Annotated in this window: 43 protein-coding genes and 1 tRNA gene; 23 read left to right on the top strand and 21 right to left on the bottom strand. The window is 64.6% G+C overall.

The window, feature by feature from the left end; translation table 11 throughout:
- The 5 genes from AC4NN3_RS13435 to AC4NN3_RS13415 all read left to right on the top strand — a co-directional run.
- Positions 1-204, top strand: a 204-nt coding sequence (locus tag AC4NN3_RS13435) for a hypothetical protein (RefSeq protein ID WP_491927590.1), incomplete at its 5' end; no start/stop codon positions are given.
- Positions 205-256: 52 nt separating this feature from the next.
- Entirely contained in the window at positions 257-2509 is a 2253-nt protein-coding gene (locus tag AC4NN3_RS13430; RefSeq protein ID WP_491927589.1) for a mechanosensitive ion channel domain-containing protein, read from the top strand.
- Positions 2510-2639: 130 nt separating this feature from the next.
- Positions 2640-3857 (top strand): lytic murein transglycosylase, encoded by a 1218-nt coding sequence (locus AC4NN3_RS13425; protein WP_491927588.1) that lies wholly within the window; start codon positions 2640-2642, stop codon positions 3855-3857.
- A gap of 200 nt (positions 3858-4057) precedes the next feature.
- Positions 4058-5038 carry an alpha/beta hydrolase gene (locus tag AC4NN3_RS13420; protein ID WP_491927587.1) on the top strand — a complete coding sequence of 327 codons (981 nt, stop codon included), beginning with the start codon at positions 4058-4060 and terminating at the stop codon, positions 5036-5038.
- A gap of 32 nt (positions 5039-5070) precedes the next feature.
- Positions 5071-5685: a nucleotidyltransferase family protein gene (locus AC4NN3_RS13415; protein ID WP_491927586.1), complete on the top strand. Its 615-nt coding sequence runs from the start codon at positions 5071-5073 to the stop codon at positions 5683-5685.
- Between the two features lie 4 nt (positions 5686-5689).
- On the opposite strand, the gene AC4NN3_RS13410 is transcribed toward AC4NN3_RS13415, so the two are convergent.
- The 4 genes from AC4NN3_RS13410 to AC4NN3_RS13395 form a co-directional block, all read right to left on the bottom strand.
- Positions 5690-6100 carry a VOC family protein gene (locus tag AC4NN3_RS13410; protein WP_491927585.1) on the bottom strand — a complete coding sequence of 137 codons (411 nt, stop codon included), beginning with the start codon at positions 6098-6100 and terminating at the stop codon, positions 5690-5692.
- Between the two features lie 140 nt (positions 6101-6240).
- Positions 6241-6726, bottom strand: coding sequence for a bacterioferritin (gene bfr, locus AC4NN3_RS13405; RefSeq protein WP_491927584.1), 486 nt, complete (start codon positions 6724-6726; stop codon positions 6241-6243).
- Positions 6692-7003, bottom strand: a complete 312-nt coding sequence (locus tag AC4NN3_RS13400; RefSeq protein WP_491927583.1) for a (2Fe-2S)-binding protein — start codon at positions 7001-7003, stop codon at positions 6692-6694. The genes bfr and AC4NN3_RS13400 overlap by 35 nt, the downstream gene beginning before the upstream one ends.
- Positions 7004-7074: 71 nt before the next feature.
- Positions 7075-8466, bottom strand: a complete 1392-nt coding sequence (locus tag AC4NN3_RS13395) for a putative bifunctional diguanylate cyclase/phosphodiesterase (protein WP_491927582.1) — start codon at positions 8464-8466, stop codon at positions 7075-7077.
- A 153-nt stretch (positions 8467-8619) separates the two neighbouring features.
- Between AC4NN3_RS13395 and AC4NN3_RS13390 the strand changes: the two genes are divergently transcribed.
- Entirely contained in the window at positions 8620-9465 is an 846-nt protein-coding gene (locus tag AC4NN3_RS13390; protein ID WP_491927581.1) for an alpha/beta hydrolase, read from the top strand.
- Here the strand turns inward: AC4NN3_RS13390 and AC4NN3_RS13385 are convergent.
- The gene (locus AC4NN3_RS13385; protein WP_491927580.1) at positions 9398-10165 is read right to left on the bottom strand and encodes a DUF599 domain-containing protein; all 768 of its coding nucleotides are present in this window, start codon (positions 10163-10165) and stop codon (positions 9398-9400) included. The genes AC4NN3_RS13390 and AC4NN3_RS13385 overlap by 68 nt on opposite strands.
- Before the next feature lie 65 nt (positions 10166-10230).
- Positions 10231-11268 (bottom strand): aldo/keto reductase, encoded by a 1038-nt coding sequence (locus AC4NN3_RS13380; RefSeq protein WP_491927579.1) that lies wholly within the window; start codon positions 11266-11268, stop codon positions 10231-10233.
- 213 nt (positions 11269-11481) lie between these two features.
- Here AC4NN3_RS13380 and AC4NN3_RS13375 point away from each other — a divergent pair.
- The 8 genes from AC4NN3_RS13375 (at position 11482) to AC4NN3_RS13340 (ending at position 19306) form a co-directional block, all read left to right on the top strand.
- Positions 11482-11558: transfer RNA gene (locus AC4NN3_RS13375), tRNA-Met, on the top strand.
- A gap of 158 nt (positions 11559-11716) precedes the next feature.
- Complete coding sequence (locus AC4NN3_RS13370; RefSeq protein WP_491927578.1) at positions 11717-12739, top strand: Ldh family oxidoreductase; 1023 nt, start codon at positions 11717-11719, stop codon at positions 12737-12739.
- Positions 12739-13971, top strand: coding sequence for an iron-containing alcohol dehydrogenase (locus AC4NN3_RS13365; protein ID WP_491927600.1), 1233 nt, complete (start codon positions 12739-12741; stop codon positions 13969-13971). The genes AC4NN3_RS13370 and AC4NN3_RS13365 overlap by 1 nt, the downstream gene beginning before the upstream one ends.
- Before the next feature lie 3 nt (positions 13972-13974).
- On the top strand, positions 13975-15450 hold the full coding sequence (locus AC4NN3_RS13360; protein ID WP_491927577.1) for an NAD-dependent succinate-semialdehyde dehydrogenase: 1476 nt from the start codon (positions 13975-13977) through the stop codon (positions 15448-15450).
- On the top strand, positions 15451-16122 hold the full coding sequence (locus AC4NN3_RS13355) for a GntR family transcriptional regulator (protein ID WP_491927576.1): 672 nt from the start codon (positions 15451-15453) through the stop codon (positions 16120-16122). It begins immediately after the preceding gene.
- Between the two features lie 73 nt (positions 16123-16195).
- Positions 16196-17608, top strand: coding sequence for a phosphohexomutase domain-containing protein (locus AC4NN3_RS13350; RefSeq protein ID WP_491927575.1), 1413 nt, complete (start codon positions 16196-16198; stop codon positions 17606-17608).
- Positions 17609-17656: 48 nt separating this feature from the next.
- Positions 17657-19084, top strand: coding sequence for a mannose-1-phosphate guanylyltransferase/mannose-6-phosphate isomerase (locus tag AC4NN3_RS13345; protein WP_491927574.1), 1428 nt, complete (start codon positions 17657-17659; stop codon positions 19082-19084).
- A 78-nt stretch (positions 19085-19162) separates the two neighbouring features.
- Positions 19163-19306, top strand: a complete 144-nt coding sequence (locus AC4NN3_RS13340) for a DUF2256 domain-containing protein (protein WP_491927573.1) — start codon at positions 19163-19165, stop codon at positions 19304-19306.
- On the opposite strand, the gene AC4NN3_RS13335 is transcribed toward AC4NN3_RS13340, so the two are convergent.
- From AC4NN3_RS13335 to AC4NN3_RS13325, 3 genes are all read right to left on the bottom strand, one after another.
- On the bottom strand, positions 19303-20301 hold the full coding sequence (locus AC4NN3_RS13335; protein WP_491927572.1) for a sensor histidine kinase: 999 nt from the start codon (positions 20299-20301) through the stop codon (positions 19303-19305). The genes AC4NN3_RS13340 and AC4NN3_RS13335 overlap by 4 nt on opposite strands.
- A 114-nt stretch (positions 20302-20415) precedes the next feature.
- The gene (locus tag AC4NN3_RS13330) at positions 20416-21810 is read right to left on the bottom strand and encodes an L-serine ammonia-lyase (protein ID WP_491927599.1); all 1395 of its coding nucleotides are present in this window, start codon (positions 21808-21810) and stop codon (positions 20416-20418) included.
- Positions 21811-21849: 39 nt separating this feature from the next.
- The gene (locus AC4NN3_RS13325; RefSeq protein WP_491927571.1) at positions 21850-22563 is read right to left on the bottom strand and encodes an SDR family NAD(P)-dependent oxidoreductase; all 714 of its coding nucleotides are present in this window, start codon (positions 22561-22563) and stop codon (positions 21850-21852) included.
- 146 nt (positions 22564-22709) lie between these two features.
- Here AC4NN3_RS13325 and AC4NN3_RS13320 point away from each other — a divergent pair, with 146 nt between their 5' ends.
- The 4 genes from AC4NN3_RS13320 to AC4NN3_RS13305 all read left to right on the top strand — a co-directional run bounded on the left by AC4NN3_RS13320 (position 22710) and on the right by AC4NN3_RS13305 (position 25939).
- Entirely contained in the window at positions 22710-23318 is a 609-nt protein-coding gene (locus AC4NN3_RS13320) for an alpha/beta hydrolase (protein WP_491927570.1), read from the top strand.
- Positions 23319-23495: 177 nt separating this feature from the next.
- Positions 23496-25181 carry a diguanylate cyclase gene (locus tag AC4NN3_RS13315; protein WP_491927569.1) on the top strand — a complete coding sequence of 562 codons (1686 nt, stop codon included), beginning with the start codon at positions 23496-23498 and terminating at the stop codon, positions 25179-25181.
- A 107-nt stretch (positions 25182-25288) separates the two neighbouring features.
- Positions 25289-25729 carry a hypothetical protein gene (locus AC4NN3_RS13310; RefSeq protein WP_491927568.1) on the top strand — a complete coding sequence of 147 codons (441 nt, stop codon included), beginning with the start codon at positions 25289-25291 and terminating at the stop codon, positions 25727-25729.
- 3 nt (positions 25730-25732) lie between these two features.
- Positions 25733-25939 carry a hypothetical protein gene (locus AC4NN3_RS13305; protein ID WP_193334538.1) on the top strand — a complete coding sequence of 69 codons (207 nt, stop codon included), beginning with the start codon at positions 25733-25735 and terminating at the stop codon, positions 25937-25939.
- A 5-nt stretch (positions 25940-25944) separates the two neighbouring features.
- On the opposite strand, the gene AC4NN3_RS13300 is transcribed toward AC4NN3_RS13305, so the two are convergent.
- Complete coding sequence (locus AC4NN3_RS13300) at positions 25945-26241, bottom strand: GNAT family N-acetyltransferase (RefSeq protein WP_491927567.1); 297 nt, start codon at positions 26239-26241, stop codon at positions 25945-25947.
- Between the two features lie 77 nt (positions 26242-26318).
- The gene (locus AC4NN3_RS13295) at positions 26319-27020 is read right to left on the bottom strand and encodes a DedA family protein (protein ID WP_491927566.1); all 702 of its coding nucleotides are present in this window, start codon (positions 27018-27020) and stop codon (positions 26319-26321) included.
- A 110-nt stretch (positions 27021-27130) separates the two neighbouring features.
- Here AC4NN3_RS13295 and AC4NN3_RS13290 point away from each other — a divergent pair, with 110 nt between their 5' ends.
- Positions 27131-27517 carry a RidA family protein gene (locus tag AC4NN3_RS13290; protein WP_491927598.1) on the top strand — a complete coding sequence of 129 codons (387 nt, stop codon included), beginning with the start codon at positions 27131-27133 and terminating at the stop codon, positions 27515-27517.
- Between the two features lie 56 nt (positions 27518-27573).
- On the opposite strand, the gene AC4NN3_RS13285 is transcribed toward AC4NN3_RS13290, so the two are convergent.
- The 3 genes from AC4NN3_RS13285 to AC4NN3_RS13275 all read right to left on the bottom strand — a co-directional run bounded on the left by AC4NN3_RS13285 (position 27574) and on the right by AC4NN3_RS13275 (position 29702).
- Positions 27574-28425, bottom strand: coding sequence for a fumarylacetoacetate hydrolase family protein (locus tag AC4NN3_RS13285; RefSeq protein WP_491927565.1), 852 nt, complete (start codon positions 28423-28425; stop codon positions 27574-27576).
- A gap of 79 nt (positions 28426-28504) precedes the next feature.
- Positions 28505-28939 (bottom strand): RbsD/FucU family protein, encoded by a 435-nt coding sequence (locus tag AC4NN3_RS13280; protein WP_491927564.1) that lies wholly within the window; start codon positions 28937-28939, stop codon positions 28505-28507.
- A gap of 13 nt (positions 28940-28952) precedes the next feature.
- Positions 28953-29702 (bottom strand): GntR family transcriptional regulator, encoded by a 750-nt coding sequence (locus AC4NN3_RS13275; RefSeq protein ID WP_491927563.1) that lies wholly within the window; start codon positions 29700-29702, stop codon positions 28953-28955.
- 125 nt (positions 29703-29827) lie between these two features.
- Between AC4NN3_RS13275 and AC4NN3_RS13270 the strand changes: the two genes are divergently transcribed.
- Positions 29828-31378: a UxaA family hydrolase gene (locus AC4NN3_RS13270; protein WP_491927562.1), complete on the top strand. Its 1551-nt coding sequence runs from the start codon at positions 29828-29830 to the stop codon at positions 31376-31378.
- A gap of 21 nt (positions 31379-31399) precedes the next feature.
- Here AC4NN3_RS13270 and AC4NN3_RS13265 read toward each other — a convergent pair whose 3' ends face one another.
- Both AC4NN3_RS13265 and AC4NN3_RS13260 read right to left on the bottom strand, forming a co-directional pair.
- Positions 31400-32032 carry a class I SAM-dependent methyltransferase gene (locus AC4NN3_RS13265; protein WP_491927561.1) on the bottom strand — a complete coding sequence of 211 codons (633 nt, stop codon included), beginning with the start codon at positions 32030-32032 and terminating at the stop codon, positions 31400-31402.
- Positions 32029-32943 carry an SMP-30/gluconolactonase/LRE family protein gene (locus tag AC4NN3_RS13260; RefSeq protein ID WP_491927560.1) on the bottom strand — a complete coding sequence of 305 codons (915 nt, stop codon included), beginning with the start codon at positions 32941-32943 and terminating at the stop codon, positions 32029-32031. Before AC4NN3_RS13260 ends, AC4NN3_RS13265 begins: the two co-directional genes overlap by 4 nt.
- Before the next feature lie 484 nt (positions 32944-33427).
- Here AC4NN3_RS13260 and AC4NN3_RS13255 point away from each other — a divergent pair, with 484 nt between their 5' ends.
- Positions 33428-34609 carry an alpha-hydroxy acid oxidase gene (locus AC4NN3_RS13255; protein ID WP_491927559.1) on the top strand — a complete coding sequence of 394 codons (1182 nt, stop codon included), beginning with the start codon at positions 33428-33430 and terminating at the stop codon, positions 34607-34609.
- 3 nt (positions 34610-34612) lie between these two features.
- Here the strand turns inward: AC4NN3_RS13255 and AC4NN3_RS13250 are convergent, their stop codons facing one another.
- The 3 genes from AC4NN3_RS13250 to AC4NN3_RS13240 are packed head-to-tail and all read right to left on the bottom strand — an operon-like array spanning position 34613 to position 36330.
- On the bottom strand, positions 34613-35416 hold the full coding sequence (locus AC4NN3_RS13250) for an anti-sigma factor family protein (RefSeq protein WP_491927558.1): 804 nt from the start codon (positions 35414-35416) through the stop codon (positions 34613-34615).
- On the bottom strand, positions 35413-35919 hold the full coding sequence (locus tag AC4NN3_RS13245; RefSeq protein WP_491927557.1) for a sigma-70 family RNA polymerase sigma factor: 507 nt from the start codon (positions 35917-35919) through the stop codon (positions 35413-35415). Before AC4NN3_RS13245 ends, AC4NN3_RS13250 begins: the two co-directional genes overlap by 4 nt.
- 12 nt (positions 35920-35931) lie before the next feature.
- Positions 35932-36330, bottom strand: a complete 399-nt coding sequence (locus AC4NN3_RS13240; protein ID WP_491927556.1) for a COG4315 family predicted lipoprotein — start codon at positions 36328-36330, stop codon at positions 35932-35934.
- Between the two features lie 246 nt (positions 36331-36576).
- On the opposite strand from AC4NN3_RS13240, the gene AC4NN3_RS13235 reads away from it, so the two are divergent.
- Positions 36577-37677, top strand: a complete 1101-nt coding sequence (locus tag AC4NN3_RS13235) for a TRAP transporter substrate-binding protein (RefSeq protein WP_491927555.1) — start codon at positions 36577-36579, stop codon at positions 37675-37677.
- A 56-nt stretch (positions 37678-37733) separates the two neighbouring features.
- Here AC4NN3_RS13235 and AC4NN3_RS13230 read toward each other — a convergent pair whose 3' ends face one another.
- Together AC4NN3_RS13230 and AC4NN3_RS13225 are read right to left on the bottom strand one after the other, a co-directional pair.
- A complete protein-coding gene (locus tag AC4NN3_RS13230; RefSeq protein WP_491927554.1) occupies positions 37734-39125 on the bottom strand; it encodes a TRAP transporter large permease in 1392 nt (463 codons plus the stop codon).
- The gene (locus AC4NN3_RS13225; RefSeq protein ID WP_491927553.1) at positions 39125-39688 is read right to left on the bottom strand and encodes a TRAP transporter small permease subunit; all 564 of its coding nucleotides are present in this window, start codon (positions 39686-39688) and stop codon (positions 39125-39127) included. Before AC4NN3_RS13225 ends, AC4NN3_RS13230 begins: the two co-directional genes overlap by 1 nt.
- 161 nt (positions 39689-39849) lie before the next feature.
- Here AC4NN3_RS13225 and AC4NN3_RS13220 point away from each other — a divergent pair, with 161 nt between their 5' ends.
- The gene (locus tag AC4NN3_RS13220) at positions 39850-40875 is read left to right on the top strand and encodes a carbohydrate kinase family protein (protein WP_491927552.1); all 1026 of its coding nucleotides are present in this window, start codon (positions 39850-39852) and stop codon (positions 40873-40875) included.
- Positions 40876-40966 lie beyond the last annotated feature (91 nt).

Here is a 40966-nt window from a genome sequence, read left to right as displayed (position 1 = left end):
AACAGAATAGAAAAAGCCCACCCGGGAAACCGGGTGGGCTTTTTGCGTTCCAAAACACAGGATACGACAAGAAACAAAGACGGCCCCGGCAGACACTGCACGGCGTGCTCGCTGGAAAATCCGCCGTACCGCGGTAATCTGCCCTGGATCGAATTGCCCCCGCAGCGGTTGAACAGACAGGTCAGTCCGGCGTATCCACAATGACGGCCTGACAGGCCATGCTGGCTCCCCTCCGTTCTGTCTGGATCAATCTCCCATGCGCTCATTCACCCTCTTGCCGTTGCTGATGCTGGCCCTGCTGATGCCAAGCCTGGCCCAGGCGCAGGTGCCTTTGCTGCCCGCGACCGAGAGTGCCAACGAAAATGGTGCGACCGAGACCGGCAGCGAAGCAACGGCGACGGATGCCAGTATCGATGCCCTGGTGCGCATCCTGCAGGACGACCAGAGCCGGGCGGCGCTGATCGCTCGCCTGCAGCAGGCCGACGATGCCGGGGGCGAGCCGGTGGACGAACCCGTGGCCGATCTGAGTATCGTGCGGCAACTGGCCGAATATACCAAGAGCGCCGCCGAGGGCGCCTCGGCCACGATCCGCTCGCTGGGTGTGGTGTTCAGCGATCTGCGGGACGGCATTGGCGGGACCCGCGGCGCCGATTATTCTGCCTTTGCCGGGGTGATCGGCGGCGTCCTGCTGACGGCGCTCGGGCTGTTCGGCAGCTATTTCGTGCTGCGACTCCTGGGGAACTGGCTCGATCGCCGGATTGCGGCGCGGGTTGTCGGCGCGGGTTGGCTGAAGCGCTTCGGCAGCGCCGTCCTGGTGCTGCTCATCGATCTCTGTCCGGTCGTGCTGGCCTGGGCGACCGGCTATGGCCTGGCGCTCGCCTTTGTTGGCGAAACGCCGGGACGCATGGGCATCAACCAGTCCCTGCTGCTCAATGCGTTTCTGCTGGTCGAGATAACCAAGCTGGCGACGCGCGCCATTCTGGCGCCGCGGCTATCGAGCATCAGGCTGATCCCGATCGGCGATGACAATGCCGCCTATTGGTCATTCTGGCTGACGCGCATCATTTCGCTGATCGGCTATACCTTCCTGTTCGTGGCGCCGCTGCTGAGCGCCAACCTGTCTCCGGCCATTGCGGCTGCGGTGCAGGTGCTGGTCATGGCAACCGCGGTGACCATTGCCATCATCGTGGTGCTGCAGAACCGCGACGATGTCCGGCACTGGCTCGAGGGGCTTGCCGCCCGGCGCGACAATGACGGCGTGGGCCAGCTGCTGCTGCTGCTGTCGCGCCACTGGCATGTGGTGGCCATTGTCTATCTGCTGGCCCTGCTGGTGGTCTGGTTCACCAATCCCGAGCAAGCCCTGCCCTTCATGCTGGCGGCGACGCTGCAGTCGCTGGTGGCCATTGTCATCGGCGTGGTCATCGTCAGCTTCATCGCCCGCTTTGTCAGCGCCGGCCTCAACCTGCCGGCCGATATCAGGGAGCGCCTGCCGCTGCTGGAAACACGGCTCAAGACCTTCGTGCCGACGGTGATGCAGGTGGTGCGCTGGATGGTGATCGCCGGCGTGGTGCTGGCCATTGCCCAGGCCTGGTCGCTGTTCGACTTCGGCGGCTGGATCAGCAGCGACGAGGGACAGGCCGTTGCCGGATCGGTGATCTCGGCGGCGCTGATCGTGCTGGTCTGCATGGCGCTCTATGTCGCCGTCTCGTCCTGGGTCGAGTACCGGCTCAATCCCAATTTCGGCAAGACGCCGACCGCGCGGGAGAAGACGCTGCTGGGCCTGTTCCGCAATGCCTTCACCATTGCCCTGGTCATCTTCGGGCTGATGCTGGCGCTGGCACAGATCGGGGTCAATATTGCCCCGCTGCTGGCCGGCGCCGGCGTCATCGGCCTGGCCATCGGCTTTGGCGCCCAGAAACTGGTGCAGGACATCATTACCGGCATCTTCATCCAGTTCGAGAATGTGATGAACGAGGGTGATGTGGTGGCCGTGGGCGACAAGTCGGGTGTGGTGGAAAAGCTTACGATCCGCTCGGTGACCATTCGTGACCTGTCGGGCACCGTGCACCTGATCCCCTTTTCCTCGGTGGATCAGGTGAGCAACATGGTGCGCGGCTTCTCCTTCCACCTGATCGAGATGGGCGTCGCCTATGACAGCGATATCGGCGCGGTGAAGCAGGCCATGTTCGAGGCCTTTGACCGGTTGATGGAGACCGAACACAAGGACCATATCCTTGACCACCTCGACATGCATGGCGTGACCGCCTTTGGCGCGTCGTCCGTCACGGTGCGGGCCCGCATCAAGACAGTGCCGGGCGAGCAATGGGGCACGGGCCGGGCCTATAACGAGATCATCAAAAGCGTGTTCGAGGAACGCGGTATCGAAATTCCCTATCCGCACGTCACCTACACGCCCAGCCGGTCCAAGGCAGAGGGTATGCCGGCGGCGTTGCCGCCACAGCTGGAGGATCGTGCGGCGCCAGAGCCGGAAGGCCCGACCAAGAGCTGACTGTTTTGTGAAGGGCAAGGCGGGACAGCCTTAAACTCATCTTAATGTGGTGGGTTAAGATTGTCCTATGCAAAAGCTGCTGGTCAGCAGATGCACCGACATTCCCGGACCACGCATAACGAGGCTCGTCATGTTCTTCACGGACGGCAGGACCACACCGATTTTCCGCCAGCTGGCCGCCCTGGTGCTGTGCCTGCCCCTTAGTCTTGGCGGCATGGCGCCCGCACTGGCCAACAGCGCCCAATTCGTGGCCGGGCTGTGGCCGGAAGCGGCGGCGCGCGGCGTCAGCCGGTCGGCCTTCGAGTCGGCGTTTGCAGGCTATAGTTACCAGCCCAAGGTGATGGAGCTGACTGGCAAGCAGCCCGAATTCCGCCAGACGGTGCAGCAATATCTGGACAAGCGCATCACCAATGCGCAGGCCGCCAAGGGCCAGGCCATGCGCCAGGAATGGCAGCAGACCCTGAGCGGGGCGCAGCAGCGCTGGGGCGTGCAGCCCGAGATCGTGCTGGCGATCTGGGGCATGGAAACCAATTTCGGCGGCTTCATGGGCGGCGAGAACACCATCCACGCCCTGGCTACCCTGACCGAGGGCGGTTATCGCGCCAGCTTCTTCCGCGAGGAATTGCTGACGGCGTTGCGCATTGTCAGCGACGGGCATGTCACCCCCAACAAGATGACCGGCTCCTGGGCTGGCGCCATGGGTCATACCCAGTTCATGCCCACCAGCTTCATGCGCTATGCGGTCGACTACAATGGCGACGGCCGCAAGGATATCTGGAACTCGGTGCAGGATGCCTTGGGATCGACGGCCAATTACCTCAACAATTTCAAATGGCGTCCCGGCGAGACCTGGGGCTATGAGGTGCGGCTGCCGCAGGGCTTTGACTTTGCCACGGCCCGGCAAGTCGAGCGCGCGCCGCTCAGCCAGTGGCAGGCCATGGGCATAAGGCGGGTCTCGGGCAAGGACTTTCCGCGCCAGAGCGATGTGGGGCGGCTCTATCTGCCGGCAGGCGCCAGCGGGCCGGCATTCCTGCTCTTGCCCAATTTCGATGTGATCAAGCGCTACAACAATTCGGACAGCTATGCCCTGGCCGTCGGTCACCTGGCCGACCGGATCATCGGCGGCGGGGATTTCGCCACGCCGTGGCCGGCCGGCGACTATGCGCTGACCGTCGCGCAGCGGACGCAGCTGCAGACGCTGCTGGCGCGGGCGGGTTATGACGTCGGCACACCCGATGGCGTCATCGGTCCCAAGACGCGGGCGGCCGTGCTGGCCTATCAGAGCCGGGCGGGCCTGCCGGCTGACGGATATGTGTCCGGCCTGCTGCTCGAAAGGCTGCAGCGCTGAGCCAGGGTTAACTTTTCGGTAATGAATTAGGGACAATCTGAGGTCGCTTAAGTAGAGGGCAGGTCGGTTTCAGCAATTGAGACGCCTGCCCTCGCCCATTCCGGCACTGCCACATAAAGTCCGGTTTTGTCCGCTAGCGAACCCCTTTATCCGTTTGAAGCCGTAGATCCATGTTCCGTCCAATGATGAATTCGCGCCTTATGTTGCTGGCGCTTATGCTGATGCTCGCCTTTGCGCCCGCCCAGAGCTTCGCCCTGTCGGTGATGGATCCGTTCAACCTGCCGGCCGCCATGGATGGCGGCACGATCAAGGCTGGCGACGGGGTCGCCTATGCCGACGGGCCCCGCCACAGGCTGGATGTCTACACACCAGAAGCGCGGGGCAGCCTGGCGCCGGTGGTGTTCTTCATCTATGGCGGCGGCTGGAATCGGGGGGAGCGCAGCGACTACCAGTTTGTCGGGCGGGCACTGGCGTCGCGCGGCTTCGTGGTGGTGATCGCCGATTACCGGCTGGTGCCCGAGGTGCAGTTTCCGGGCTTCCTCGAAGACAGCGCCAAGGCGCTCAAATGGGTGCAGGACAATATTGCCAGTTATGGCGGCGATACCAGCCGTCTGTTCCTGGCCGGGCACTCGGCCGGCGCCTACAATGCCACCATGCTGGCGCTCGATCCGTCCTTCCTGCGCGACTATGGGGTGACGATGAACGTCCTGGCCGTCGCCGCCCTGTCGGGACCCTATGACTTCTACCCGTTTGAATATGGCGAGGTGCAGAATGCCTTCGGTTCGGCGCCCAATCCGGAAGGGACGCAGCCGATCAACCTCGTCACCAGCCGGACGCCGCCGATGTATCTGGCCACCGGCACCACCGATCCGATCGTGCGGATGCAGAATACCGAGCGCTTCGCCCAGAAACTCAAGGACAGCGGCGTCTGGGTGACGACGCGGTACTATGACGGTTTCGGGCATATGGAACCGGTCATTGCCATGGGCTCACTCTGGCGTTGGCGCATGCCGGTGCTCGATGACATGGTGGCGTTCTTCCAGATGTTCGGCGCCTTTCCGAGCGGGGTGCCCTATGTGGCGGTTGCGCCCAATGCGCCAGAGCAATTGCCGGAAGCCATCGCGCCGATGGACCAGATCGTCAATGAGCTCAATGCGATGTTCCAGCCGATCGAGAACTGACGCCAGGGCCGGAATCGCGCTAGCCTTGCTGTATGAGCACGCATCTGCGCTATGCCGGCACGGCACCAAAAATCCAGCTTGAGGCGCTTGAAGCGATCATCCGGGCGCAGCCCATTCTGATGGCGGTGCTGGAGGCGCTGCGCGGCATGGCGCTGCCCGATCACCTGCTGGTGGCCGGGGCGATCTACAACAGCGTGTGGAATGCGCTCACCGGTCGCGCCGCGCTGACCGGGATCAACGATATCGATGTGGTCTATTTCGATCCCCGCGACCTGGGATGGGATGCCGAAGATCGTGTGATCAAGGCCCTGGAGGCACGCTTTGCCGACTTGCCGATACCGGTGCAGGCGCGCAATCAGGCCCGAGTGCATCTGTGGTTCGAGCAGAAGTTCGGCATTCCATTCCCGCCACTGAGTTCGTCGGGCGAGATGCTCGGTCGCTATGCGTCCAAGACCCATGCCGTCGGCGCCCGGCTGACCAGTGCCGGCGATCTGGAGATCGTTGCACCATTCGGGCTCGATGACCTGTTCTCGTTCCGCATGGTGCCCAATCCGGTGCTGGACAACCGGCTTGCCCATGCCAGCAAGGCAGAGCGGGCCAAAGCCATCTGGCCCGAACTCACCATCATGGCCTGGCCGGACGACTGATTGGCTAAAGCGCCTCTATTTCCACCGATGCGGCCGAACGCTGCGACGGCCCGTGAAAAACCGCCTCGACATTGTTGCCATCCGGATCAAGCATGAAGGCGCCATAATAGCCGGGGTGGTAGTCGCGCTCGCCGGGGGCGCCATTGTCGATGCCGCCGGCGGCCAGTGCAGCCGCGTAGACGGCGTCGACCATGGCGCGATCACGGGCCTGGAAGGCCAGGTGCACATGGGTTGGCGGGCTATCTGCGTTTGCCGCATCGACAAACAGCTCATCGGCCTGGAACCAGTTATCGCCGGAAAAGACTATATCGATGTCCAGCACGTCAAGAATGGCCGTATAGAAAGCTCGGCTGGCGACAAAATCGCGGCTGCGCAGGTGGACGTGGTCGATCAATCGGCCGGTATGGAAGGTCATCACGAACTCCTTTTCTCGCCTGTGCGAAACGCGCGGGGCCATGCCCAGGTTGCCGCGGCGTGCAGGGCCCCTGTGGTGCCGGCACCAGGCAAAAAGAAACCGCCCGGCGAGCCGGGCGGTGTGGCAATCCGATGGTGATATTACTCGGCCTGGTCGGCAGAGGCCGAATTGAGCTGGCCGTATTTCTCGACGCCGATCTTGTCGAGCAGTTCCAGCTGGGTCTCGAGAAAGTCGATGTGGCCTTCTTCGTCCGTCAGCAGGGCTTCAAACAGGTTCTTGGAAACGTAGTCGCCCAGTTCCTCACACAGCTCGCGGCTCGCCTTGTAGGCCGCGCGGGCTTCGTACTCGCCGGCCAGATCGGCCTCGAGCACTTCCTTGATGGACTGGCCGATGCGCAGCGGCGCGACCCGCTGCAGATTGGGATGGCCTTCCAGGAAGATGATCCGCTCGATCAGGCGATCGGCGTGGTGCATCTCCTCGATGGATTCGGCGCGTTCCTTGGTCGCCAGCTTCTTGTAGCCCCAATCGTCCAGGAGACGGAAATGGACCCAGTACTGGTTGACCGCCCCGAGTTCGAGAAAGAGGGCCTCGTTAAGCCGCTCGATGACTTTTGCTTCGCCTTTCACGACGTACTCCGCTTCCTTGCTGCTTGAGTTTTTCCAGCCCGGACTGCAGGGAAACGAGTTCGCTAGAGGGGAGGGCTTGCTGCATATGATAGTTTTCGGTCACCCGAACAATTATGTCTACCACATTCGGCACGCAGCCACCACACTTGGCGCGGCGATCGAGTTCTTTGTACACCTTGGCGGGCACCACGAGCTGCCACGGATCGGCGCGCAGCAGATCAAGGACGATATCCTCGATCTCCTTGGACGTGATCATATTGCACTGGCAGATGAGCATTGCGCGGCCATATTGAAGGCATAACGGACGGACGCATAAAGCGTGGACTATAGCTGATTGTCAATGTCAGATTAGCCCTGCCAGTGTGCCTCAGGCGACTTTGCGCGGCTGTCGAGCCAGTCGAGCAGGTGATCGGCCGGCATGGGTCGCGCCATGAAATAGCCCTGGCCCTCCTCGCAACCAAGGTCGCGCAGCCGGGCATAGGCGTGACCGGATTCAATGCCCTCGGCGCAGACGCGAAAGCCGAGGCCCTGGGCGATAGAGACAATGTGACACAGCAGGAAGTCGTCATCGCCGGAGGCCCTTAGGGGGCGCACGAAGGACTGATCGATCTTGATCACGTCGGCCGGAATATGGGCGATATAGGAAAGGTTGGAATAGCCCGAGCCGAAATCGTCCAGCGCAATGGCCACGCCGGCCTGGCGCAGGCTGTTCAACTGGTCGGTGGCCCGGGCCGAATTGGTGGCCAGGGTGCCCTCGGTAAACTCAAGCTCGATATGCTGTGGCGCCAGGCCGGCGACCTGGCAGCGGTGCAGCAGGGTCTCGGCAAATCCGGCCTCGGACAGGTTGACCGGGGAGGCATTGATCGACATGCGCAGCGGGTATCCCGCATCGACAAAGCGCCGGTTCTGGTCCAGGGCGCGCTCGATCACCCACTCGGTCAGGGGGTTGATCAGGGCCGTCTGCTCGGCGAGGGGGATGAACTCGGCCGGGGAAATCGCGCCGAGCTCGGGGTGGTTCCAGCGCAGCAGGGCCTCAGCGCCGTGGCACCGGCCGGTGCCCAAGGCAATGCGCGGCTGGAAATGCAGCGCCAATTGATCGCGGGCGGCCATGGCGCGGGGCAAATCCGCCAGCAGCCGGAAGGCGCGCAAATGGGCGGCATCGGACTTGTGATCATAAAAGGCAATACCGCCGGGGGCGTTGCGGCTGTCCTGCGCCGCCACGAGGGCCGCGCGCAGGGATTCGGCGGCGCCGCGTTCCGCGTCGAGCGGCAGCAGGCCGACGCCGACATCAGTCTTGATCGGAATGGCGTTGACCGAGAGCGGGCCGGCAAAGGCGGCAGCGATGCGCCGGGCGGCAGCGGGCGCGACCTCGACCGTATCCACGGTGAGGGCCACAACGAAGCTGAGCACGCTGACATGATAGATGGTGAGCTCGTCGGGCATCTCGGCCGCGAGCAGGTCGGCGCCGGTGCGCACGAAATCCTCGGAAAAGGCCATGCCCAGAGCCCGCAGGATCTCGTTGTAGTGCTTGGCGTCGGCCAGGGTGACCAGTACCAGCAGAGTGGGCTGGTCGGTGCGCGCGAGGACGTCGAAGTGATCGATGAACTGCAGCCGGTTGGGCAGCCGGGTGACGTGATCATAGCGGCCGAGCTGGGTCAGGAACTCGGCATTGAGACGCGCGCGGGTGGCAACCGGGCCCGGAGTCATGACGTTGGCGATCGGTCGGGTTCGCTGCTTCACGCGAGCATCCTGTTGTGGCTCGCGCCGGGCGATGTGCCGACACTATGCCGCCAGTGCCTTAAGTCCGAATGAAATGATTAGCCATAACGGCGTGGAGCGCGAAACATTAATTTGCCACGCACCGTATCTTGGTGGAACAGCAGCGGAGCATCCATGCCCTTCCCGATCCTGAGCATCATCAATTTCCTCAGCCCAAAGGATGCCGGCTCCCGCAAGACCGCAAGGGACATTGCCTATGGTGCGGGCGCGCGCCAGCAGCTCGATATCTACGCACCTGTCGCGGCGCCGGCGCCGGATGCGGGCTGGCCGGTGGTATTCTTCATCTATGGCGGCTCGTGGAACGATGGCAGCCGCGCCGATTATGACTTCGTCGGCCGGGCAGTGGCGGCCCTGGGCTTTGTGACGGTGATTGCCGATTATCGCCTGCTGCCTGAAGTGGAGTATCCCGGTTTCCTCGACGACGGCACCGCCGCCATACGCTGGGTGGTAGACAATATCGCGGCGCATGGCGGGGATCCCCAGCGCATTGCCTTGATGGGGCACTCGGCCGGCGCCTATAATGCGGTCATGCTGACGCTGGACCCAGGCCACCTGGCCAGAAGCGGCCTGCTCGATCATATCGGCTGCGTCGTGGGCCTGTCGGGCCCTTATGATTTCTTCCCGTTCGACGGGCGCATCAGCCTGCGCACCTTTGGCGCGGTGCGCGAGCCGATGGCGACCCAGCCCATCCACTTTGTCAACCCGGCGGCGCCGCCGATGTTCCTGGCCACCGGCGGCAAGGACAGGCTGGTCTATCCCCGCAACACCATTGCGCTGGCCAAGCGGCTGCGGGTGGTGGGCTGTACGGTCGTGGAGCGGCACTATGACAGTCTGGGCCATCCTGGCCCGCTGCTGGCCCTGGGCCGGCCGGGGCGGGGCATGGCGCCGCTGCTCACAGAGCTGGGGGTATTCCTGCATCGCCATCTGGGCGCGGCCGTGCCGCAGCTTCAGCCGGCCTAGCAGCGGCAGTGGTCTTGCCCTGCTGGCGGCGCGCGGCGATCACGGCGGCGGAGGCGGCGGTGCGGTGGGCGGAGGAGAAGAACTCCCGATGCGCCAGGATGAGGACGGTGAGCAGGCAGGTGGCGATCGGCAGCCAGTCCGACACGAACCAGGCGACAGTGGCCACCGAGAAATAGTAGGCGCGAATGCCGCTGTTGAAATTGGCAGCGCCCAGCGCATTCATGCGGGTAATGGCGTCCAGTTCGGCCTCGGTGGTGCCATTGTCCTGATCGATGGCGCCCAGCATGATGCAGAAGTGGTTGAACTGGCGCAGCGACAGGGTGAAGGCGAAGAATGCCATGACGAACATGGTCAGCATCACCAGCAGATGCAGTTGCACGTCCAGCGGCGTATAGACCCGATGCAGGGACAAGGCATTCAGCGCGGTGATGAGCGAGGGCACCTGGCCGAAAACGGCAAAGATGGACAGGATCAGCAGCACTGCCGTCGAGGCGAGAAAGCTGACCGAGCCCATGATATTGCCCGACAGGATGGCATCGAAGGGCGAGTGCCGCACCGCCGCATTGGCCACCCAGCGGCGGCGCTGCAGGTTCATGATCACCGACAGCGACGGCCGCAGCTTTTCGACCTGCGGCACGATGATGTTGTAGGCCAGGTAGCAAAGCAGCGGAAACAGCGTGGAGATGAGTGTGGTGGACAAGGGCGGCCCCGGAAAAAGCGTTGTCGCCCCTGTTTATAACGCGATCGGTTAAAAAGGCGACGCGTTCAGATCGGTCGCGGAAAGCGGCGGTGGACAGCGTCGATTTCGGCGAGAACGGCGGGCGACAGCGTCACGTCAGCGGCACCGATGGCCAGGGCCAGTTGCTCGGTGCTGGTGGCGCCAATGATGGTGGCCGTGGTGAACGGACGCGACAGGGTGAACGCAATGGCCATCTGCACCGGATCCAGACCGTGCCGTGCGGCCAGGTCGAGATATTCGGCAGTGGCCGCCTGGGAATGTTGGTTGTAGCGCCAGAAGCTCTTCTGGTAGTCGCCGCGGCTGCCGGCCGGCACGGCGCCGTTCTGGTACTTGCCGGTCAGCAGGCCGCCGGCCAGCGGCGAATAGGCCAGCAGCCCGACCTGTTCGTGGTGGCTGAGCTCGGCCATGTCCAGATCGAACTGGCGGCGGGCGAGATTGTACTCGTTCTGCACCGAGACCAGGCGCGGCAGGCCTTTTTCCTCGGCAATGCGCAGCCACTGGGCAATGCCCCAGGTGGTCTCGTTGGAGACGCCGATATGGCCCAGCTTGCCTTCCTTGACCAGGTCGCCCAGGCCCTCGAGCATGTCGGCGATATTGTCGAGCGTATCGGCCGTGTCCTGGGTATGGGGCGCGTAAGCCCAGGAGCCCTCGAAATTGTAGCTGCCGCGCGAAGCCCAGTGGATCTGGTAGAGATCGATATGATCGGTCTGCAGGCGCTTGAGGCTGGCGTCGACGGCCTGGCGAATGGTCTTGGCGCTGGCGCGGGTATTGTCGCGGATGAAGTCCACCGGCCCGCCGGCAATCTTGGACGCGAGAATCCACTTGTCGCGCTTGCCGGTCTGCTTGAACCAGTTGCCGATGATTTCCTCGGTCCGGCCCGACGTCTCGGGACTGCGCGGCACGGCGTAGATTTCGGCGGTGTCCATGAAGTTGATGCCGGCCTCGAGCGCCATGTCGATCTGGGCATGGCCTTCGGCCTGGGTATTCTGGCTGCCCCAGGTCATGGTGCCCAGGCAGATTTCAGTGACCCGCAGATCGGTGCGGCCAAGCTTGTTCAGTTTCATCGGGGCAAGACTCGAATGCGGGGATGGGATGGCCGACACTAGCCGAACTGGACTGGAATGGTAGGTCGCGGGCGCAAAAAGTGCCGCTGTCAAAAAAGCGTCATTGAAATCCGTTTGGGGGTTGAGCATTCCAGCTCTACCCCCTATATAGCCCTCACGTCGCGGCACGGGCCGCACCGATGATAGCCAATCAGGCATTGTTATCGACTTTGACGCGGGATGGAGCAGCCCGGTAGCTCGTCAGGCTCATAACCTGAAGGTCGCAGGTTCAAATCCTGCTCCCGCAACCAAAAAAGCCCAGTGAACTCATCGAGTTCGCTGGGCTTTTCCTCTTGTCTCCATGGTGTCCGCCAGAAACAGCGCGCTGGCCTATCCGCGGCGACCGGATGCGTTGACATCGCGGGCAAGACCTCGCAGTTTGCCAATCCAATATCGTATCGGATTGTTCATGCCGCGGGTTTCAGTCGAGGAGTGCAGGCAGGCGGCGCAGCTGGCGCTGGAGGGGGCGGGCGTCGGCATAGAGGCGGCCTGGCTGCAGGCCGACCTGCTGCTGGACGCCGAATTGCGGGGCGTGCCCTCGCACGGCTTCCTGCGACTCGAGCGGATCATTGCGCGCATCAACAATGGCGTCGCCGACCCGAATGCGCGCGGGCTGCACAATTGGCGCGGCGACAGTTTTCTCAGCGTCGATGGCCAGCAAGGCTTGGGGCCGGTGGTGGCCATGCATGCGGCCGAGACGGCCGGGGAACGGGCGCGCCAGACCGGTATTGCGGTAGCCGCCATCGCCAGCAACAATCATATCGGCATGCTGGCCTGGTATGCCGAAGCGCTGGCCGAGGCCGGGCTGGTCTCGATCATCCTCACCACCAGCGAGGCCTTGGTGCATCCTTTCGGCGGCACTCGGGCGCTGCTGGGCACCAATCCGATCGCCATCGGCGTGCCGACCGATACCGGCCCCTTCGTCATTGATCTCGCCACGAGCCTCGTATCGATGGGGGAGATCCACGATCACGCGCATCGCGGTGCGCCGCTGCAGCCCGGCTGGGCGCTTGATGCGGATGGCCGGCCGACAACAAATGCCGAAGCGGCCAAGAGCGGCGCTATTGCCCCCTTCGGCGCGGCCAAGGGCTATGCGCTGGGACTGGCCTTCGAGCTGCTGGTGACGGCGCTGACCGGCGCCGCGCTGGGGCGCGACGTCACCGGCACGCTCAATGCGCAGTTCAAGAGCAACAAGGGCGATGTGTTCATCCTGATCGACCCGCTATCGGGGCAGGGCGCTGCCTTGTCGGCCTATCTCGATACCATTCGCCAGACGCCGCCCATGGAGGGGTTCGAGCAGGTGCTGATCCCGGGCGAGCGCGGCCGGGCGCGCAGGGCCGAGCGGCTGGCGGCGGGCATCGATCTGGCCGAGCCGGTCTGGGCGACCATGCAAAGGCTGCGCGACGCGGCCAAACTCGAATCGAGGATATGATGGGCCTGTTTGCCACCATGCGCGCACCGCGCAGCATCGTCTTTGGCGCCGGGCAGCGCCACAGCCTGTCGGGCTATGCGCGGTCACTGGGCCAGAAGGCGCTGATCGTCACCGATGAACGCATGGGCGCCAGCGCCGACCTGCGCGAGATGATCGATGGGCTCCAGACAGCCGGCGTCGCCGTGGCGGTGTTTGACCAGACGCTGCCGGAAGTGCCGCTCGACTGCATCGTGCAATGCGTCGCCTTAGGGCGCAGTTTCGGGCCCGATCTGGTGATCGGGCTGGGGGGCGGATCCTGTCTCGACATGGCCAAGGTCACGGCGATCCTCTTGGCGCATGGCGGCTCGCCCCGCGATTATTTCGGCGAGTTCAAGGTGCCCGGCCCGGTGCTGCCGCTGATTGCCGTGCCGACCACGGCCGGCACCGGCTCGGAAGCGACGCCGGTGGCGGTGGTGGCCGATAGCGAGCGCCTGCTCAAGGTGGGCATTGCCAGCCCCTATATCATTCCGCTGGTGGCGATCTGCGATCCCGAGCTGACGCTGAGCGCCCCGCCGGGTCTGACCGCCATTGCCGGCGCCGATGCGCTGACCCATGCCATTGAGGCACTGACCGCCCTGCCGCGCGCGGTGGACGGCTCGATCACCCATGAACACGTTTTTCTGGGCAAGAATGCCCTCAGCGACGGGCATGCGCGCGAGGCGATTTCTCACCTGGCGCGGGGCCTGCAGCGCTCGGTCGAGAACGGCCAGGATCTGGCGGCGCGCGAGGACGTCATGTATGGCGCGCTGCTGGCGGGTCTGGCCTTCGGCACGGCCGGCACGGCAGCGGCCCATGCCATTCAATATCCGGTGGGTGCTCTCACCAAGACGGCGCATGGCGCCGGCGTCGCCTGCCTCATGCCCTATGCCATGAGTTTCAATCTCAGCCATGCCACGGCCTCGATGGCCGAAGTGGCCACGGCGATGGGCGTCGCGGTGGCCAGCGATGATGCCAAGGCGAATGCCGAACGCGCCATCGTGGCGGTGGAGAGACTGTTTGCCGCTATCGGCATTCCGCCTGACCTCAAGACCTTGGGCCTGCGCGAGGATCAGCTCGACTGGACTGCCGAACAATCGCTGGGCGCGGCGCGCCTGGTCAAGAACAACCCGCGCCCACTCGACCTCAACGCCATGCAGGCCATCGTGCGAGCCGCCTTTGCCGGCGACCGCCAGTCGCTGCTCACCCAGGAATAGACCATGCTCACGCTCCCAGAATCCCTGCAGTCCTTCGGTATCGCGGACGCGGTCAAGACCGACCTCTATATTGATGGCGCCTGGCGCGCCGGGACCGGGGGCAGGCGGATCGACGTGCTCGATCCCTCCACCGGCAAGACCATCGGGACGGTGGCTGACGCCACCGTCGAGGATGGTATTGCTGCCGTCACAGCCGCCCATGAGGCGCTGCCGGCATGGGCCGCCATGGCGCCGCGGCAGCGCGGGGAAATCCTGCGCAAGTGCTGGGAACTGATGATCGCCCGCAGCGAGATGTTTGCGCGGCTGATCAGCCTCGAAAACGGCAAGGCACTGCCCGATGCGCGCGGCGAGGTGGCCTATGCGGCCGAGTTCTTCCGCTGGTTTTCCGAAGAAGCCGTGCGGCTCAACGGCGATTTTTCAACTGCCCCGAGCGGCAATAACAAGATCCTGGTGACCCAGCAGCCGATCGGGGTCGCCGTGCTGATCACGCCGTGGAATTTCCCGGCCGCCATGGCCACCCGCAAGATCGCCCCGGCCTTGGCCGCCGGCTGTTCGGTGGTGCTCAAGCCGGCTACCGAAACGCCGCTGACCGCCTTTGCCATGGCGGCGCTGATGGCAGAGGCCGGCGTGCCCAAGGGTGTGGTGAATGTGGTCACTACATCAAGCGCGGGCAAGCTGGTCTCGGCCATGCTGCATGACCCGCGCGTGCGCAAGCTGTCCTTCACCGGCTCGACGGCGGTGGGTCGGGCGCTGCTCAAGGAGGCGGCCGACCAGGTGATCAACTGCTCGATGGAGCTGGGCGGCAATGCGCCCTTCGTGGTGTTCGACGATGCCGATCTGGGCAAGGCGCTCGATGGCGCCATGCTGGCCAAGATGCGCAATGGCGGCGAGGCCTGTACCGCGGCCAACCGCTTCTATGTGCAGAGCGGCATTGCCGAGCGCTTTTCCAGAGGCCTGGCCGACCGTATGGGCAAGATGCAGGTCGGCGCGGGCTATGACGAGGCGGTGGCCTGTGGCCCGTTGATCAACCAGAAGGCAGTTGATCGCATTGCCGATCTGGTCAAGGACGCCGTCGCCAAGGGCGCGACCGTGCTGACCGGCGGCGCGGCCAGCGGCGGCGATGGCTTCTATTTTCCGCCCACCGTGCTCAGCGGCGTGTCGGGCGATGCCGAAATGGTGCGCGACGAGATTTTCGGGCCGATTGCGCCGATCTCGATCTTCGAGACCATCGACGAGGCGGTGGCCCTGTCCAATGACAGCGAATATGGGCTGATTGCCTATGTCTATACCGAGGACCTCAAGAAGGGCCTGCAGGTGGCCGAGCGCTTCGAGGCCGGCATGGTCGGGCTCAATCGCGGCCTGGTCTCCGATCCGGCCGCGCCGTTTGGTGGCGTCAAGCAGTCGGGCCTGGGGCGCGAGGGGGCGCATCACGGCATCCTGGAATTCTGCGAGACCAAATATATCGCGGTGAGCTGGTAAATGGCGGTTCCCAGCGCGGTCGCCGGCCTGCTGCGGCGCCCTGCCCGGCTGGGCGACGAGGTCTATAGCGCCATCTTTGCCCGCATCATGTCGCTCGACATCGCCCCGGGCACGCGCATCTCGGTCGATGCCGTAGCGCGCCAGCTGGGCGTCTCGCAGACGCCGATCCGGGAGGCGCTGACGCGGCTCGAGGCCGAAGGGCTCGTCGTCAAGACGCACCTCGTCGGCTATAGCGCGGCGCCGCAGATGACGGTGGCGCAGCTGGCCGAGCTCTATCAGCTGCGCCTGCTGCTCGAGCCTTTCGTGGCACGCCAATGCGCCCTGTCCATGCCGGATACGATGCTGGTCCACCTTGGGGGACTGTGCAGCGAGATGGCGGCGCTGTCGCAGCGCGAGGGGCTGGATGCCTATGCCCAGTTCGCCCAGATCGACATGGCGTTTCACGACCAGCTGGCGGCCAGCGCCGGCAATGGCCTCGTGGTCGAGGCCCTGTCGCGGCTGCATACCCATGTGCACCTGTTCCGCCAGGTGTTTGACGCAAGGGCGCCGGCAGCCGCCGTGACCGAGCATGAGGCTATCCTCAAGGCGATCGCGGCGCGCGACGCCGATGCTGCCGAGGCGGCCATGCGGAGCCATATCGAGCAATCGCGGGCGCGGTTTGGCGGGCACTAGAGGTCAAGTAGCGGTTTTCACATCGGGGCAGGTAGGCTAGATACGCGTGACCGTGCAAGGATAGCGCAACAGTATGACCAGCCTCAAGTTTGGAACCAGCGGCCTGCGTGGCCTGGCGGTCGACCTCGTTGGTGAGGCGGCGCGGCGTTATACGCGGGCGTTCCTCGACTATCTGTCGCAGGGCGACCGGCCAGTCACCGCGCTTTATCTGGGGCGTGACCTGCGCGCCAGCAGCGCGGCGATTTCGGCCGATTGTGCTGCCGCCGCTGCGGCCATGGGCCTGCGCGTGATCGATTGTGCTGAACTGCCCGCGCCGGCCCTGGCCCGGCACGCCATGGCGGCGGGCGCCCCCAGTATCATGGTCACCGGCAGCCACATTCCGGCAGACCGCAATGGCCTCAAATTCTTCCGCGCCAGCGGCGAAATCAGCAAGGCCGACGAAGCCGGCATCTTAGCGCAGCTGGGCGATGCCGTGGACGGCGACTACCGCACCAGGCCGGTCGATGACAGCGCCGCGGCCGCAGCCAATTACCGTGATCGCTATCGCGGCTTGCTGGCGAGCGACGCGCTCAAGGATTGGCGCATCGGGGTTTTCGAGCATTCCACCACGGGGCGCCAGGCTCTGGCAGAGGTGTTTGCCGGCTTCGGGGCGCAGATCGTCCTTCTGGGCCGGGTGGCCGACTTCGTGGCGGTCGATACCGAAGCCTTTGGTGACGCGGTGTTTGCGCCGCTGCCGGGCTGGATCGCCGAGCATGGGCTTGATGCCATCATTTCGGCTGATGGCGATGCCGACCGGCCGCTGCTGATGGACAGCCAAGGGCAGTTCGTCCGGGGCGATGTGCTCGGCCTCTTGGCGGCGCAGTTCCTTGGCGCCGACACGGTGGTCACCCCCGTTACCTCCAATACTGCCATCGAAGCCACAAGCTATTTCGCCTCGGTGGTGCGGACCCGTGTCGGCTCGCCCTTTGTCGTTGCCGGCATGCAGTCGGCCATCGCCGCCGGCGGGCGCTGCGTGGTCGGCTTCGAGGCCAATGGCGGCACGCTGCTGGGCAGCGCGCTCCGCCTGGGCAATGCCGACCTGCCGGCCCTGATGACGCGGGATGCCATCCTGCCGCTGATCGGGGTGTTCGGCCGGGCCGCTGCCGAAGACTGCAGCATTGCCGACCTGGTGGCGGCACTGTCGCTGCGCGTGGCGCTGAGCGATCGGCTGGAGAATTTTGCCGCCGAAAAAAGCCGCGCCCTGCTGGAGGCGCTGGCCGTGCCGGCAGGGGCCGCGGCCTATTTTGCTGCGCGCGGGGCGATCCTGCGGTCGGCCAGCATTGACGGTCTGCAGGTCTTTCTTGACGATGGCACCATGGTTCACTATCGGGCCTCCGGCAATGCGCCCGAACTGCGCTGCTATGTCGAGGCCGATACCGAAGCGCAGGCGCAGGATGCGCTGCGCTGGGGCCTGACCGCGGCCAGCACGGCGACGGCGCATGGCTGATAGTGTCACCCAATGTTCTTACCTGTCACCCCAATGGCTGAGGCCTTCATGACCAGCAAAATCGTTCCCGTCATCCTTGCCGGCGGCCAGGGCACGCGGCTGTGGCCGATGTCCCGGGCGACGCGGCCCAAGCAGTTCATCGAGCTGATGGGCAATCGATCGCTGTTCCAGCAGACGCTGGAGCGCCTGGCCGGATCGGATCGCTATGCGGCGCCGATCGTGGTGACCAATGCGGACTACCGTTTCGTGGTCGCCGAACAGGCACAGGAGGCGGGGGTGGCGCTCGGGGCGATCCTGCTCGAGCCCGTGGCGCGCAATACGGCGGTGGCCATTGCCGCCGCGGCCTATTTCGCCCTCGAACAGGATGCCGAGGCGATCCTGCATATCCTGGCCTCCGATCACGCGATCACTGCCGATGCCGCCTATTATGGCGCCGTGGGCACCGCCGAAGCGGCGGCCCGTGCCGGCTGGCTGGTCACCTTCGGTATCGTGCCGACCCGGCTCGAGATCGGCTATGGCTATATCGCGGTGGGCGAGGCGCTGCCTGCTGGCGGCAACAAGGTCGGCCGCTTTGTCGAAAAGCCCGACCTGGCGACGGCCGAGCGGCTCCTGGCCGAAGGCGGCTATGTCTGGAATTCGGGCATGTTCATGATCGGCGCCAGAGCCTTCATCGCCGAATGCGAAGCGCTGGCCCCCGAGACGGCGGCGGCGGCGCGTCGCGCTGTCGAACTGGCCAGGACCGATCTCGACTTCGTGCGACTCGATACCGCGGCATTCGGCGCCGCGCCGAGCATTTCCGTGGACTATGCCATCTTCGAAAAGACCGACAAGGCCGCGGTGCTGCCGGTGACCTTTGCCTGGTCGGATCTGGGCTCCTGGGACGCGGTATGGAGCGCGCATGCGCCCGATGCCAATGGCAATGTGGTGCTCGGCTCGGCACTGCTGTCGGACACCAGCAATACCATGGTGGTGACAGATGGCGCCCATGTCGTGGTCGAGGGCCTCGACGATGTCGCCATCATTGCCAGCCAGGACGCGATCTTTGTCGGCCGGCTGTCGCAGGCGCAGCGGGTCGGGGCGCTGGTCAAGCAGCTCAAGGCCGATCCGGCCACGCAGGCCCTGACCGAGACGCACAAGACCGCCTATCGGCCCTGGGGCGGCTATTCATCGGTGCTGCTGGCCGAGCGCTTCCAGGTCAAGCGCCTGTTCGTCAAGCCGGGCAAGAAGCTGAGCTTGCAGAAGCACTTCCACCGCTCCGAACACTGGGTTGTGGTCAAGGGTACTGCCGAGGTGACGATCGACGGGCAGATTTCTATCCTGACGGAAAACCAGTCGATCTACCTGCCGCTGGGCTGCACGCATCGCCTGGCCAATCCGGGCAAGATCGAGCTCGAGCTCATCGAGGTGCAGACCGGATCCTATCTGGGCGAGGACGATATCGTGCGCACCGAGGATGATTTCGGCCGAGCCGGCTAGCAACGCGTCTCCGGGCTCAGGAACAATCCAGGCGCCGGTCTGCCGCGTAATAGTGGTGATCGGCGCCCGGAAGCCAGCATGCACAAGAAGCCCCATCTGCCGGAAAAGACCTGCGCCTGCTGCGGCCGGCCGTTTGCCTGGCGCAAGAAATGGGCGCGCGACTGGGACGCGGTGAAATTCTGCTCGGAACGCTGCCGACGTGACAAGGCGCCGGGGCGTTAGGCCGCCAGGCGCTGCAGGTTCATGGTGACGGTAACGATGATGCCGCCCTCGGACCAGTCGGTCTTGAGCGTGCCGCCCAGGGCGCCGGTAATGCTGCGGTTGAGCAGCTTGCTGCCATAGCCCTCATCGCTCGGTGGCGCTACGGCGGGGCCGCTGCGTTCGGTCCAGACCAGGCAGACTTCGTCTTCCGAGGTGGTGCCGGAAATGTCGAGCATGCCGGTTTCGACCGACAGGGCGCCATATTTGAGCGAGTTGGTGGCCAGCTCATGGATCACCAGGGCGACCGTGGTGGCCGACTGTTCGCCAATGCCCATGCGCGGCACGGCCACGCGAATACGGCCGCTGAAGGCGCCAGAATCATCATAGGGGGCCAGCAGCACGGCGATGAGGTCACCCAGCAGGGCGGCGCGGCCCTGATTGTCGGGCAGGGGCCTGACCATGTCATGGGCCCGGCCAAGCGCCATCAGGCGGGCGGTGAGTTCCTCGGCCATCTGTTCGACAGACACGGCAGATCGCGACGTCAGCGTGGTGAGACCCGAGGCAATCGCCAGCAGGTTCTTGACGCGATGGCTCATCTCGCCGGCCAGCAATTCGTGGCCTTCCTCGGCCTGCTTGCGGCCGGTGACGTCGAGGAAGACGCCGCTCATCTGGCCCTTGTGCAGGCCCTCGTCATTGCCCAGGCCGCGGGCGGAGATCCAGCGGATTTCCTCACCAAGCAGGATGCGGAAGTCGATTTCATAGGCACCGACCAAGGCGCGGGTGGCCGAAAATGCCGTGCGGACGCGGTCCCGATCGGCCGGATGAATGCGCGACGAGAGGTCCTCGAAGGTGACGGTGTGGGTCTCGGGCAGGCCCCAGAGATCGAAGGCCAGCTCATCCATGTCGAAGGCGTCTGTTTCCACGCGCCAGGACCAGAGCGCGACTCCGGCGGCGTGCAGCGCCCGCTGGAGAGTGCCCACTTCCCAGAGCGGGTGGTCTACGTCGCTGAATGGCATGGGCGGTCTCCTGACCCCGTTTGACAGATTGCGCCCGCTCGCGCCACCCCTGACACCGCGCTGCAGGGGCAGCACGAGCCCCATGGGTCCAGATTCAGCGGAGGAAGGTCTGCATCAACAGGCCACGACATTGACCGCAAGGCCGGCCAGGCTGGTTTCCTTGTACTTTTCACTCATGTCGAGGCCGGTCTGGCGCATGGTTTCGATGCAGGCGTCGAGAGGAACATGGTGGGTGCCGTCACCCTTGAGCGCGAGCGACGCGGCGGTCACTGCCTTGACCGCGCCAAAGGCATTGCGCTCGATGCAGGGAATCTGCACCAGGCCCGCTACCGGATCGCAGGTCATGCCCAGATGGTGCTCCAGGGCGATTTCGGCGGCGTTTTCGACCTGTTCGGGCGTGCCGCCCATAATGGCGCAGAGGCCGGCCGCGGCCATGGCCGAGGCGGAGCCCACCTCGCCTTGGCAGCCCACTTCGGCGCCCGAGATCGAGGCATTGTGCTTGATGATGCCGCCAATGGCGGCGGCCGTCAGCAGATAGTCGCGCACCGTCTGCGGCGTTGCGGCGGCGTTGAACTTGAGGAAATAGCGCATCACGGCGGGGATGACCCCGGCGGCGCCATTGGTTGGCGCGGTGACGACGCGGCCACCGCCGGCATTCTCCTCGTTGACGGCCATGGCATAAAGGCTCAGCCAGTCATTGGCCATCAGCGGGGTGATCTCGTTGCGCTGCCATTGCGGCTCGAGCTGGGCGTGGATGGCGCCGGCCCGGCGCTTGACTTTGAGCCCGCCCGGCAGAATGCCGGTCTGGGCGATGCCGCGGTCGATGCAGGCATTCATTACGCCCCAGACCTCGTCGATGCCGCGGTCGAGCGCCAGCCTTGTGGTGCCGGCTTCCTCATTGGCGCGCTTCATGGCGGCGATGGAGAGGCCCGAGGCGGCGGCCATGGCCAGCATGTCGCGGGCATGGGCAAAGGGGTAGGGCACGTCGGCCTGTGCCGGTGGCGCGTGCTTGAGCGCGGCGAGTTCGTCGCCGCTGACGACGAAGCCGCCGCCGACGGAAAAATAGGCGCGGCGCAGCAGCAACTGGCCATCGCCGTCATAGGCGGAAAACTGCAACCCGTTGGGGTGGCCGGGCAGGGGCGTGCGCTTGTCAAGAACCAGGTCGACCGCCGGACGGAAGCGATAGGCGCCATGGCCGGGTGGGTGCACCGTGCCACTGGCCTCGACGGCGGCCACCAGCGCATCCATGGCATCGGGGTCGACGGTCTTGGGGTCCTGCCCGCACAGGCCGAGCGTCACCGCGCGGCCGCTGCCATGGCCGATGCCGGTAAAGGCCAGCGAGCCGTGCAGGCTGGCGGTCAGGGCGGCAGGCCGGGCATTGGCGGCGCGCGGCCAGTCGCCGGTGGCCAGTTCATCGAGGAAGCGGCGCGCTGCCGTCATCGGTCCCATGGTGTGGGAGCTGGAAGGGCCGATGCCGATTTTGAAGACGTCAAAGACGGACAGGAACATGGCCGACATAGTGGCTGATCTGCGCGCCGACGCAAGGGGCTACCAGGGCAGGGGCAGGCCGGTATGGTCGAGCATCCGGCCGGTATCGACCGGGCCGGCGCGATCGAGCACGCCGAGCAGGCGCTCGGCCGCGTCCATCGGCGATACCGGGGGGTGGCCGGGGCCCGAAAAGGGCGCCGAGAGCGGCGTGGCCACGGTGCCCGGATGCAGGGTCAGGCACAGCGCCTCCGGCCGTGAGCGCGCCAGCTCGATGGCTGCGGTGTGGATCAGCTGGTTGAGGGCCGCCTTGGCGGCGCGATAGCCGTACCAGCCGCCCAGCTGGTTGTCGCCAATGCTGCCCACCTTGGCGGAAATGGCGGCAAAGACCGCCTTGCCCTGACGCGGCAGCAGCGGCAGAAAGTGCTTGGCGACCAGCGCCGGTCCGATGGCGTTGATGGCAAAGCTGCGCGTCAGATTGTCGGCATCGAGCTGGCGCCAGCTCTTTTCGGGCTGCTGGCTGGCATCATGCAGCAGGCCGGTGGCCAGCAGGACCAGCCGGATGGGCAGCTGGGTCGCGGTTGCGGCCTCGGCCGCGCGGACAATGCTGGCCTCGTCGGTCAGCTCGAAGCCATCCATGCGGCGCGAGATGGCCAGCACCTGATCGAACTGGCCAGTCTGGCGCAAAGCCAGATCGAGCGCGCTGCCAATGCCGCCACTGGCACCAAGGACGACGGCGATGCCGCCAGGCGGAAAGGATTGCAGGTCAACGGGCATGGGTGCCTCCTGAACATGTTACGCAGCAGCGGCCGCCGCGGTTCAGTATCGTTCCACATCCTGCAACAGTGTGGGCCGGCATTGGCGATTGTGTCAGCAAGCCGGGTCGCCGATATCTGGGACCATCCCAGCCAAGGAGTTCAGTCGTGGCCGACTATCACTATCGCGAAGCCAAGGGTGCCGATCCGACCGCGCCGCTGCTGTTCGTGTTTCACGGCACCGGAGGCGACGAAAACCAGTTCTTCGAGCTGGGCAGTCAGCTTGTGCCTGGCGCCCGCATCATCGCGCCGCGCGGCGATGTCAGCGAAGGCGGCGCGCTGCGCTATTTCCGGCGTACCGCCGAGGGCGTCTATGACATGGACGACCTGCGCCAGCGCACGGCGCAGATGACAGCCTTCGTGCGGGAACGCCTTGCCGAAAGCCAGCCGCGCGCCGTCATCGGGCTGGGCTATTCGAACGGCGCCAACATCCTGGCGGCGGTGCAGTTCGGTGATCCCGAGCTTTTCGCCGCCAGCGTGCTGATGCACCCGCTGATCCCCTTTACCCCGGCTTGCGCCGATTTCACCGGTCGTCAGGTGCTGATCACCGCCGGCCAGCGCGATCCGATCTGCCCCGCGCCGGCAAGCCAGGCGCTGGCCGACTATTTCCGCGCCCAGGGCGCGCAGACGTCGCTTTACTGGCATGCCGGCGGCCACGAGATACGTCCCGAGGAACTCCGCGAAGCGCAAACCTTCCTGGCAGGAGCTGTCCGATAGACTGTTGCCGACTGGCCGTCGGTGAATTCTGTAGCGTCGGCCCCGTCTGTTAACCTGTTCTAGAGGGGCGGCGCAGAGTATTGGTGCTGCCAGCAACTGCGCTGCCGAGATCGATTACCAACGAGACGTGCCATCACCGCCATTCGCCAAAAGATTGCGGTCAGCCTGCGCCTTCGCATGTTGATATTCGTGCTGCTCGGCTTTGCTGCTGTAGCCCTACCTGCCTATGTCGCATTCAACTGGGTTGTGGCCGGCACCATCCTGCAGCTTGGCACTCTGTTTGCCGAAAAACAGATCCTTTATGACCGGCACCGGGGTCTGGAGGCCCTGACGCGGGAGGTGTCGCTGGCGGAAACCCTGGCGGGATCGCAGTCGATCCGTGATTGGGCCAACAATGAGAGCGATCCGTCCCTGGCACGGCGCGGCATCGCCGAACTCGAGCATTTTCGTCGCTCGTTTGCCGATCAGAGCTATTTCTTCGCCATGGGGGGCTCGGGGAACTACTATTTCAATGATGCGAGCAATGCGTATGCCGGCGAGCAGCGGCGCTACACGCTCGATCCCGACAACCCCCGCGACAGCTGGTATTATGCGACGGCGGCGCTTGGCACGGGTTGCCACCTGAACGTGGACAATGACGCCAACCTGCGGGTAACCAAGGTATGGATGAATTGCGTCATCCGTGAAGGCCGCATAGTGCTGGGCGTTCTGGGCACGGGCATCGACCTCAGCGCCTTCATCCAGGAAGTGGTCAATGTACCTCAGGCAGGGGTCACCTCCATGTTTGTGGATCGTCAGGGCGCGGTACAGGCGCATCGCGACATCGATCTGATCGATCTGCGCAGCCTGGCCGAGGACCTGGAAGACAAGCGGACGGTATTCTCGCTGGTGGATCATTCGGCCGATCAGGTGGCATTGCGCCAGATGATGGAGTCAGTGGCCGGGGGCGAGGCCGTGGTCAGGTCCAAATTCATGGATATCGGCAACAAGCAGATGCTGGTCGGTGTCGGCTATCTGGACCGGCTGGGCTGGTTCAACGTGACGTTAATGGATATCGACACCATCATCGACCGGCGGCTGTTTGCGCCGATCGGCGCGCTGCTGGCGGTGACCATGGGGCTGGTGGCCGTGGCGCTGATGCTGGTATTCAAGCGGCAGGTGCTCGATCGCCTCAAACAGCTCGAAACGGCCGTGCGCAGCGCGCGCGCCGGCGACTATGGCCCGGCGCTTTCCATGAAGCAGGGCGAGCGCGACGAAGTTGGTCGCCTGTCGGCGGCCTTTACCGAAATGGCGGTGGCGGTGTCCGAGCATACCAGCCAGCTCGAAAGCCGGGTCAGGGCGCGTACAGAGGAACTCGAGGCGTTGGCCTTCCGCGATGGCCAGACCGGCATAGCCAACCGTCGCGGCTTCGCGGCGGCCTTCGATGCGTTGCCGGCGGGACGGCAACACGGCCTCCTGCTGATCGATATCGATCATTTCAAGGCCATCAACGATGATTTCGGCCATGCCGCCGGCGATGCCGTCATCGGTGAGGTGGCCGCGCGGATCGTGCAGGCCATCGGCGCGGGGGATACCTGCGCCCGCTGGGGCGGCGACGAGTTCATTGTGCTGTTGTCCGACCGCTCGCCCCAGCAGATGCGCGCAGCCGCTGAGCGCGTCATTGCCGGCGTCAACGGGCGTCCGGTCGGGCTTCCCGATGGTCGCCCCTGCCAGATCACCGCCAGTGTCGGGGCCTGCCTGATCGAGCCGGGCGACGCGATCGATGCTGCCTGCGAAATGGCCGATACGGCCCTCTATCTTGCCAAAGGGGCGGGACGCAACCAGGTCATGACGTTTGATCGTCAACCCCAGGTCCGGGCATAGTCGGTGCAAGGCCGGCAATTGTCGTTGCCGGCTCAACGTGTATAGTTCTGCCTGGATGCGGCAACCTGGCTTGGCCAGGTGCATGGCGGCCGGTCAAAGTGGGTGGAATGGGTAGATTTTCGGTTAGCCTGCTGTGTGCTCTGGCCCTGGCCGGTTGCACAGGCGCCAATACCAGTTTGAGCACCATACAGGTCTCGGGCGCCGAGGAAGCGTTTCCGGCCGATTACCAGCTGCGCGCCCGGCGCTACCTTGCCGACGAGGATCTGGCGGGCGTCCGGATCTCCTATCCGCGGACCGTGGTGGGTGAGACGGCCCTCAGCCCCCGGCGCTGGTATGTGTGCCTGGATGGTCTGACGCCGTCCGCGCCGCCGCCACGCCGCGCCAAGCCGCTGCTGGAAGCGGCGCTCGACCTGGCCCGGCCGGATGTGGCAGCAGACAGGTATCAGGTCATCCTGATCCTGCGCGCCACAGGATCGACCGCGGCTATCAAGGGGTTCGACGCCCCCTTGTGTGGCGATGGTCGCTATGAGGCACTGGCAGCGGGATAGAGCATGCAGTTCAAGGTCACCTATGCCCGGTACCTGGCTGACCGGCGGCGCCTGGAGTTCACGGCCTCGGGTGAGCGCAATGGGTGCCTGTTCACCGTGGTGACCGACGTGATCTGTCTCAAGGAACCGCGCACGCCCGAAAATGTGCATCTGGTGGCCCTGGCCCGGCTGACCGAGATCTTCCGGCGCCGCAGCGCCTCGGGCTATTAGCCGGCTCAGGCCTTGATGTCAGACCAGTTGGCGTGGCGGCGGAACTGGTTGACCGCGTAGGAACAGACCGGGGTGATGCGGAAATGGCCCGCCCGGGCGTCGTCAACGGCAAATTCCATCAGCGTGGCGGCGATGCCGCGCCCCTGGAATTCAGGTGGTACGCCGGTATGATCGATGACGATATTGCCGTCCTCGGTCTTGCGGAAGGTCATTTCGGCCTCGGCGGTGGGCGAGAGCTTGATGACATAGCGGCCTGTCTTGGCCTCGTCTTCGCGTTGGACGGTCATTTCATTGTCGTTCATGGCGCGGTCTTCCTGCTGCTGGGCTCAAGATATGGGGCCGGCGGGGCCCGTGAGCAAGCCGATTAATGGGCGATGACTTAATGGGCGATGTCGCTATTGCCCCAGCGCGCCTGGATGGCGCGACCCAGCCCGCCCAAAGCCGGGGCCGCAAACAGCAGGATACGCTGATAGGAATGGAGCAGGACGAAGAGGCCGGCCAGGATCAGCGTGCCGACCACGATGACCAGTTCGAGCGACAGACCGATTGATTTCAGCCAGGCGGTGAGCAGCATGCCGGGCAGGATATGGGCCGCCGCCCAGGCAAAGGCCGAGGTGACGTTGATCAGGGTGAAATAGGCGTAGTTCATGCCCATGATGCCGGCCACGCCGGGAATGACGGCTTTCACGCCGGGGATGAAGCGGCCGATGAACACCGCCTTGCCGCCGTGCCGGGCGAAAAACGCTTCGCCGCGCGCGATCATGGCGCGGTGGTGGCGGAAGGGCCAGATGTCGCGGATGGTGTCCTTGAGGAAATGGCCGATCGTATAGGAAAGGGCGTCGCCGATGATCGCCCCTGCCACCGCCGCCAGATAGACCTCCCAAAACGGCAGGCGCCCCTCGGCGATGATGCCGCCGGCCAGCAGCAGGACCGGCGTCGAGGGCACGAAGAGCCCGAGAATGAACACGGCCTCGCCAATGGCAATGGCGAAGATGAACCAGAAGGTCAGCCAGAAATTGCCGGAAATGGCGTTCAGGAACTCTTCGAGATAAACCGAGACTTGGTGGAAAATGTCAAACATGCCGGTCCGGTCTGGTGATGCTGTGGCGGCAAGCCTCCAGCACTGGTTGACTATGGGCGCCTGGGCGAACAGGCTCAAGCTTTATCCTCTAGAGAGCTTCCATGAACTCCTTGTTACACCACATGATTGCCGCCGGCCCCCGCCCGGTGGCGCCGTTTTCCCATGCCGTGGAGGCCGATGGCTGGGTATTCGTCACCGGCCAGATGCCGACTGACCCGGCCGCGCCCGATGCGCCGCTACCCAGCGGCATTGCCGCCCAGACCACGCGGGTGATGGATAATCTGCGTGTGGTGCTCGACGGGATCGGCCTCGGCTTTGCCGACATCACCATGGCGCGGATCTACCTGACCCAGTTCGAACGCGACTATGCCGGGCTCAACGCGCTGTGGCCGAGTTTTTTCGAGCCCGGCAAGCTGCCGGCGCGCACCACAATCGGCGTCACCGCCCTGGCTGTCGGGGCACTGGTGGAGATCGATCTTATCGTGCGGCGGCCGTAGGATGGCTGGGCCCGCCCCCTCTCTCGCACGGGTGAGGGGACAGGCCCTTGCTGCAATCAGCCCGCGTAGGCCTGCACGCTCTGCTGCTGTTCGCCCAGGCCTTGGATACCCAGGCGCATGACATTGCCCGGCTTGAGCCAGACCGGCTCGGGCTTGATGCCCATGCCAACCCCGGGGGGCGTGCCGGTGGTGATGATGTCGCCCGGCTGCAGGCTCATGAACTGGCTGACATAGCTGACCAGATGGGCAACGCCGAAAACCATGGTTTTGGTCGAGCCGTCCTGGTAGCGGTGGCCGTCGACCTCGAGCCACATCTTGAGGTTCTGCGGGTCGGGAACCTCGTCACGCGTCACCAGCCAGGGGCCGATGGGGCCGAAGGTATCGGCCGACTTGCCCTTGACCCACTGGCCGCCGCGTTCGGTCTGGAAATGGCGCTCGGAGAGGTCATTGACCACGCAATAGCCGGCGACATGGTCGAGCGCATCGGCCTCGTCAACGTAACGCGCCTCGGTGCCGATGATGACGCCCAGCTCGACTTCCCAATCGGGCTTGATGGCGTTCTTTGGAATGATGACGTCGTCATTGGGGCCGATGATGGCGCTGGTGGCCTTCATGAAGAGGATCGGCTCCTTGGGAATGGCGGCGCCGGTTTCGGCGGCGTGATCGGCATAGTTGAGGCCGATGCAGATGAATTTACCCACATTGGCCACGCAGGGGCCGATGCGTTCTCCGGCCTCGAGCCGGGGCAGGGTGCCGAGGTCGGTGGCACGGATCCTGGCGAGGCTGGCGTCCGAGAGGGTGGCGCCGCCGATGTCATCGACAATGCCGGAGAGGTCGCGGATGGCGCCATCCTCGGCCAGGATGGCGGGCTTTTCGGCGCCCTTGGGGCCGATGCGCAGCAGTTTCATCAGTGAAGTCCTTGTGTGAAGCGGCCAGTTCGTGGACTGGCGGTGTTGCGCAAAGCGCCGATGGGATGGGCCAGATGTCCTAGCCGTCGGGACGGATAATGCCCTTCTTGAGCAGGATATTGCCATAGAGCCGCCGCTCGCCGGTCTGGACGATCGCGTAGCCCTGCTTGACCCGGTCATAGAAGGCGAAACGCTCGAGCGCGGCCACGCTCATCTTGGGCTCATGCTGGCGCACGATCGTGTCGAAGGCCTCCACCACCGGCTCGCGCTTGCTGGCGTCGCCCACCGTCTGCATGACGAATACCGCGTTGTCGACGAAGTCATCGAGCGGCAACAGCGTCAGCACGGCGTCGAGCACGTCGGTGGCGCTGATGCCATCGAGGCGCACCAGAGCCGGGCCGGCAGCATCGGCCGGATAGTTGGCATCGACAATGGCGATCTCGTCGCCATGGCCCATGGCCCGCAGGATGCCGAGCAGGTCGGGTCCCAGAATGGGGGGAATGAGTTTGAGCATGTCTTTGGCCTCCTCAGCCGAAAGGGAAACTGTCGCTGTCGCTGCCCAGGGTCGCGCCATCGGCGAACAAAGCGGGATGTTCGCGGGCAAAGGCAAAGAGCTCTACCATGACGGCGTCGACATGGGCGCGGATGGCGGTAATGGCCTGCTCCTTGCTGGCGGCCAGGATGCCATCGAAGATGGCCTGGTGCTCGGCAATGGTCAGGGCGAGACGCCGCGGGGTGACGATCAGCCAGCGGGCCCGGTCGAGGTTGGCCCGCGCTGAATCGATGATGTTCTTGATCTTGGTGAATTCCATGGCGCGGAAGATGATGTCGTGGAATTCGATATCGAGCTGGTGGAAGGCCTCGGCATCGTCGCGCTCGGCGGCGCCGCGCTGGGCGGCCATATTGGCGTGCAGCGCTGCGATGAGGTCGCGGTCATGGCGGCCGATGAAGACGCGCAGCGCCTCGCTTTCGAGCCCTTTGCGGATCAGCATATATTCGCGGACATCGGCAATGCGCACCAGCGATACGGTGGAGCCGCGCTGCGGCGCAATGTCGACCAGGCCCTCGGCCTGCAGCCGGGCCAAGGCTTCGCTGACGGGAAAGCGCGAGACGCCGAGCTGAGCGCAGACCTCGGACTTGTCGATGGCGCTGCCCGGCGGCAGAGCCAAAGAGACAATCGCCTGGCGCAGGGCATTGGTGACCTCATTGGTCACGCTGCCGCGGGTCAGCGCAGTGGGGGCGGCCAGAAAAGAATAGGGACTTGCTGCCATCTTCATGCTAACATGTTAGTTAGAGCCGAGGTGCTTTACAACGCCCATCGCTGCGGATTGCGGGCGCAATCTGGCGGTTTATGGCGGCGCGGTAAAGTGCAGTTGAGACCCCAGAGCCCGAAAGCACAAAGATGTCCGAGACAATGACCCGTCCCCAGCCCCGTACGCTGGTGCTCAATAGCGCCGACAATATTGCGGTGGCGCTGGCCAATCTCGATGTCGGCAGCAGCACGCCGCAGGGGCCGGTCATCATGCGGCGGGTGCCCAAGGGCCATAAATTCGCGCTGCGGCTGATCGCGGCCGGCGAACCCATTCTAAAATTCGGCCAGATCATCGGCTTTGCCAAGGAACCCATCGTGCCGGGCGACTGGGTACATGAGCACAATTGCGGCATGGGCGGCGCCGATGGCAGCCTCACGCATGACTATGCCTTTACCGAGGGCGCGGTGCCGCCCGACATGATCCCGGTGGCGGAGCGCGCCACCTTCGAGGGCTATCGCCGGGCCAATGGCAGCGTCGGTACGCGCAACTATATCGGTATCCTGACCTCGGTGAACTGCTCGGCCACCGTGGCCAAGTTCATCGCCGAGGGCATCAACCGCTCGGGCCTGCTCGATGACTATCCGGAAATCGACGGGGTCGTGCCCTTCGTGCATGGCACCGGCTGCGGCATGGAAAGCCGCGGCGAGGGCTTTGATATTTTGAAGCGCACGCAGTGGGGCTATACGTCCAACCCCAATCTGGGCGCGGCCATGCTGGTGGGCCTTGGCTGCGAGGTGTTCCAGATCGGCCGCATGAAGGAAATGTACGGCATAGTCGAGAGCGACACCTTCCAGACCATGACCATTCAGGAAAGCGGCGGCACCAAGAAGATCATTGAGTGGGGCATCGAGCGGATGAAGGAAATGCTGCCGGTGGCGGCGCGGGCAAGGCGGGAAACCGTCGATGCGTCCGAGCTGATGCTGGCGCTGCAATGCGGCGGTTCGGACGGCTATTCGGGCATTACCGCCAATCCGGCGCTCGGCTATGCGGTGGACATCCTGGTGCGCAATGGCGGCACGGCCATTCTCAGCGAGACCCCGGAAATCTATGGCGCTGAGCATTTGCTGACCCGCCGCGCTACCTCGCGCGCGGTCGGCGAAAAGCTGATCAGCCGGATTCACTGGTGGGAAGATTACACCAAGCGCAACCATGGCGAGATGAACAACAATCCCTCCCCGGGCAACAAGCTGGGCGGGCTGACGACGATTCTGGAAAAATCGCTCGGCGCGGCGGCCAAGGGCGGCACCACGCCGCTGACGGCGGTCTACGAATATGCCGAAAAGGTCACCGAAAAGGGCTTTGTCTTCATGGATACGCCCGGCTTTGATCCGGTCTCGGCCACCGGCCAGGTGGCCGGCGGCGCCAATGTGCTGACCTTTACCACCGGGCGCGGCTCGGCCTATGGCTGCAAGCCGGTACCGTCGATCAAGCTGGCGACCAATTCGGACATGTATGCCCGCATGACCGAGGACATGGACATCAATTGCGGCGATATCGTCGAGGGCGTGTCGATCGAGGACAAGGGGCGCGAAATCTTCGACCTCATCCTCAAGACCGCCTCGGGCGCGCCGACCAAGTCCGAGGCTTTGGGCTATGGCGACAATGAATTCGTGCCCTGGCAGGTCGGCGCGACGATGTAGGCTCGCGCTGCGCCGGTGCGCTCAGCGCAGCCGATAGACCGATCCGGTGCGCTGCGCGCTGTCGCGGGCATCGCCGACGTCACTGACAGGATAGGACGCCATCAATTCGAGCTGCCCGAGCGGCAGGTCGCGCCGGTCGGGGTCGCCGATCAGCACGGTGATGCCGGCGGCCTGGCAGCGCTGCAGGAACGGCAGCATGGCTGCGGCGACATCGGGATTGTAGAAGACGTCGCCGGCAGCGATCAGATCGATATTTTCGGGCACGGGGCCAGCAAGATCAATGTCGCGAAGGCCGATGCTCACCCCATTGGCGGCGGCGTTGAGGCCGATGGCGGCTTGGCCATGCGGATCGATCTCGGCGGCCGATACCGTGGCACCCGCCTGGGCGGCGACGATGCCGACGAGGCCCGAGCCTGCCCCCAGGTCGAGCACATGCCTGCCGGCCACCAGGGCGGGTTGGGCTCGAAAATGCTGCGCCAGCGCCAGGCCGCCCGCCCAGCAATAGGCCCAATAGGGCGCAGGCGGAGCGGGGTCGTCAGCGTCGATCAGGCGCGACAGCCGGCTGCCGGCATGGGCGGTGTAAAGCCTGATGCCGGGCAGCGAGTGAACCGGGTCGAGCCGCAGGTTGGCGGTGATGAAGTCGGCAGGGTTCAAGGGCGTTGCAGGCCGGTGGCGCTGACATAGGTGCTCATCAGATATTGCGAGCAGGTGATGAAAAGCCGGTTCCGCTTGGGCCCCCCGAAGGTTACATTGGAGGTCTTGGCGCCGGTCTTGATGCGCCCCAGCAGCGTGCCGGCTGGATCATAGACGTTCACGCCCAGCCCGGCGCTGGTCCAGATATTGCCGTCGGTGTCGAGCCGGAAGCCGTCGGGCAGGCCGGAATCGATATCGGCAAAGACCCTCGGATCGGTCAGTCTGGCCCCGGTGACGCTGAACTGGCGGATCTGGGCCGGCCAGTCGGGATCGTGGCTCTGGCCGGTATCGGAGACATAGAGCACGGATTCATCGGGTGAGAAGGCCAGGCCATTGGGCTTGGCGAAATCGTCGGCGACCACGCTGAGCGATGCATCGGCCGGATCAAAGCGATAGACGAAGCAGCCGGCCTGCTCCTGGTCGGATTCATAGCCTTCGTAATCGCTGAGGATGCCGTAGGGCGGATCGGTGAACCAGATGGTGCCGTCGGACTTGACCACCACGTCATTGGGCGAGTTCAGCCGCTTGCCCTGATGGGAATCGACCAGCGTGGTGATGCTGCCATCAGGCTCGGTGCGCAGCACGGCGCGGGCGCCATGCGAGCAGGAGATCAGCCTTCCCTCACGGTCGCGGGTATTGCCGTTGACGAAATTGGACGGCGTGCGGAACGGGATGACGCCCAGTTCGGGCACATATTTCAGCATGCGGTTATTGGGAATGTCGCTCCAGACCAGGTAATTGCCATCGGCAAACCAGACCGGGCCCTCGGCCCACAGGCAGCCGTCGAAATGGGTTTGCAGCAGCGCATTGCCGATCGTCAGTTCCTTGAAGCGCTTGTCGATTGTCTCGAGCGCCTCGCCGCCAATAGCCATTGTGTGTCTCCCCTTTGGCGGCATTTGACGGGAAGTTGCTGGCGCTGACAAGGCCGAGCAAGGCCAGACCGGCATTGCCAGCGCGGCATGCCCCGATCTGACAGACCGGCGGCCCGTGGCGTCATGCCGCTCAACTTGTCCATCTTGTCCCCGCCCCTTTGCCCCGTGCCACACTGTGTCCATCACCCCGCATGGGCGGCCTGCAGGCGAACAGTGGCGGGGTGAGCCGGGTGGAGGACGCCTCTTCCACAGGTTCGAAGTCTGCGTTGCGACAGGGCGAGCGACCCCTAGGACCGGACAGTTCCAAAAACCGGCACCCCGAGGCGGCTTCCGTCTCATTTTTAAATTTACCAGAGGCGAAAGCCGTCTCGGGGTCCGCTCGTCTGCGACAACCGCATTTTCAGGCGGCGCCTTGGCGCGTCCATGTGCCAATTGACGACTAACATGTTAGTTGCTAGGGCAGGCACAGCCCAGGAGCGCACCGATGCCCAATCTCGCCAAGATCCTCACCGTCGACGAGATGAAGAGCGCGGCGCGGCGCGCGGTGCCCAAGATGTTCTTCGAATATGCCGATTCCGGCAGCTATACCGAAGGCACCTATCGCGCCAATGAGAGCGATTTCAACAAGATCAGCCTCAAGCAGAAGGTGGCGGTGAACCTTGAGGGTCGCAACCTCAAGACGCAGATGCTGGGCAAGACCATTGCCATGCCAGTGGCCATCGCCCCGGCGGCGACGGGCGGCATGCAGATCGCCGATGGCGAGATCAAGGCGGCCAAGGCGGCCGAAAAGTTCGGCATTCCCTTTACCCTCTCGACCATGGCCGTGTGCTCGATCGAGGATATTGCCGAAAACACCACGGCGCCGTTCTGGTTCCAGCTCTATGTGATGCGCGACCGCGGCTTCATCGAGCGGCTGATCGACCGGTCCAAGGCGGCCAAGTGCTCGGCGCTGGTGCTGACCATGGACCTGCAGATCCTGGGCCAGCGGCATAAGGATATTCACAACGGCCTGTCGACGCCGCCCAAGTTCAATGCCTATTCGCTCTGGCAGATGATGCAGCACCCGCTCTGGTGTGCGCGCATGCTGGGCACCAGGCGGCACACCTTCCGCAATATTGTCGGCCATGTCGGCGGCGATCACGACTTGGCCTCGCTGTCCTCCTGGACGGCCAGCCAGTTCGACCCGACGCTGAACTGGGCCGATGTGGCCTGGGTGAAAAAACGTTTCGGCGGACCGGTGATCGTCAAGGGCGTGCTTGATGCCGATGACGCCCAGGCGGCCGTCGACAACGGCGCCGACGCCATCGTGGTCTCCAATCATGGCGGCCGCCAGCTCGATGGCGCACCATCGACCATCCGCGTGCTGCCCGAGATCGTCGAGCGCGTCGGCCACAAGACCGAAGTCTATCTCGATAGCGGCATCCGCTCCGGCCAAGACGTGCTCAAGGCGCTGGCCTATGGCGCCAAGGGCACCTTTATCGGCCGGCCCATGCTCTATGGCCTGGGCGCGGGCGGGGAGGCGGGGGTCACCCGCGTGCTCGACATCATCAAGAAAGAGCTCGATACCACCATGGCGCTGTGCGGCGAGCGCGACATTGCCAATGTCGGGCTGCACAATATCTATTCCAACGACATCCCGCCGCGCAATGCGCCGCTCGCCCGCTAGGATCTATCCCCGGTAGGGCCTGCTGCTGCTAACATCGCCCTCGGTGAGTTGGGCATAGACGGCCCCGGCCACCGCCTTCATCTGCTCCTGGGGCAAAGTGCCCACCACGGTGCAGGTGATGCGGGCATTGGCCCAGTAAAAGGCCTCGGCGCCGTCATAGGCGGTGAACTGATAGGCCGGTTCGCCGCCGGGCAGGGCGGCCGTAACATAGATGGTGACGCGCTGCTGGTCGGCATTTTCGTACATCAGCTGGGCGGCGCGGCCGCCGGTGTCGGGCTCGCCCGGCAGCAGGCGCCCGCCCACCAGGGCAAAGCCCTGGGCATCCAGGTTGGGCATGCCCAGCGTGGTGTCGAGCCGGTTGGACAGCCAGGTCGAGAGATGCGCGCTGTCGTCGCTGCCGACTTCCACGGCATGGCGGTTCTCGGCGACATAGACGGTGTGGGCGTTGACAGCGTCGGCAATCAGCGTGGCGCTGGCGGGCCGGGCATCGAACAGCGGGCGGGCGAACCAGCCCAGGCCCAGGCCGAGGCCGACCAGGAGGACGGCGGCCACGGCCCAGAACCAGGACCGGGTGCGGCATTGACCGGTCTCGGCGGCAAGGCGGCGCGGTCGCAGGCGCGCCGGCACGGCTTCGGCGCCGGCAGGGCCGAACAGCGTCCTGATAGCGTCGTTCTGGCGCTGGATCAGAGCGATTTCGGCCGCGGCCTCGGGATTGGCCAGCAGATAGGCATCGACGGTGGCGCGCTCCCCTTCGGGCAATTGGCCATCGGCATAGGCCATCAAGGTGTCGCGGGTGATCTCGTTCATTTCACCGTCCTCAGATGCGGCTCTGCCGGGGTGCCGGTCAGCAGGCGCAGCGCAGCGCGGGCGCGGCCCAGACGGCTCATCAGCGTGCCAGTGGGGATGTGCAGGATGTCGGCGGCCTCCTGGTACGAAAAACCTTCAAGCGCGACCAGCAGCAGGGCCTCCTTCTGCTCGCTTGGCAGGGTCTCGATGGCCCGTGCCATTTCGGCGAGGGCCAGATGACCCGGCTGGGGAGCGGGTGTTGCAGGTTCGGGGACGGTGTCGATGTCGACCTGTTGCCCCCGCCTATGGGAGGAACGCAGGGCGTTGCGATAAAGGTTCAGCAGAATGGCAAACAGCCAGGCGCGGACCGGCCCGGTGGGCCGGAACAGGCCGCGCCTGGCAATGGCGCGTTCCAGGCAATCCTGCACCAGGTCATCGGCCAGATCGATATTGCGCGTCAGCGCCCGGGCGTAGCGCCGCAGGGCTGGAACGCAGGCTTCGACCTGGTCGAGGAACTGGTCCATGAACTGTCCGGATTATTCGATGGCAAGATGCCAGACGCCACCGACGCCGTCACCCTTGATGTCGCCAGCGGCGACGTCCTCGTACCAGTAATACAGCGGCCAGCCGTCATGGGCCCACATCTTGGCGCCGTCGTCGCGCGTTACGACGGTGAACTCGCCTTCGTCCTTGGCATCGGCAGCGGCCATCAGCGGCGGCCACTTGACGGCGCAATCGCCATTGCACACGCTCTTGCCATCACCCTTGGTGTCTTTGTCGAAGGTGTAGAGCGTCATGCCATTGGCATCGGTCAGCACGGACTTGCCGGCAATGTCGACGGACTTTACGGCGCCGCCGAGATAGTCGGCGGCCAGCGCGGGCAGGCTCAGAAAGGCAAGGGCGGCGACGCCGGCCAGAATGGTACGAATCTGCATGGGGATCTCCCTCGGGTTTGCGGGGCCGCTGGTGCGGTCCTCATGGCCATCAACACCACTCAGCCCGATTTAATCCCGGCGGCCGGAAAAATCTTATCCGAAGAGATTGGCCGGTCGGCAGACAAGAGGCTGGACAGGGCGGTGGTACATTGCTTTGGTAGCGGCAACTGGTGCGCACCGTCTGGGAGAGGGCGACAAGCGACACTGGCGCTGCCGGCAAAAGCTGGTGGCTTACGGAGGAATGCAATGAAAAGACGCGAATTTTTCAAGACGGCTTCGGTCGCCACGCTTGGTGCTGCCGCGGCAACGACCCTGGCCGCGCCAGCGCTGGCCCAGGGCAATATTACCTGGCGCATGGTCACCACCTGGCCGAAGAACTTTCCGGGTCTGGGCGTCGGCGCGCAGACGCTGGCTGACCGCATCACCAAGGCTTCGGGCGGGCGTCTGACCGTGCAGGTGTTCGCGGCCGGGGAAATGGTCCCGGGCCTGCAGGCGCTCGATGCCGTTATCGACGGCTCGGCCGAAATGAGCCATGGCACGCCCTATTACTGGCAGAACAAGAGCCAGGCGCTGAGCTTTTTCACCGGCGTGCCCTTTGGCATGACCAATCGTGAGCTGACCGCCTGGGTACGCTATCTCGGCGGCCAGGAAATCTGGGACAAGGTCTATGACCAGTTCGGTCTGCAGGGCTTCCTGTCGGGCGATACCGGCACGCAGGCCGGTGGCTGGTTCCGCAATGAACTGACCGGCGTTGCCGATATCCAGGGCCTGCGCTTCCGCACGCCGGGCCTTGGTGGCCAGGTCTGGGGCAAGCTGGGCGCTTCGGTGACCAACCTTGCGGCCGGCGAAATCTTTGCCGCGCTGCAGTCGGGTACGCTCGATGCCGCAGAATTCGTCGGTCCCTATAACGATCTGGCACTGGGTTTCTACCAGATCGCCAAGAACTACTACTTCCCCAGCTTCGTCGAGCCGGGCCTGGCCACGGAAATCGCCGTCGACAAGGCCAAGTTCCAGGCCCTGCCGGAAGACCTGCAGGAAATCGTGCGCATTGCCGCCCAGGCCTCCTATGACGAGGTGGCCTCCGACATGTATGCCAATGATCCGCGCGCGCTCAATGCACTGGTCAGCGAGCATGGCGTGCAGGTGCGTCGCTTCCCCGAGGAGATCATGGAAGCCGGTGCCAAGGCATCGATGGAACTGATCGCCGAAATCCGCGAAGGCGGCGACGCGCTGACCAAGGAAGCCGCCGAAAGCTTCGTCTCGGCGTTCAACCTGCTGCGCCAGCGCACCGAAGGCACCGACATGCCCTATCTGGCGGCGCGCGAAAAGTACATCAAGTACACCTGATCGCTGCCCGCCATAACGAGAAAGGCCCGGGGAAATACCCGGGCCTTTTGCCTGTGCTAACTGTAGATCAGCCGGGGCAGCCAGGTGATCAGGTCCGGAAAGGCGAAGAGGAGAAACAGCCCGGTGATCTGCAGCAGCACGAAGGGAATGACGCCCTTGTAGATCATGCCGGTGCCGACGCTGCGCGGCGCCACGCCGCGCAGGTAGAACAGGGCAAAGCCGAAGGGCGGGGTCAAAAAGCTGGTCTGCAGGTTGACGCCCACCATGACGCCCAGCCAGATCGGATCGACGCCCAGGGCCAGCAGCACGGGCGCGGTGATCGGGATGACGATGAAGATGATCTCGAAGGTATCGAGGATGAAGCCGAGCAGGAACATGATGAGCATGACGATGATGGTGGCGCCGATGGCGCCGCCCGGCATGGCCGAAAGGAATTCATGCACCAGGTTGTCGCCGCCCATCATGCGGAACACGATGGAGAACACGGCCGCGCCAAACAGGATGATGAAGACCATCGAGGTGATGGTGGCAGTCGAAACCACGGCCTGGCGCAGGATCGAGAAGCCCAGCCGCCCGCGCAGGGCTGCCAGCACCATGGCGCCGATGGCGCCGACGGAGGCCGCCTCGGTCGGCGTGGCGATGCCGGCCAGGATCGAGCCGAGCACGGCCAGGATCAGCAGCAGCGGCGGCACCAGCGCCACGAAGACCTCGCGCATCAGCCCGGCCTTTTCTGCTTGGGGTACCGGCGTTGCGGGGCAGGACTTGGGATCGGTGACCGCCTTGAAGACCACCCAACTGGCATAGAGCCCCACCAGCAGCAGGCCGGGAATGATGGCGCCGGCAAACAGGGCGCCCACCGAAACCGGTTCGGGCGCGAAATTGCCCTTTTCCATCTGCACCTGGGCATTGATGCCCGAGAGGATGTCCGCCATGAAGATGAGGACGGTCGAGGGCGGGATGATCTGCCCCAGCGTGCCGGAAGCGCAGATGACGCCGGTGGCCAGTTTGGGATCGTAGCCGGCGCGCAGCATGGCCGGCAGCGAGATCAGGCCCATGGTGACAACGGTCGCGCCGACGACGCCGGTCGATGCCGCCAGCAGCGCGCCGACGAGGATGACCGAGAGACCGAGACCGCCGCGCAGATTGCCAAACAGCTTGCCCATGGTCAGCAGCAATTGCTCGGCAATGCCGCTGCGCTCCAGCATCACGCCCATGAAGACAAAGAGCGGCACCGCCACCAGCACTTCATTGGTCATCAGGCCGATATAGCGACCTACCAGGGACCCGTAATTGGAAGGATCGAAGACGCCGAGCATCCAGCCGACGAGGCCGAAGATCAGGGCCGTGCCGGCCAGCGAGAAAGCCACCGGAAAGCCAAGCATCAGCACGCCGATAACGCCGACAAACATCAGGGCGGCGAGGATTTCACCAAGCAGGATCGGGTCCATCAATGGGCTTCCTTGGCGTCATTGGCGCTGTAGCGCAGGTGTTCGGGCAGCAATTCTTCGCGATCTGCCAAGACCAGGATGGCGCGCAGCGCCATGGCCAGGCCTTGCAGGCCGACCAGAACGCAGAAGACGATGATGAAGCTCTTGAGCACAAACAGGCCCGGCATGCCGCCGATATTGCTCGAACCCTCGTAATAGCCCCAGGAGCGGGCAACCGCCACCCAGCCGAACTGGAAGACAACATAGACGAAGGGCATCAGGAAGAAGATCACGCCGAACAGATCGGCCATGGCTTTGCGGCGCAGCGGCGCCGGGCGATAGAAGATGTCGACGCGTACATGGTCGTCGCGCAGCAGGGCAAAGCCGGCCACGCCGGTGAACATGGCGCCGCTGAGCCAGACATAAAGGTCCTGCACCCATAGCGTCGAGGTATTGAAGAAATAGCGCTGCACCACAACGGTGAAACAGACCAGCACACAGGCCAGCGCCAGCCAGGAGAGGGTCTCGCCGACCACCCTGTTGAGGGCACTGATGGCCCTGATAATCCAGGCAAGAAGTTGCAACAGCAGGTCCTCCCTTGTCCCCTCGATAGCCCGCTGGTCTTGATCCCAGTTCGAGCCCGACTATCCTTGGATTGAGCAGGATAAGCCGGCAAGGTCAACTGCCACGCCGTGGTCTGCGACGAAAGTCGCCTGTGGCTGGTGACAAACCCGGCAAAAATGCTATGTCGCTGCCCATCGCGGCAAAGCGCGGACCGGTGGGGGAGCAGTGCATGTTTGTCGTGGGTGGGGAAAGCCTGATCGATCTCAAGGCCGAAGTGGCGCTGCCGGATGGCCAGCTGATCGGCCGCGACGGCGAGGATCAGATCGTCATGACCGCCCATCAGGGCGGGTCACCCTATAACTGCGCCATCGCCCTGGCCAAGCTGGGCAATTCCACAGGCTTTCTGTGCCCGATTTCGGCGGATGCCTTCGGCGACTATCTGCTGGGGCCACTCACTGCGGCCGGCGTCACGCCGCTGCTGCCTGAACGCGTGCCGGAATATACCACGCTGGCGGTGATCAATTTCGACAGCAATCACAATGCCCGCTACGGCTTTTACCGCTCGGCCGACGGCGCGATCGAGGCGAGCAAGGCCATCGCCGCGCTGCCTGAACAGCTCGAGCTCTACCAGATCGGCGGCTTCTGCCCGATCGAGCCGAAAGAGGCCGAGCAGTGGCTGCAGGTCGTGCAGGCCGCCATCGCCAAGGGGGCGACCATTTCGATGGATCCCAATGTGCGGCCCAGCCTGATTGCTGACTTTGCCGGCTACAAGGCGCGGCTGTCGGCCTTCCTCGACCTCACCCATGTGGTGAAGATGTCGGAAGAGGACCTCGAAGCGCTCGACAGCAGCAAATCCATCGAGCAGCACGCTGCCGAACTGCTGGCCCGCCCCAATTGCGAACTGGTCGTCATCACCTTGGGTGAAAAGGGGTCGCGAGCCTTCACCGCTGCCGGCACGGCGCAGGCGGCGATCTATGCGCCGCCCGTCTTTGGCGACACGGTGGGCGCGGGCGACAGCCTGATGGCGGGCATCCTGTCCTGGCTGGATGAACGTCATCTGCTCAAGCCGGGTCGGCTGACGGCCCTCGACGCCGCGGCCTTGGCCGAGATGCTGGCTTTCGGGGCAGTGGTGGCGGGCATCAATTGCGGCCGCAAGGGCTGCAAGCCACCTACAAGGGCGGAAGTCGAGGCCGTGCTGGGCGCCTGAGCCGGCTGCTTCACGATGAGGTGATGACCCTGCCGTAACCTCGAGGGGTCCAAAGGCGAATGGCTGACGTATCCGATGCAATAGCGGAGGT

The sequence above is a fragment of the Devosia sp. MDV22-iso42 genome, from assembly GCF_058629155.1.
Note: the sequence above shows the minus strand (reverse complement) of the source record. Positions and strands in the feature narration are given on the sequence as shown.

Bases quoted from the DNA above. Each gene is read 5' to 3' on its own strand.
- AC4NN3_RS13285 (WP_491927565.1), bottom strand. From the start codon at position 28,425: ATGAAACTGCTGCGCATCGGCCCCAAGGGCGCCGAAAAGCCCGCCATC.
- AC4NN3_RS13355 (WP_491927576.1), top strand. From the start codon at position 15,451: ATGGCGGTTCCCAGCGCGGTCGCCGGCCTGCTGCGGCGCCCTGCCCGG.
- AC4NN3_RS13410 (WP_491927585.1), bottom strand. From the start codon at position 6,100: ATGACCTTCCATACCGGCCGATTGATCGACCACGTCCACCTGCGCAGC.
- AC4NN3_RS13340 (WP_491927573.1), top strand. From the start codon at position 19,163: ATGCACAAGAAGCCCCATCTGCCGGAAAAGACCTGCGCCTGCTGCGGC.
- AC4NN3_RS13325 (WP_491927571.1), bottom strand. From the start codon at position 22,563: ATGCCCGTTGACCTGCAATCCTTTCCGCCTGGCGGCATCGCCGTCGTC.
- AC4NN3_RS13425 (WP_491927588.1), top strand. From the start codon at position 2,640: ATGTTCTTCACGGACGGCAGGACCACACCGATTTTCCGCCAGCTGGCC.
- AC4NN3_RS13250 (WP_491927558.1), bottom strand. From the start codon at position 35,416: ATGAACGAGATCACCCGCGACACCTTGATGGCCTATGCCGATGGCCAA.
- AC4NN3_RS13400 (WP_491927583.1), bottom strand. From the start codon at position 7,003: ATGCTCATCTGCCAGTGCAATATGATCACGTCCAAGGAGATCGAGGAT.
- AC4NN3_RS13420 (WP_491927587.1), top strand. From the start codon at position 4,058: ATGTTGCTGGCGCTTATGCTGATGCTCGCCTTTGCGCCCGCCCAGAGC.
- AC4NN3_RS13280 (WP_491927564.1), bottom strand. From the start codon at position 28,939: ATGCTCAAACTCATTCCCCCCATTCTGGGACCCGACCTGCTCGGCATC.
- AC4NN3_RS13380 (WP_491927579.1), bottom strand. From the start codon at position 11,268: ATGAAACTGAACAAGCTTGGCCGCACCGATCTGCGGGTCACTGAAATC.
- AC4NN3_RS13300 (WP_491927567.1), bottom strand. From the start codon at position 26,241: ATGAACGACAATGAAATGACCGTCCAACGCGAAGACGAGGCCAAGACA.
- AC4NN3_RS13235 (WP_491927555.1), top strand. From the start codon at position 36,577: ATGAAAAGACGCGAATTTTTCAAGACGGCTTCGGTCGCCACGCTTGGT.
- AC4NN3_RS13220 (WP_491927552.1), top strand. From the start codon at position 39,850: ATGTCGCTGCCCATCGCGGCAAAGCGCGGACCGGTGGGGGAGCAGTGC.
- AC4NN3_RS13315 (WP_491927569.1), top strand. From the start codon at position 23,496: ATGTTGATATTCGTGCTGCTCGGCTTTGCTGCTGTAGCCCTACCTGCC.
- AC4NN3_RS13255 (WP_491927559.1), top strand. From the start codon at position 33,428: ATGCCCAATCTCGCCAAGATCCTCACCGTCGACGAGATGAAGAGCGCG.
- AC4NN3_RS13240 (WP_491927556.1), bottom strand. From the start codon at position 36,330: ATGCAGATTCGTACCATTCTGGCCGGCGTCGCCGCCCTTGCCTTTCTG.
- AC4NN3_RS13260 (WP_491927560.1), bottom strand. From the start codon at position 32,943: ATGGCTATTGGCGGCGAGGCGCTCGAGACAATCGACAAGCGCTTCAAG.
- AC4NN3_RS13360 (WP_491927577.1), top strand. From the start codon at position 13,975: ATGCTCACGCTCCCAGAATCCCTGCAGTCCTTCGGTATCGCGGACGCG.
- AC4NN3_RS13275 (WP_491927563.1), bottom strand. From the start codon at position 29,702: ATGAAGATGGCAGCAAGTCCCTATTCTTTTCTGGCCGCCCCCACTGCG.
- AC4NN3_RS13305 (WP_193334538.1), top strand. From the start codon at position 25,733: ATGCAGTTCAAGGTCACCTATGCCCGGTACCTGGCTGACCGGCGGCGC.
- AC4NN3_RS13310 (WP_491927568.1), top strand. From the start codon at position 25,289: ATGGGTAGATTTTCGGTTAGCCTGCTGTGTGCTCTGGCCCTGGCCGGT.
- AC4NN3_RS13295 (WP_491927566.1), bottom strand. From the start codon at position 27,020: ATGTTTGACATTTTCCACCAAGTCTCGGTTTATCTCGAAGAGTTCCTG.
- AC4NN3_RS13245 (WP_491927557.1), bottom strand. From the start codon at position 35,919: ATGGACCAGTTCCTCGACCAGGTCGAAGCCTGCGTTCCAGCCCTGCGG.
- AC4NN3_RS13350 (WP_491927575.1), top strand. From the start codon at position 16,196: ATGACCAGCCTCAAGTTTGGAACCAGCGGCCTGCGTGGCCTGGCGGTC.
- AC4NN3_RS13370 (WP_491927578.1), top strand. From the start codon at position 11,717: ATGCCGCGGGTTTCAGTCGAGGAGTGCAGGCAGGCGGCGCAGCTGGCG.
- AC4NN3_RS13390 (WP_491927581.1), top strand. From the start codon at position 8,620: ATGCCCTTCCCGATCCTGAGCATCATCAATTTCCTCAGCCCAAAGGAT.
- AC4NN3_RS13230 (WP_491927554.1), bottom strand. From the start codon at position 39,125: ATGGACCCGATCCTGCTTGGTGAAATCCTCGCCGCCCTGATGTTTGTC.
- AC4NN3_RS13430 (WP_491927589.1), top strand. From the start codon at position 257: ATGCGCTCATTCACCCTCTTGCCGTTGCTGATGCTGGCCCTGCTGATG.
- AC4NN3_RS13365 (WP_491927600.1), top strand. From the start codon at position 12,739: ATGGGCCTGTTTGCCACCATGCGCGCACCGCGCAGCATCGTCTTTGGC.
- AC4NN3_RS13270 (WP_491927562.1), top strand. From the start codon at position 29,828: ATGTCCGAGACAATGACCCGTCCCCAGCCCCGTACGCTGGTGCTCAAT.
- AC4NN3_RS13415 (WP_491927586.1), top strand. From the start codon at position 5,071: ATGAGCACGCATCTGCGCTATGCCGGCACGGCACCAAAAATCCAGCTT.
- AC4NN3_RS13335 (WP_491927572.1), bottom strand. From the start codon at position 20,301: ATGCCATTCAGCGACGTAGACCACCCGCTCTGGGAAGTGGGCACTCTC.
- AC4NN3_RS13345 (WP_491927574.1), top strand. From the start codon at position 17,657: ATGACCAGCAAAATCGTTCCCGTCATCCTTGCCGGCGGCCAGGGCACG.
- AC4NN3_RS13330 (WP_491927599.1), bottom strand. From the start codon at position 21,810: ATGTTCCTGTCCGTCTTTGACGTCTTCAAAATCGGCATCGGCCCTTCC.